Annotated in this window: 55 protein-coding genes and 3 pseudogenes (1 of these 58 running past the window's edge); 16 read left to right on the forward strand and 42 right to left on the reverse strand. The window is 49.5% G+C overall.

Translation table 11 applies throughout. The features are described 5' to 3' along the window. The 3 genes and pseudogenes from DW922_RS06890 to DW922_RS06900 all read left to right on the forward strand — a co-directional run. A partial coding sequence (locus DW922_RS06890) for a VirD4-like conjugal transfer protein, CD1115 family (protein WP_118726150.1) occupies positions 1 to 1,311 on the forward strand: 1,311 nt, incomplete at its 5' end. Then, on the forward strand, positions 1,304 to 1,516 hold the full coding sequence (locus DW922_RS06895; protein WP_005928546.1) for a hypothetical protein: 213 nt from the start codon (positions 1,304 to 1,306) through the stop codon (positions 1,514 to 1,516). The genes DW922_RS06890 and DW922_RS06895, both read left to right, overlap by 8 nt. Positions 1,517 to 1,726: 210 nt before the next feature. Next, positions 1,727 to 1,855, forward strand: a pseudogene (locus DW922_RS06900) (Maff2 family protein); the annotation flags it as partial. A 154-nt stretch (positions 1,856 to 2,009) separates the two neighbouring features. On the opposite strand, the pseudogene DW922_RS06905 reads toward DW922_RS06900, so the two are convergent. The 7 genes and pseudogenes from DW922_RS06905 to DW922_RS06935 form a co-directional block, all read right to left on the reverse strand. Further along, a pseudogene (locus tag DW922_RS06905) lies at positions 2,010 to 2,228 on the reverse strand (tetracycline efflux MFS transporter Tet(40)); the annotation flags it as partial. Next, the gene (locus DW922_RS18395; RefSeq protein ID WP_118726151.1) at positions 2,194 to 5,580 is read right to left on the reverse strand and encodes an InlB B-repeat-containing protein; all 3,387 of its coding nucleotides are present in this window, start codon (positions 5,578 to 5,580) and stop codon (positions 2,194 to 2,196) included. The gene DW922_RS18395 and the pseudogene DW922_RS06905, both read right to left, overlap by 35 nt. Continuing rightward, positions 5,581 to 5,913, reverse strand: a complete 333-nt coding sequence (locus DW922_RS06915; protein WP_118600728.1) for a hypothetical protein — start codon at positions 5,911 to 5,913, stop codon at positions 5,581 to 5,583. Positions 5,914 to 6,072: 159 nt separating this feature from the next. Further along, positions 6,073 to 6,714 (reverse strand): PrsW family glutamic-type intramembrane protease, encoded by a 642-nt coding sequence (locus tag DW922_RS06920; RefSeq protein ID WP_118726152.1) that lies wholly within the window; start codon positions 6,712 to 6,714, stop codon positions 6,073 to 6,075. Then, positions 6,711 to 7,328 (reverse strand): hypothetical protein, encoded by a 618-nt coding sequence (locus DW922_RS06925; protein WP_118726153.1) that lies wholly within the window; start codon positions 7,326 to 7,328, stop codon positions 6,711 to 6,713. Before DW922_RS06925 ends, DW922_RS06920 begins: the two co-directional genes overlap by 4 nt. Further along, positions 7,315 to 7,668: a DUF4179 domain-containing protein gene (locus tag DW922_RS06930; protein ID WP_118726154.1), complete on the reverse strand. Its 354-nt coding sequence runs from the start codon at positions 7,666 to 7,668 to the stop codon at positions 7,315 to 7,317. Before DW922_RS06930 ends, DW922_RS06925 begins: the two co-directional genes overlap by 14 nt. Then, positions 7,655 to 8,209, reverse strand: a complete 555-nt coding sequence (locus tag DW922_RS06935; protein ID WP_118726155.1) for an RNA polymerase sigma factor — start codon at positions 8,207 to 8,209, stop codon at positions 7,655 to 7,657. Before DW922_RS06935 ends, DW922_RS06930 begins: the two co-directional genes overlap by 14 nt. Before the next feature lie 274 nt (positions 8,210 to 8,483). Between DW922_RS06935 and DW922_RS06945 the strand changes: the two genes are divergently transcribed. Next, positions 8,484 to 8,792, forward strand: a complete 309-nt coding sequence (locus DW922_RS06945) for a helix-turn-helix domain-containing protein (protein WP_243032102.1) — start codon at positions 8,484 to 8,486, stop codon at positions 8,790 to 8,792. 178 nt (positions 8,793 to 8,970) lie between these two features. Here DW922_RS06945 and DW922_RS06950 read toward each other — a convergent pair whose 3' ends face one another. From DW922_RS06950 to DW922_RS17620, 5 genes are read right to left on the reverse strand one after another with little or no spacing between them, the layout of a single operon-like run. Next, positions 8,971 to 9,768 (reverse strand): MBL fold metallo-hydrolase, encoded by a 798-nt coding sequence (locus DW922_RS06950; RefSeq protein WP_118726156.1) that lies wholly within the window; start codon positions 9,766 to 9,768, stop codon positions 8,971 to 8,973. A 44-nt stretch (positions 9,769 to 9,812) separates the two neighbouring features. Beyond that, positions 9,813 to 10,121: a TIGR04076 family protein gene (locus DW922_RS06955; RefSeq protein WP_182430484.1), complete on the reverse strand. Its 309-nt coding sequence runs from the start codon at positions 10,119 to 10,121 to the stop codon at positions 9,813 to 9,815. Continuing rightward, positions 10,114 to 10,650, reverse strand: coding sequence for an HD domain-containing protein (locus DW922_RS06960; protein ID WP_118726157.1), 537 nt, complete (start codon positions 10,648 to 10,650; stop codon positions 10,114 to 10,116). Before DW922_RS06960 ends, DW922_RS06955 begins: the two co-directional genes overlap by 8 nt. Then, the gene (locus DW922_RS06965; protein ID WP_243032103.1) at positions 10,647 to 11,432 is read right to left on the reverse strand and encodes an NAD-dependent protein deacetylase, SIR2 family; all 786 of its coding nucleotides are present in this window, start codon (positions 11,430 to 11,432) and stop codon (positions 10,647 to 10,649) included. Before DW922_RS06965 ends, DW922_RS06960 begins: the two co-directional genes overlap by 4 nt. Then, complete coding sequence (locus DW922_RS17620; RefSeq protein WP_195715021.1) at positions 11,429 to 11,908, reverse strand: hypothetical protein; 480 nt, start codon at positions 11,906 to 11,908, stop codon at positions 11,429 to 11,431. Before DW922_RS17620 ends, DW922_RS06965 begins: the two co-directional genes overlap by 4 nt. 127 nt (positions 11,909 to 12,035) lie before the next feature. Here DW922_RS17620 and DW922_RS06970 point away from each other — a divergent pair, with 127 nt between their 5' ends. The 4 genes and pseudogenes from DW922_RS06970 (at position 12,036) to DW922_RS06990 (ending at position 14,359) form a co-directional block, all read left to right on the forward strand. Beyond that, a complete protein-coding gene (locus DW922_RS06970; RefSeq protein ID WP_015553397.1) occupies positions 12,036 to 12,479 on the forward strand; it encodes an Rrf2 family transcriptional regulator in 444 nt (147 codons plus the stop codon). Between the two features lie 244 nt (positions 12,480 to 12,723). Next, positions 12,724 to 12,879, forward strand: a pseudogene (locus tag DW922_RS06980) (CGGC domain-containing protein); the annotation flags it as partial. Between the two features lie 74 nt (positions 12,880 to 12,953). Beyond that, a complete protein-coding gene (locus DW922_RS06985; protein WP_118726158.1) occupies positions 12,954 to 13,340 on the forward strand; it encodes a metalloregulator ArsR/SmtB family transcription factor in 387 nt (128 codons plus the stop codon). Continuing rightward, positions 13,337 to 14,359, forward strand: coding sequence for an AraC family transcriptional regulator (locus DW922_RS06990; protein WP_118726159.1), 1,023 nt, complete (start codon positions 13,337 to 13,339; stop codon positions 14,357 to 14,359). The genes DW922_RS06985 and DW922_RS06990 overlap by 4 nt, the downstream gene beginning before the upstream one ends. 154 nt (positions 14,360 to 14,513) lie before the next feature. Here DW922_RS06990 and DW922_RS06995 read toward each other — a convergent pair whose 3' ends face one another. The 6 genes from DW922_RS06995 to DW922_RS07020 form a co-directional block, all read right to left on the reverse strand. Then, a complete protein-coding gene (locus DW922_RS06995) occupies positions 14,514 to 16,196 on the reverse strand; it encodes a recombinase family protein (protein ID WP_118726243.1) in 1,683 nt (560 codons plus the stop codon). Continuing rightward, the gene (locus DW922_RS07000; RefSeq protein ID WP_007488123.1) at positions 16,177 to 16,407 is read right to left on the reverse strand and encodes a helix-turn-helix transcriptional regulator; all 231 of its coding nucleotides are present in this window, start codon (positions 16,405 to 16,407) and stop codon (positions 16,177 to 16,179) included. The genes DW922_RS06995 and DW922_RS07000 overlap by 20 nt, the downstream gene beginning before the upstream one ends. An 89-nt stretch (positions 16,408 to 16,496) precedes the next feature. Beyond that, positions 16,497 to 16,682, reverse strand: a complete 186-nt coding sequence (locus tag DW922_RS07005) for a hypothetical protein (protein WP_007488117.1) — start codon at positions 16,680 to 16,682, stop codon at positions 16,497 to 16,499. 15 nt (positions 16,683 to 16,697) lie between these two features. Next, entirely contained in the window at positions 16,698 to 17,987 is a 1,290-nt protein-coding gene (locus DW922_RS07010; RefSeq protein ID WP_117552069.1) for a plasmid recombination protein, read from the reverse strand. A 380-nt stretch (positions 17,988 to 18,367) separates the two neighbouring features. Then, positions 18,368 to 19,759 (reverse strand): phage/plasmid primase, P4 family, encoded by a 1,392-nt coding sequence (locus tag DW922_RS07015; RefSeq protein WP_117552068.1) that lies wholly within the window; start codon positions 19,757 to 19,759, stop codon positions 18,368 to 18,370. Then, on the reverse strand, positions 19,734 to 20,354 hold the full coding sequence (locus DW922_RS07020; RefSeq protein ID WP_117552067.1) for a CHC2 zinc finger domain-containing protein: 621 nt from the start codon (positions 20,352 to 20,354) through the stop codon (positions 19,734 to 19,736). The genes DW922_RS07015 and DW922_RS07020 overlap by 26 nt, the downstream gene beginning before the upstream one ends. A gap of 223 nt (positions 20,355 to 20,577) precedes the next feature. Between DW922_RS07020 and DW922_RS07025 the strand changes: the two genes are divergently transcribed. From DW922_RS07025 to DW922_RS07045, 5 genes are all read left to right on the forward strand, one after another. Beyond that, complete coding sequence (locus DW922_RS07025; RefSeq protein WP_117552066.1) at positions 20,578 to 21,705, forward strand: DUF6076 domain-containing protein; 1,128 nt, start codon at positions 20,578 to 20,580, stop codon at positions 21,703 to 21,705. After that, entirely contained in the window at positions 21,698 to 22,330 is a 633-nt protein-coding gene (locus tag DW922_RS07030; RefSeq protein WP_021683574.1) for a hypothetical protein, read from the forward strand. Before DW922_RS07025 ends, DW922_RS07030 begins: the two co-directional genes overlap by 8 nt. Before the next feature lie 44 nt (positions 22,331 to 22,374). Then, on the forward strand, positions 22,375 to 23,547 hold the full coding sequence (locus DW922_RS07035; RefSeq protein ID WP_117515287.1) for a hypothetical protein: 1,173 nt from the start codon (positions 22,375 to 22,377) through the stop codon (positions 23,545 to 23,547). 85 nt (positions 23,548 to 23,632) lie between these two features. Then, entirely contained in the window at positions 23,633 to 24,304 is a 672-nt protein-coding gene (locus tag DW922_RS07040; protein WP_117515285.1) for a response regulator transcription factor, read from the forward strand. Positions 24,305 to 24,306: 2 nt separating this feature from the next. Next, entirely contained in the window at positions 24,307 to 26,532 is a 2,226-nt protein-coding gene (locus DW922_RS07045) for a HAMP domain-containing sensor histidine kinase (RefSeq protein ID WP_117515283.1), read from the forward strand. Positions 26,533 to 26,599: 67 nt separating this feature from the next. On the opposite strand, the gene DW922_RS07050 is transcribed toward DW922_RS07045, so the two are convergent. From DW922_RS07050 to DW922_RS07070, 5 genes are all read right to left on the reverse strand, one after another. Further along, positions 26,600 to 26,845 carry a DUF6061 family protein gene (locus DW922_RS07050; protein ID WP_117484580.1) on the reverse strand — a complete coding sequence of 82 codons (246 nt, stop codon included), beginning with the start codon at positions 26,843 to 26,845 and terminating at the stop codon, positions 26,600 to 26,602. Positions 26,846 to 26,869: 24 nt separating this feature from the next. Continuing rightward, positions 26,870 to 28,549 (reverse strand): 23S rRNA (uracil(1939)-C(5))-methyltransferase RlmD, encoded by a 1,680-nt coding sequence (rlmD, locus tag DW922_RS07055; protein WP_118726160.1) that lies wholly within the window; start codon positions 28,547 to 28,549, stop codon positions 26,870 to 26,872. Between the two features lie 195 nt (positions 28,550 to 28,744). Further along, the gene (locus DW922_RS07060) at positions 28,745 to 29,032 is read right to left on the reverse strand and encodes a DUF4366 domain-containing protein (RefSeq protein ID WP_118543963.1); all 288 of its coding nucleotides are present in this window, start codon (positions 29,030 to 29,032) and stop codon (positions 28,745 to 28,747) included. Positions 29,033 to 29,248: 216 nt separating this feature from the next. Next, entirely contained in the window at positions 29,249 to 31,738 is a 2,490-nt protein-coding gene (locus DW922_RS07065) for a UvrD-helicase domain-containing protein (RefSeq protein ID WP_118726161.1), read from the reverse strand. A 181-nt stretch (positions 31,739 to 31,919) separates the two neighbouring features. Then, a complete protein-coding gene (locus DW922_RS07070) occupies positions 31,920 to 32,300 on the reverse strand; it encodes a RidA family protein (RefSeq protein WP_118720246.1) in 381 nt (126 codons plus the stop codon). A 177-nt stretch (positions 32,301 to 32,477) separates the two neighbouring features. Here DW922_RS07070 and DW922_RS07075 point away from each other — a divergent pair, with 177 nt between their 5' ends. Next, positions 32,478 to 33,101, forward strand: coding sequence for a DUF1836 domain-containing protein (locus tag DW922_RS07075; protein WP_118726162.1), 624 nt, complete (start codon positions 32,478 to 32,480; stop codon positions 33,099 to 33,101). 30 nt (positions 33,102 to 33,131) lie between these two features. Here the strand turns inward: DW922_RS07075 and DW922_RS07080 are convergent, their stop codons facing one another. From DW922_RS07080 to DW922_RS07095, 4 genes are all read right to left on the reverse strand, one after another. Further along, entirely contained in the window at positions 33,132 to 33,443 is a 312-nt protein-coding gene (locus DW922_RS07080; RefSeq protein ID WP_118720222.1) for a YerC/YecD family TrpR-related protein, read from the reverse strand. A gap of 71 nt (positions 33,444 to 33,514) precedes the next feature. After that, complete coding sequence (locus tag DW922_RS07085) at positions 33,515 to 34,336, reverse strand: Cof-type HAD-IIB family hydrolase (protein WP_118726163.1); 822 nt, start codon at positions 34,334 to 34,336, stop codon at positions 33,515 to 33,517. A gap of 206 nt (positions 34,337 to 34,542) precedes the next feature. Then, on the reverse strand, positions 34,543 to 35,535 hold the full coding sequence (locus tag DW922_RS07090) for an ABC transporter substrate-binding protein (RefSeq protein ID WP_118726164.1): 993 nt from the start codon (positions 35,533 to 35,535) through the stop codon (positions 34,543 to 34,545). A gap of 231 nt (positions 35,536 to 35,766) precedes the next feature. Then, positions 35,767 to 36,981, reverse strand: a complete 1,215-nt coding sequence (locus DW922_RS07095; RefSeq protein WP_118726165.1) for a D-alanyl-D-alanine carboxypeptidase family protein — start codon at positions 36,979 to 36,981, stop codon at positions 35,767 to 35,769. 146 nt (positions 36,982 to 37,127) lie between these two features. Between DW922_RS07095 and DW922_RS07100 the strand changes: the two genes are divergently transcribed. Beyond that, on the forward strand, positions 37,128 to 38,549 hold the full coding sequence (locus DW922_RS07100; protein WP_118726166.1) for a polysaccharide deacetylase: 1,422 nt from the start codon (positions 37,128 to 37,130) through the stop codon (positions 38,547 to 38,549). A gap of 93 nt (positions 38,550 to 38,642) precedes the next feature. On the opposite strand, the gene DW922_RS07105 is transcribed toward DW922_RS07100, so the two are convergent. Further along, on the reverse strand, positions 38,643 to 40,013 hold the full coding sequence (locus DW922_RS07105) for an MATE family efflux transporter (RefSeq protein WP_118726167.1): 1,371 nt from the start codon (positions 40,011 to 40,013) through the stop codon (positions 38,643 to 38,645). Between the two features lie 185 nt (positions 40,014 to 40,198). On the opposite strand from DW922_RS07105, the gene DW922_RS07110 reads away from it, so the two are divergent. After that, the gene (locus DW922_RS07110; RefSeq protein ID WP_118726168.1) at positions 40,199 to 41,062 is read left to right on the forward strand and encodes a hypothetical protein; all 864 of its coding nucleotides are present in this window, start codon (positions 40,199 to 40,201) and stop codon (positions 41,060 to 41,062) included. 14 nt (positions 41,063 to 41,076) lie between these two features. On the opposite strand, the gene DW922_RS07115 is transcribed toward DW922_RS07110, so the two are convergent. The 14 genes from DW922_RS07115 to recN form a co-directional block, all read right to left on the reverse strand. Then, on the reverse strand, positions 41,077 to 41,772 hold the full coding sequence (locus DW922_RS07115) for a response regulator transcription factor (protein ID WP_118720212.1): 696 nt from the start codon (positions 41,770 to 41,772) through the stop codon (positions 41,077 to 41,079). Continuing rightward, entirely contained in the window at positions 41,762 to 42,901 is a 1,140-nt protein-coding gene (locus DW922_RS07120; RefSeq protein WP_347560277.1) for a DUF4118 domain-containing protein, read from the reverse strand. The genes DW922_RS07115 and DW922_RS07120 overlap by 11 nt, the downstream gene beginning before the upstream one ends. Before the next feature lie 155 nt (positions 42,902 to 43,056). Continuing rightward, entirely contained in the window at positions 43,057 to 43,809 is a 753-nt protein-coding gene (gene tpiA, locus DW922_RS07125) for a triose-phosphate isomerase (RefSeq protein WP_118720210.1), read from the reverse strand. 16 nt (positions 43,810 to 43,825) lie between these two features. Then, a complete protein-coding gene (locus tag DW922_RS07130; RefSeq protein ID WP_118720208.1) occupies positions 43,826 to 45,049 on the reverse strand; it encodes a phosphoglycerate kinase in 1,224 nt (407 codons plus the stop codon). A gap of 167 nt (positions 45,050 to 45,216) precedes the next feature. Next, positions 45,217 to 46,248, reverse strand: a complete 1,032-nt coding sequence (gene gap / locus DW922_RS07135; protein WP_118720206.1) for a type I glyceraldehyde-3-phosphate dehydrogenase — start codon at positions 46,246 to 46,248, stop codon at positions 45,217 to 45,219. Positions 46,249 to 46,493: 245 nt separating this feature from the next. Further along, a complete protein-coding gene (locus DW922_RS07140) occupies positions 46,494 to 48,167 on the reverse strand; it encodes a Na/Pi cotransporter family protein (protein ID WP_118726169.1) in 1,674 nt (557 codons plus the stop codon). Between the two features lie 271 nt (positions 48,168 to 48,438). Next, positions 48,439 to 49,797: a M14 family zinc carboxypeptidase gene (locus DW922_RS07145; RefSeq protein ID WP_118726170.1), complete on the reverse strand. Its 1,359-nt coding sequence runs from the start codon at positions 49,795 to 49,797 to the stop codon at positions 48,439 to 48,441. Positions 49,798 to 49,800: 3 nt separating this feature from the next. Further along, positions 49,801 to 51,909, reverse strand: coding sequence for a polyribonucleotide nucleotidyltransferase (locus DW922_RS07150; RefSeq protein WP_118726171.1), 2,109 nt, complete (start codon positions 51,907 to 51,909; stop codon positions 49,801 to 49,803). 181 nt (positions 51,910 to 52,090) lie between these two features. Further along, the gene (gene rpsO, locus DW922_RS07155) at positions 52,091 to 52,357 is read right to left on the reverse strand and encodes a 30S ribosomal protein S15 (protein ID WP_118530908.1); all 267 of its coding nucleotides are present in this window, start codon (positions 52,355 to 52,357) and stop codon (positions 52,091 to 52,093) included. Positions 52,358 to 52,532: 175 nt separating this feature from the next. Further along, a complete protein-coding gene (locus DW922_RS07160; protein ID WP_118726172.1) occupies positions 52,533 to 52,994 on the reverse strand; it encodes a divergent PAP2 family protein in 462 nt (153 codons plus the stop codon). Between the two features lie 64 nt (positions 52,995 to 53,058). After that, the gene (gene glgA / locus DW922_RS07165; protein ID WP_118726173.1) at positions 53,059 to 54,504 is read right to left on the reverse strand and encodes a glycogen synthase GlgA; all 1,446 of its coding nucleotides are present in this window, start codon (positions 54,502 to 54,504) and stop codon (positions 53,059 to 53,061) included. Between the two features lie 156 nt (positions 54,505 to 54,660). After that, the gene (gene spo0A, locus DW922_RS07170) at positions 54,661 to 55,473 is read right to left on the reverse strand and encodes a sporulation transcription factor Spo0A (protein ID WP_118726174.1); all 813 of its coding nucleotides are present in this window, start codon (positions 55,471 to 55,473) and stop codon (positions 54,661 to 54,663) included. A 636-nt stretch (positions 55,474 to 56,109) separates the two neighbouring features. Next, on the reverse strand, positions 56,110 to 57,399 hold the full coding sequence (gene spoIVB, locus DW922_RS07180) for a SpoIVB peptidase (RefSeq protein WP_118726175.1): 1,290 nt from the start codon (positions 57,397 to 57,399) through the stop codon (positions 56,110 to 56,112). A gap of 171 nt (positions 57,400 to 57,570) precedes the next feature. Beyond that, on the reverse strand, positions 57,571 to 57,671 hold the 3' portion of the coding sequence (gene recN, locus DW922_RS07185; protein WP_118726176.1) for a DNA repair protein RecN. It continues 1,564 nt past the right edge of the window; 101 of the gene's 1,665 nt are visible here — the last part of the coding sequence; the start codon falls outside the window, past its right edge — the gene reads right to left on this strand; the stop codon is at positions 57,571 to 57,573.

Below are 57,671 nucleotides of genomic sequence, written 5' to 3' on the forward strand. Positions count from 1 at the left end.
TTGCAAATAAAATGCACATTCTGTCTTGACGAAACGCTTCCGAAAGGAACGGTTTTAATCGAGTGCGGGAAGCTCTTGCAGCGGGGCGGGTACAAAATCAAAGTGCTAAACACCATCAATTTCAAGAAATCCATGCGGTACAATCCCTTCGCCTATCTGCGCAGCGAAAAGGATATTTTGAAACTGGTAAATACCATTATCGCCAACACCAAAGGCGACGGGGAAAAATCCGGCGAGGATTTTTGGGTGAAATCGGAACGGCTTTTTTACTGCGCCCTTATCGGCTACATCTGGTACGAAGCCCCGGAGAATGAGAAAAACTTTACGACGCTGCTTGAAATGATAAATGCGTCGGAAGCCCGCGAGGACGACCCGGAATTTCAATCCCCCGTTGACCTCATGTTTGAACGCTTGGAGGAAAAAGACCCGGAACATTTTGCGGTGCGCCAGTACAAGAAGTTTTTGCTGTCTGCCGGAAAAACAAGAAGCTCTATCCTCATTTCCTGCGGTGCGCGTCTTGCCCCCTTTGACATTCGGGAACTGCGCGAGCTGATGGAAACCGACGAAATGGAGCTTGACACCTTAGGCGACCGAAAGACCGCGCTTTTTGTTATTATCTCCGACACCGACGACACCTTTAACTTTGTTGTATCAATCCTTTACACACAGCTTTTCAATCTGCTTTGTGACAAGGCAGATGATGTGTACGGCGGGCGGCTACCTGTTCATGTGCGCTGTCTGCTTGACGAGTTTGCAAATATCGGGCAGATACCGAAGTTTGAAAAACTCATTGCCACGATAAGGAGCCGCGAAATCTCCGCGTCCATCATCTTGCAGAGCCAGTCGCAGCTAAAGGCTATCTACAAGGACAACGCCGATACCATTGTCGGCAACTGCGATACGACCCTGTTCTTGGGCGGCAAGGAGAAAACGACCCTTAAAGAAATGTCGGAAATCTTGGGGAAAGAAACCATTGACAGCTTCAACACTTCCGAAACAAGAGGACGGGAGCTTTCCCACGGGCTGAACTATCAGAAGTTAGGCAAGCAGCTTATGAGCGAAGATGAAATTGCGGTCATGGACGGCGGGAAATGTATCTTGCAACTACGCGGGGTGCGTCCGTTCTTCTCCGAAAAATACGATATTACCAAACACCCGAAGTACAAGTACCTTTCCGACTTTGACAAGAAAAATGCCTTTGACATGGAAAAGCACTTGCGCCGCCGTCCTGCAATCGTAAAGCCGGACGAGGTATTTGACTATTACGAAGTTGACGAAGCAGATTTGCAGGAGGACACAGAAAATGAATAAGCGTATCAGAAAGAAAAAGGCAAAACAGCAGCTAATCCGGGCTATCAGCGGGCTTGTGGAAGCTGCCGAGGAAATGCAGCGGGAACAGGAACGCAGGACAAGACAGGCAGGTATTTCCTATATCAAGTATATCGAAGCTGTCCGGGAACGGCAGTACGGCATTATGCCTGTCTACACACCACTTTTTGAAAAGGAGGGAGCTTAAAGTAAAAATAATAAACACGGGCTACATGGTACGCGCCCCTACTCCTTGCGCGTATCGCGGCAGGAAGCCGCACCCTTACAACTGAATACCGCCGCGCCGCAGCAACAAACGCAGCGCGGGGACTTATGACCGCGGCAGTTATCGAAAACTGACCGCCGTTTTTTATGCCCTTTTTCGGGCAGCCGCACAGCGGCAGAAAGGAGTTATATTATGGCATTTTTCAACAGCGCAGTAGGCGTTTTACAGACACTCGTTATCGCTCTCGGAGCAGGTCTTGGCATTTGGGGCGTTATCAACCTCTTGGAGGGCTACGGAAATGACAACCCAGGTGCAAATGCTCATGTACGGTAAAGTATCACAAGAAAATTATGTCGAATTGACAGCCGCCTCCGCTATACCGAATAAGGAAATAAAGAGTCCTCAAATTTTGCGCTACTAAATGAAGACGAGCGGAAGTAATCTCCCGCTCGTCAGTAAACTTAACTATGCCATATCAATCCCGCTTCTTTCCCGCCACCGGCACTAAGAACAGCGCGGGCAACAGCAGGAAAGCGGTACAGACCAGCCCCCAGGGTATGGACACCTGCTGGGCTACCAGCCCCACAATAGGCCCGCCGATGATCTGCCCGAAAGAGTCCAGCTGTCCGCTGGTGGAAAAGACTGTGGCGCGCATTTTCTCATCCACATGGTCGTTCATCCAGGCGGCCAGCACAGTAGGCATATAGGGTGGTATCTGCCGTATAAACCTGATTTAAGGTAACTTTTATGCCGCCGGTCTGTTCGGTGTACCATCCATCAAAACGATAGTTGCCACCACGGGTTGGTGTAGGTAAAGAGGACAGCTTGCCGGAACTATCTGTGGTAGCAGCAACCGGATTGACACTGCCACCATTAGGGTAAAATGTCACGGTATAGGTATTTGCTTCCCACTTCGCCCAGTATTCCTTATTGCCCGTTTCTGTACCGCCGATTGCCGCAACAAGAGAGCCGGTCAGATTTTCGTTGTCATACCAGCCCACGAACGTGTGGCCTGTATAGGTCATATCGTCGGCTGTCGGGAGCGTTGCACCTGCGCCGTAGGTGTATTCGGTGACATTGCCGTTGTTGATCGTTCCGCCGTTCGTGTTCAGCGTGACGGTGTAGGCATTTGCTTCCCACTTCGCCCAATATCCCTTGTTGCCCGTTTCGGTGTCGCTGATTGCCGTAACAGGAAAGCCGGTCAAGCCTTCGTTGTCATACCATCCCTTGAACGTATATCCCGTATAGGTCATATCGTCGGCTGTCGGAAGCGTTGCACCCACGCCGTAGGTGTATCCGGTGACATTGCCGCTGTTGATCGTGCCGCCGTTTGTGTTCAGCGTGACGGTGTAGGTATTTGCTTCCCACTTCGCCCAATACTCTTTATTACCCGTTTCTGCACCGCCGATTGCCGTAACAGGATTGCCGGTCAGACTCTCGTTATCATACCAGCCCTTGAAGGTGTACCCGGTGCGCGTCACATCTGTCGGGAGTGTTGCGCCCACGCCATAGGTGTATTCGGTGACATTGCCGTTGTTGATCGTTCCGCCGTTCGTGTTCAAGGTTACGGCATAGGTCGGGGCTGTCCACTGCACCGTCAGTTCCGTCACATCAGCCGGAACGTTGTCGCCGGGGGCGTAGAGCTTCCCGTTGCTTCCGAGCCACATGAAGTAGCTGCCCGTATCTCCGTCCGGGCGGGTCAGGCCGTTGGACGCGGGGGCGGTAAACTCGCTGCCGTTTTTCACGATGATTTGAATAGTATCCGTACTGCCGCCCAATTTGCCGCCGCCAAGGTCAAGGGTAACGGCTTTCAGCCCGTCAGAGCCCAGTTCGTCAGGGTTCAGGACTTCAAGGACGGGGCGGAAACCGAGGATCGGGTAGGAGGACGTAGCATAGTAGTGGTTCCAGTAGCGGGCCGAATCGACCCCGCGAAGCGCACGATACCACGATTCGTAACTTGATGTGTCCTGCCCCCACGAATATATGTCGTTCCAGTTTTTGACATAGCCGCTGTTCTTGTCCAGCACCGCGTCCCACTCATTGCTTTGGGGCGTACCGTGCTCTGAATCGTCTGAACCGGTAAACCCACTTCCACAAGACGGTGCGCGCAGGGTATAGTCCACGCCGCCGCTGGCATAATTTTTGCCGAAAATCAGACTCGCAGTATCTAAGTTATTCCAGTTTACCTTATGCGTTACGGCATAGTCCGCCACAAACAGGCTGTGAGAGTATTTGTTCTGCTGTGCATATTCCTCGGTGGTCGCCATCGCAGACGTGAGCTTGTAGGCTTCTATTGTTCCCGCATAGGTAAAGGGAACATAGTGCAGCGACGCATCCGGCAGGCTGCCGTTAGCCGTGCCGGGAATATTCATCGTCGAAAGGTCAAAATAGTATCTGTCGCCGGGGGTGAGGGTAAACTGCTCTGATAAAGCAAACTGCGCCGTGAGCTTGGTAACGTCCGCCGGAACGTTGGCACCGGGCGCGTAGAGCTTGCCGTCGCTGCCAAGCCACATGAAGTAGCTGCCTGTATTTCCGTCCGGGCGGGTCAGGCCGTCGGACGCAGGGGCGGTAAATGCGCTGCCGTTTTTCACGATGATGTGAATAGCATCGGAGCTGCCGCCCAGCTTGCCGCCGTTCAGGTCAAGGGTAACGACCTTCAGTCCGTCAGAATCCAGTGTGTCAGCGTTCAGGATTTCAAGCACGGGGCGGAAACCGACGTTCGGGAGGGAGTACGTAGCAGTGTAGTAGCCCCAGTAGCGGGCCGAATTGCACCCGCGAATCGCACGGTACGACGCATCAGCATGGTTGTCCTGTCCAAAGGAATACTTACGTGACCAGTTTTTGATATACCCAGATGTATTATCCTTCCAGTCTTGATTTGCCTTATCTAAAATCGCATCCCATTCGTTGCTTTTCGGGATGCCTCGCGTACTACTACTATCGTCTTTGCCATTATTATTATTAGACTGACTCCCTGCCGACGGCGCCCGCATGGTGTAGTTCACGCCGTAGCTGGTATAGGGTGTGCCGAAAATCATTTGTTTTTCGTTCAACTGATTCCAGTCTACATTAAAGGTCACATTGTAGTCCGCAATAAACAGGCTGTGGTCATATTTGTTCTGCTCTGCATGCTCCTCGGTGGTTGCCATTGCTGATGTGAGCTTGTAGGCGTCCACCGTTCCTGCGTAGGTAAAGGGAACATAGTGCAGGGTGCTGTCCGGCAGATCGCCGTTTGCCGTTCCGGGAATATTCATCGCTGATAGGTCAAAGTAATATCTGCCGCCGGGAGCGAGGGAAAACTGCTCGTCAGGCGAATCATTAGCCAATAGCATTGGCGCAGCCAGCGCCCCCAATGCAGCGGCAGCTTCCGCATACCGGGTCATATCCAGCTCATCGATTTCCTCGTCGGAGAGCTTCTCCTTCGCCTCGTCGATGGCCTCAAGCTGCGCCTTGACTTCTTCGGCGTTATCTTCAGTGATTTCTTCTGCGTTCGGTAAACCGTCGATCATGGCCTGTACGCTTGCCACCGTGACAGCCTCCGCATTGGACGGAGTAGCCAGTTTCTCACTATCCTCACTGCCGCACAGTTCGCAGACATACCCGCAGGGGGTCCCCGCAGTTGCAGGAGAGTAGCCGCACTCATCGTCATGCTCATGCTGGCAGTTTAATTCCTTGGTGATACACCCGCTTTCCTCGTCGCAGATGTGTGGGCAGTTCTCCGGCTCCCGTTTTTGTGCGCCGGACGGGGTCGCTTCATTGCCGGAAACGCTTTCCTCCGGGTAACAGTCCTCGTCATGTTCATGGACGCAGTTGGTTACTTCCTCATAGCAATCTGCGGTGTGTTCGTGGACGCAGGGTGTTCCCGCCGTTCCCTCCGTGTAGCCGCAGTCCGCGTTATGCTCCGGGTGGTGTTCGCACAGGCCACTTGTGCCTATTGTAACGCCGCCCGCCTGCCCATTCTCCTCGGCCAACACGGATTGAGAGCAGAGGGAAAAAAGCATTGCGCCGCAGAGCAGCAGGCTCAATATCCGTTTTTTCAATTTCATTTAGTCCTCCCTTTCTTCCGTACTGACTGTACGGTCTTTTGATTTGTTTTTCAGCCGGATGCAGATCATGGTCACTGTCACCCCCACCGCAAAGGCGGCGATGCCGACCACAACGTATGCGCTTGTGCCTCCTCGCAGCAGCACAGAGCCATAGCTGTCTGTCACGGTGGGGACGCCACCTGACTGTACCTTCCGCAAAAGAATACCGATCCCGGCAAAGAGAAGCAGACTGCACACGCTTAAGGTGGAAAGCACGCGCCTTTCGTACCGCTTCCTGTATTGCCTCGTCCGTCGCCGGATCTCCCGAATCCGGCGCTCCGTTCTGCCGGTCATTGTCAATGCCTCCTTTCGCTTTTTGTTTTCAAGGTCAATCAACGACCCTCTACTTCCTAAAAGACATGAAATCCAAAATCCTTCCACCCAAAATCGAAAAAAATTCAAAAAAAATGAACCGCCCCGAATTTGGGACGGCTCTGCGCGCGAAATCTGTACTTATTTAAAGGAAATGTTCTGCCTTGGCAGCAGCTGCTTTGCTGCGTATAGGCAGAGAAGGAGCAGCGACGGAAAGAGGTATCCTGCCGTTTTCCATACACCGTCCGCCGTGATGAGCAGATTATAGATGGCATGGAAACCGATGCAGGCTCCAAGAATGCCCACGGTGCCGGTTGCTGCCAGCCAGTGACGGCGAAACACATAGGAAACACCGAAGCCGGAAAGAACGCCACAGAGAATATGCAGCGCTCCGGCGGAAATCCCGCGAATCAGCAGAAAATTGAAATTGGCCGCGCCGTTTTCCGTCAGATAGCAGACGTTTTCAAAGGTAGCAAAACCAACGGCGATGGCGATGGCTGCCGCAGGTATCTCTTTCGGCTCCGGCTCAAAAATCAGATAGAAAAACAGCAGCGGCAGAAGCTTCATGACTTCTTCACATACGGGCGTGATCTCGATAGCGGCAACGGTGCCGTCCACGCCGTATTGCCCCATGAAGAAGCTGCTGACATAGGCGCTGAGCAGGCAAACGGCCATACCGACGGTCAAAAACAGCGCATAGCGCCGAACGCGCCCCTTGATGAAAAACATGGATAAAATCAGCGGAAGCGCAAGGCAGAGGAAAATATTTTCAATATAGGTCAAGCCTGCTTCACCTCCCGCAGCGTCAGAGGCAGCAGCGCCGCCATGGATAACGTCAGCGCAAGGTCTACAGCGTAGTAGAGCTGAAAGCGCGTGTAGTCGTGCGTGAAGTCAGAAACCAAATATAACAACACCTGCAACATAACGCAGATGATCATAAAAAAGTCTCTTTTTCGGTACAAGCTGCCGTTTTGTATATGAAATACCGAGAGATACATGATCGCACCTGCCGTGAGCGCAAACAGTGCGGAAACAAAATAAGACGGGCCAAAATCGTGGTCGAGAAAAGCAACCGCCGCAATGACCGCCGCGGTGGCTCCGGCAGGGAGCGAAAAGCGGCACTTCATCCCCTCCGTTCGCAAAATCTGTGCGGACAGGTAGAAAAGCCACGCAGCCAGCCATGAGATCTCCGCCACATAAAATACTTGCGGCCAGATACCAATGATGACCAGATACAGCACATAGTATATCGTCCCCATGGCAAAGCAGGCATAGGCAAGAGATAAAATCAGGAGGCTGCGGTTCCTGTGCCGAATGGCAAGAATACCGGCAGCGACACAGGCGCAGAGCAACATCGTGATCTGAAACAGGTTATCAATGAGTTCAAAGTTCTCCATCTCCGGCATCCTCCTGCTTCTGTCGTTCACATCTCCGATGCAGACGGTATAAAAGAACTGTCACGCAAACCCCAAGAAGAAACGCCAACAGCCCCATCATGATATAGCCAAGTGCGGCGTGGCTTCCTATCAGGCTTGCCGTTCCCGAAGAATGGACGATGCTTCCGTCCGCTGCGCCCTTCATCAATCCCGGCATCATTGCGCCGATGCCGATCACCAAAAACAGGCAGGCCGCCATGCAGACTGCATATAGCCCTTGTTGTTTCTTTTTTCGATGCTCTTGTTTAATTTCCTCTGTCCGCCTGTGGATCAGGCGGGCACGCTCCTCACTTGTCCGCATAAGCAAATCCCTCCTGCTCCAAAATTACTTTCAGGCTTTGTTTTCCACGGTAGACCAGTTTTGTGATCTGGCTCTCACTTTTGTTCATGACCGTTGCCGCATCGCGGTAGCTCATATCTTCAAAATAGACAAGATAGAGTGCTTCCCGGTATTCTGCTTTCAGCTTTTCAAGCGCATCATAAAGCTGGCGGTCTCGTTCGCTGCGAAGTAGATTGGTATCGATCAGGGTGTTGCTTTGCGGCTCAAAGTCCAACTCATCCAGGCACAGAAATGCAAGACGGTGTTTCTGCTTATGTCGAAGCGCAAGGTGACGAGCGGTTTTGTAAAGATATGCCTTAAAACTGCCCACACCCTCAATCGGCCTCTCCTTTGCGAAAAGCTGTGAAAAGGCCTCGATCATCAGATCCTCCGCCTCGTGGATATCCTTTATGTATCCAGTTATGTAAAGTGTCAGCGCATCGCCGTAGCGTTCCACCAGCAGGTCGGCAGCTTTTTGCTCTCCGTCAAGATACCGTCGGTATGCGGTTTCATCGGAGATCATATCCACCGCCTCCTTCTGTGGCCTTCCTACGAGGGTCGGACGGTTTCTCCGCATTTTCCGGGATCGCCCATGAGCGCCCGAACCGGGACGCGCCGGGGATCCGCCCCTCGGCGCAATACTGGTTGACCCGCCGCTCTGACACGCCCCAGCGATAGGAGGCCTCCCTTATGGAAATATAGCCTTTAATCCCGTTCATACCGCACCTCCGCATGGATAATACTCAACATGATACATTATATACGAATATCAGAAGAAATACAAGGCGTCCGGCGAAGTGTCCAGAAAAAAGTTACATCGCTGCGAAGGACGGGAGAAAACGGGGCAGCGCCCCCAAATGCGGCTGCTGGCGTTTTTTAAACAGGCCTGTCCCATGCGGTTTGGGGAACTGAAAAAAGTTCTCAAGCCCATCACCAACACAGCTCTGACCAACGCCCTGAAGGAGCTGGAAGCGGATGAATTGATCCAGCGCATCCAATATAATGAAATGCCCATACGGGTGGAATACTCCCTCACCGAGAAAGGACGGGATCTGCTGCCTGTTTTTTATGCTATCTCTCAGTGGGGCATGAAATATATACCGTAACTCCAAATATAATGACGCCTTTTTAGAATAGGAAAGCCGGGAAGCATTGGCACTGAGCCCACTTCCCGGCTATTGTTTTTTTCATTGACAGCTGGAGTTTCATTGTCAATGGCGTTTGCTTTACATTATTTTACGGAAAATATTTTATCACTTGACAAGCAAGGATGCAAACTGTGTTTTAAAACGACAAAGTTTCACCGTCGGCAGGGACCTTCACTCGAGAGAGAAGATTCTGTAATTCCAACTGCTCACTTAAAGAAGTGCGAGAAAGAGAAGCATGTGCCACATTATCCATATGACTGATAATAATATCGGCTTCTGGAGCGTGTGCGATTACTTGTGCCACATCTTCAGCATCCATAATCAGTCTGCCAAAATCAACAAGCTCCGCAGCACAAGCATTTAGTATGATAACATCAGGCTGAAACCGTCTCAAGTTTTCCTCTACCTGTTCATACCAAACGGTATCACCGGCAAGATAAAGTGTTTTTTCCTCTCCTTCCATCATAAACCCCATGGCAGAACCACAGGGAATCGTCACGCCATGTCGTGCCGGTACATTTGTCACGGTTATTTCTCCAATCGAAAGACCAGACTGCGGCAAGATTCTTACATCTTTAAATCCCGACCGAACAAAAACCTGCGCATCTTCGTCGTTCTGTACCAGCACGGGTGTTTCCTTGTTTAACATATTCCCAACTGTTCCGTCCATCTCCATATCAATATGATCCGGATGGATATGAGTAACAATATAATAGTCCACATCTGCAAGAATTTCATCAACCGTTGTGGGAAGCGGACAGATGGGCATGGAAATGAATGTTTTCTGAGAATCCGGCGTTTTAAAGGGAATGGATTCGGGAAGTCTTGCAAAGCAACCAAAACCGTCCTTGGGGGCGAGCCACGGATCGACTAAAAAAATCTTTCCCCCATAGTGAATTTTAATGGTTGCATTTCGTATCTGTCGAATTTGCATAATTTACCCTCCTGTTTGAATTTTAAATATCAAAATTGTATCCTTTACTCTGCCTCTAAGAGAAAAATGACTGGCCGAATTCCGTCTGGACAAGCAAACACGCCAATCGTATCATCATTCAGCCAAGTACCAGATGGCTGAACCAATTCCCCCAAGGATAACTGACGCGCCATGGGAGCAATCACCTGCCAGGCAACGCCACACATCCCATCCGGCGGATTGATGCCATCGCTGTATAATACTTGACCTTTCTGATGAAAAGGACACATCCCCAAATTAGGAATTGCATACGGTTCTGCCAGTTCCTGATAGTATTCCGTGCGCAACACGGTGATTTTAACCTTCTTATGCATTAGCATCCCCTCTTTCAAATTGTTCCGCGTAACAGTAGAGGGATTTTCCCTCGGCTGTACGAAGATAGCGGATGTCCAGCCCATTCGGTCCCAAGCGGAAGCGATCCAGCGCATCAGCATCCTTGAAGATGTGATACAGAAGAATGCCGCTCTTCTGTTCCGTCAATGCTGCCTCGCCCAAGACGTCATCCCTGTCGTGAAATGCCATGACCAGATAAACTCGGTTATCAAAGGACAGCGAATTTGTCTGACAATAGTCCCTGTAGTAATCTGCTGCTCGCTGGCCATGGTCCACATCCAACCAGTCATTCTGGCGGCGGGAGTCATGGAAAACCGCGGCGGCACACAGTGCCTCCCGCTCTTTCTGGGATAAATCCATCTTGTCTGCGATCAGCAAAGCGAACAGCAATACCCTGGCACAGTGTTCTTTAGTGTGTTTCTCGCTATCAGACAGCGAAAACTGTACTTCTTGTTCGAGAAAATGATACCATCTCTTATAGTCATTTTGAACTTGTTTCGGAATCGTCATGCCTCGCACGCCTCCCGGAGAGCAGGCAGCAGCTCATCCAGTCGCCCGTCCAGTCCGAAGGACTTCTCTTTGATATTGTCCGCAATGTAGATCTCACCAAGATTGATGGTCACATAAGTGGCGTTTGGCTCGCTGGCCACCAGGCGCATCATCGGGGCCTTGATCAGCTGATTGCGCCAGCCAATGCCCAGCTCCAAAACCACCAGTTTCTTCCCGTGGTAGGTTTTCAGAAAGTTTTGGAACCGTACCTTGGCAGCGGTATCCGGAATCATTCTCTGACCCGCACCCATGTGGATGTCCATGGGACCGCCGCACTTGGGACAGTGCGGCATCAATTCTGTAGGCACATGGCCGCTCTGTTCGGCAGCCGATAATTTTTCTGCCACCTCCAGACTAGGATAGATGGTGTCGTGGCAGGGGCGGGCACACTGCATAGTAAACCAGTTGCCCTCAATCTCATAGATTTTCGACGGATCGAAGCCACACAGTTCAAAGTGACCTTCTCCGTTTGATGTGACGACAAAGTAATCTTTCTCTCCCACAATGGCCTTCAAATCGTTCATCACCGGCGTAGGCTGGTACTGCCCGCAGTAATGATGGATGAGCCGGGCCCAGAAGGCCCATTTTTCCTCCTCGCTGGGCCATCCAGCCATCATGCCCTGCAAAATACACCCAAGGCCGTATTTCCGTTTAAAATCTCCAAACAGTCTTTCAAAGGCCGCATTGTCCGCAAACAAATGCAGTCCTTCGGTGATGGACAGTCCGTTACTGGCCCCGATCAAGATAGCGTCCGCTTGACAAACTGGGTATCCTGATTGGTGGTGAGGATGAAGAAGTCCTTGCCTTTCAACAAAGCGTCTAGATCCAGATAGGGATGACGCACAGGTGCGGTCTGGGTGGTGTGAAGGAAGGTGGCAAGATACCCCCAATACTCTTCCCGAGTCTCCCAGGGGTGCATCATCCCTGCAAAAGCACCTTTGAAGTGGTACTTCTCCGCAAAAGGCCGGAAGTATTTGCGGTAGGAGTCGTTATCCTCATAGTAAAAATCTCCGCCACCGGCAGCGGACAGACCGGAGGCCCCGCCCACTACCACACAGTCAGCTTTCTTTACCTCCTGTACCAACCGATGGATCTGTTCGCTATACGGCAGCGGCTTTTTGTCAGTCAGCTGATAAGGCGTACTGCCGGAAGCATAGATAGGATAGTGCCTGGAATAATTCATCTGGGTCTGCATGACCAAATCATCATAGAAGTTCATTGTCGCCATTCCTTTCAGGTGGGTGTTATTTTTATTCTTACTTCAAATCATTTTAGCATCCTCTTGCGCTGCTGTCAATATGCTGTTATAATAAAAATAACATCAAGAAAAAAAAGGAGATCAGTCCATGAAATATCCCACCCGCCTTAGCGATGCTGTTCATATTCTGGCTTTTATCGCTCTGTACCCAGACTGCGACCTGACCAGCAACAAGCTGGCAGAGAGCATTCAAACCAATCCCGCCTATGTGCGCCAGCTCATGTCCGCCTTGCGGAAAGGAGGGCTGCTGGTCAGCGTGAAGGGACATCCCCGGCCTGCCCTGGCTCGCGAGCCGGAGAAAATCACTCTGCTGGATGCCTATCGGGCAGTGGAGGGCAACAAGCCCCTGCTCCACCAGGACATCCATACCAATCCAGCCTGTGGCGTGGGTGTAAATATCCAACTGGTGCTGCGGGATTTTTACTTGGACATTCAAAAAACAGCGGAACAAAGAATGCAAGAAATCACGCTGAAAGATGTGCTGGAACAATATCACATGAAGTTGGAAGGGATGCCCTTGCAGCGTTTATGACGGATCGACTTTCAGAAACGCTTCCATTTGGGACAAAAATTCTTCTAAACGGGAAATACAGAACCTCCTTGCGGGACTATACTGAAAACCTGCGAGACCTATACCCCGTATTTTGCGAATGATTGAAGATGATCGCTACTGCGAGGACATTTCCAACCAGCTGTTGAAAAAGCTGGTTACATAATAATAGACAATGGACCGGCCCAATCTAAATGGCCGGCCCTAAATTAAGGAGGAAATCAATATGAAACTTGGCATTATTCGTTGTATGCAGACAGAGGATTACTGCCCCGGAAGCCGGGATTTTCGGACAATCCGAGAGAGAAAAGGCGCTTTTATGGGAGAGGATGACATTCAGTTAGTGGGCTTCATCAACTGCGGCGGCTGCCCCGGGAAAAAATCAGAAACATCTCAGAAGTAAAGTTTCTTTTCCCTCCGACCTATGGTAAGATAGACTTCAAGGAGGAGTGCTAAATGGTTCAGAACCACTTACCCCACGACCACGGACAAACTATCGAGCAGGAACTGGAACATATGCCCAGCGTAGAAAACTTTCAAACTGTAGCTGATATTTTCAAGCAGCTGGGGGATGGCAGCCGTATTCGCATTTTTTGGTTGCTTTGCCACTGTGAGGAATGTGTTATCAATCTTTCGGCTATGGTAGATATGAGCAGTCCTGCAGTTTCTCACCATCTCAAGCAGTTGAAATCAGCAGGTCTGATCGTTAGCCGCCGGGACGGAAAAGAGGTCTATTATAGAGCTGCCGATACCGAACCGGCCCAAAATTTCCACCATATGATTGAGTGGCTTGTAAAAATCGCCTGTCCGTCGCAAGTAGAAACACAGAAAGGAACGCCATGAAAAAAGAAGAATCCAAAGTTATCGCTCAAAAACTCCAAAAGATTCCAAACGGCACCCTCGCCTTGAAGCATTGCCGGGCTGGTGGAACGGGTAGCACACTCTTTGGAGAACAGTTTCGAGCGGTTACCGCTGGAAAAGGATGTGTGGAGGCATATGAAACTTTTCCTGGAATAGAGGTATCCTTCAATGTTTTTCTTGCTTCAGAGGTCAAGTTTCAGCACGATGCTTCGGATTCTGTTTTGGAAATTTACTATTGCCGCAGTGGTCGCGTGGGTTGGAATATGCAAGGCGGTACTGCCGTCTATTTAGGTGCAGGTGATGTGACTGCGCACAGTATGGCCTGCTGCGCGGATTCCGCCATGATGTTTCCCCTAGGATATTCAGAGGGGATTTCCATTTCCGTGGATCTGAAACAGCTCTCTTCCATTTGCCCGGAAGTTTTAAAGAATGCCGGTGTAGAGGCAGACCAGTTACGGGATCGATTTTGCTCCGGAAAGCCATCCGCAATCCCGTCCTGTTCCGATTTAGAGCATATTTTTGCCCCACTCTTTTCTGCTCCTGTGTCCGTTCGAATTTCCCTCTTGAAATTGAAGGTTCTGGAAATTTTGATTTATTTGAGCAACATGAAATCGGAGCATAAAGAACTGACTCAATACTTCTCCCAGCAAACCGAATTGATAAAAGAAATTCATCAACAGTTGACAGAGCACTTGGATCAACGATTTACGATTGAAGAACTTTCTAAACAGTATTTGATAAATACCTCTACTCTAAAGGAGATATTCAAGGCAGTCTACGGCCAGCCTATCGCCACCTATATGAAGGAATTTCGGATGCGTCAGGCTATGAAATTATTACGGGAAACAAATGCCACTATCGCGGATATTGCTTCCCAGGTAGGCTACCAAACCCAGGGAAAGTTTTCAAGCGCTTTTCAGGCTATAGTCAAAATGTCGCCCAGAGAATACAGGAAAATCCAGGGTATAGCTCCATCTGATTCGTTTAGCAAAACACTGTAATGAAAAATTCTGGTAGACTACTGCCAGCAAAGCCTAACATAAATATAATTTTGTAGGTCACTTTTTCTTTGGGCTTGTACGCTTCGGCTCTTTTAGCAATACTATCTACCGGAATCTTGCCCTCGCCCTCTCCAAACTCCACATCAATGTGGATTTAACTGTCGGCTTTTTTGTGGGACAAAAGAACTACCGTCTCGACTGTTGTTTCAGTTTCCAAGGGAAGTTCTTTCACTTCCTCGCCATCAACAGGCACAGGGAAGTTGAATACAATCTTCTTTATCCAGCTTCCGTCTTTTCTCTTTTCCGGGAACATCTCAATTCGCTCAATAAAGGCTTTCATAAACTCTTTCTGTTCTGCTTCCGTTGCGGAATGGTAGACTTCATCAAATGCCAGTAAGAGCCGATAAATGTTATCGCCGGAGATTTTCTCCTGCTGGATGCTGCGTATCTGACTTTGCAATTCGCCAATCTGAACTTCGATTTCTTCTATCGTATCATACTGTTCATCATATCGGCGCTGCAAATCCAAAATTTTTCTGTCATAGTGGGCATCGTTGATGTCCAAAGTATCCATCTGACGCTCCAAGCGGCTTTTCGTTCCAAAGGCTTGCTTTAGCTGTCCTTGCAGAACGGCGATCTGCTTTTCCATATCCTCTGTATCAACCGCCGTTCCAATTTTCGCTTGAATTGCTTCTATAAATCGGGGATTGCTGACCATAGCGGAGATGACCTTCGCCACAAATTTGTTGATTTCCGTCTGCTCGATATTCAGCCGGAAGCTGCACTCATGTCCCGTCGGCGTAACCGTATTTTTGCAGTAGTAATAATACCGTGTTTTCTTGTCCTTGCTATGAGCCTTGGCAATATTGCCGTACATACTCTTTCCGCAACACGGGCATTTCAAAATACCGGATAGGATGTGTGCGTGGTCTGGATTGTTGACCTTTTCCCGCTTAAAGGAATTGATCTTGCGCTTTTCCTGTGCCAGATACCAATCTTCTTCGGAAATGATGGCTTCATGCTGACCATCGTAAACAGGGAACTCCGACTGCTCGACCACGTGCATCTCATTTCTTGTACCTTGCCTCTTTTCGGTTCTCCGTCTGCCATAAGCAATTTTACCCATATAAACGGGATTATCCAGTACGTCCTGCACGAAGTTCCTTGAAAATCCGGGGATGGTGTTATTTTGCCGCAGCTTCTTCACAAACCCGTTGCGGTTGAGATATTTAGCAACTCCGGCAACGCCCTCATTGGTATGGATGTAGCGGTCATAAATAACACGGATTACTTCCACTTCATCCTCCGCAATGACAAGGTTTCCGCTTTCCAATTTGTATCCATAGGGAGCGAAACCGCCGTTCCATTTGCCCTCACGAGCCTTTTGCTCCCGTCCTGCCATTGTCTGTGTGCGGATATTCTCTCGCTCGATTTCCGCCACCGCAGACAGCACGGAAATCATAAGCTTTCCGGCATCCTTGGAGCTGTCAATGCCATCCTCCACGCAAATCAGGTTGACACCAAAATCCTGCATGAGCTGCAAAGAGTTCAGAACATCGGCTGCATTTCTGCCAAATCTGGAGAGCTTAAAGACAAGCACATAGGAAACGCCGTCTTTGCAGTCCTGGATGTCGTTCAGCATCCGTTGAAACTCCTGCCTCCCTTGGATGTTCTTGCCGGAAAATCCTTCGTCAGAATACTCCCCGGCAACGACCATATCCTCGTATGCCGCATACTTCCGCAACTTGTCCCGCTGGGCATCCAAGCTGTATCCGTCTACCTGCATGGAGGTGGACACTCTCGTATATAGATAACATTTAAGTTGCTTCTTTTTCAGAATCGCCACCTCCTTCGCTCATTTCTTTTACCATCAATCCCTCGTTGCGGATATAATACTCCAAAAGTCTAAGCACATAATCCGGTGCATGGCGGTTGTCCAATTCCCACTCGGTCATAGTCCGGTAAGGAATATGGACGAGCTTGCAAAAATCTTTCCGGTTCAGTCCTGTGCTTTCACGCAACTTAATAATTCTGTTTTTACAATCCATTCGTCTTTTCTCCCAAAAAGCAAAAATACACGTTGCGTACATATTATAGCATAGCCGCAACAAGTACGCAACGTGTAAATTGTAAATTTTTACGCAGCCTTATCCGTCAAAGGCTGCGCTTGCTTATCATCCTTGGAACACTCCACCGTTTGCGGTGTATCCTGCTCTAATTTATCCAAAACCTGATGCCCGTACTTCTGGAGCATCTGGCTCATAACATCCACACAGCGGTCAAATGCCGCATTATATTTCGCTTCCTCATAATATTTCTTCAATAGGCGATTCCTCCATCAAAGTTCCATATCCTGTCCACGCTTCCGGTCAGGGTGTTTGTGTTCCTGCGTTTCCTTTCCTCTGATGAGGATAGAATTGATAAAAGCCCGAACCCTTTCGGATGCAATTTCCAGTGCATCCAGAAAAGGCTGGGCTTTCTGTTTCAGTTCCATATATTTTTCGTTTACTGCTTCATACCGCTGTTTCCAGATGGAAACCGTCTTTTCAGCGGAAGCCAGTTTCTCCTTCAAGCGCTTGTTGTCAGCATTGGCGATAATGCCGTTGACCGCATAGCGTTTGAGCGTGTCGCACTCATCCGGTGTCAGCGTGATATTATTTCCGAATGTGGCTTTCTTTCCCATCGTTTCAATCTCCTGCACCGTCAGAGCAACGGTCTTTGCTGTTTTGGTTTCCTTTTGCAGAGCTTCCAGTTTCTTTTTCTGTTTCTCCGTGGCATCTTTGGCATTCTCCAACCCCCGCTCCGCCTGTGCCACCTGTCCGGTCATAGCTTCCAAACGCTGCTGTTCAGCCTGAACCTTGAACTGTGTCACTGTCAGATGTTCCTCGGTGCTGCCACGCTCTCCACGCTCCACATCGGTATATCCGGCATTTCGCATGAAATGAAAAAAGTCATCCTGCAACACACTGTAGGACGACTTCAAAATCTTTTTTCCGTTTGCGTTGAGCATGGGATTTCCGTTTTCATCAAGCAACGGCTTGGAGTCCCATTTCTTACTTCGGCTGACCTGTGTAATTGTTTCCTTTACCGTTCCCCGGAGTGCTTCATCCTTACACCGCTTCGACCAAAGAATCTGCTTTTCCACCACCGGGATATAAACCACATGAAGGTGATAGTGGTACACATCCTCGCCAAGAGCTTCGGACATTGCCCGGTTGCGCTCATCGGCGTGCATCACAGCGGAGAGGATATACTGCTCACCACCCACGATCTCCACAGCGGCTTTATAGGCATCGGTATAAAACTGTTTCGCAAATTCATAGCCGCCGTGGTTGTAGAAATAGGCGGAGTTCACATCAAACACCAACTCGCCGTATTTCACAGCATCCGGTTTCAGACCTCTTGTGGAGATCACATTATCATGCTCCATCTGCTCAAACATTTTCACATAATCATCCGTGGGTGCTTTGAAATGAACGTTCAGAGAAGTGCGCTCCGGCACGATGTCCTGATTGCTGTAGCTGTCCTTTTCACGCTCATTGTGTTCCTGTACCTTCGCCACATCCGCAGGCGTTTTCAAGTCCTGATTTCTGGCTATGGTACGGTCTATTCCATCATTTCTTGCCATTGAATTTTTGTCCTTTCTTTGAGATTTGCAGACAGTGGGGAGCTACGGAGAGGCACTTTTTCAAAGTGTAATAACCCACTATGACACTTTCATCCATACTGGCTGCAAAGTGCCGTGGGCTCTCCGAGGGCTCTCCCGAGGGGGAATGCGGTCACTGCGGTGACCTCTGCTGACCAAGGCGAAAATGTCTGCGCCTTTTCCCATGGTCAGCCCGTCTGCATGAAGCTGTTCTGTGTCAACTTCCTCTTGCAGCCGGTGTCCACAGACACTTTTTCAAAAGCCTGTGGACATAGAAACAGCCCGAACGAGAGGATGTGTGCTGTTTCTATAACAAGCGTTTTACGCTCTTTTGCTGCGTACATACATACCAGCAATGGGATTTACTCGACCTGCCGCCATTCCTCCGGAATGTCCTCCGGTACGTACGTACACGGCGAATCTCCGTAAAACCCATTTATATGAGGTCGTGCAATGGCTTCCACTCCCATGAATCCCCACACCCGCCGTCCGGCTGAGTTGGTGATGTTGTTGCAATGCTCCAGATTGAATTTCTTGGCATTGGCAATCATGGCGTCGCTGAAGCTGCGGACTTTCAGCGGAGCAAGAGAATTTTCCTCGCACCACATCCGATAGATTTCATAGAAATCCTTGGAGCTGATGGACGCATCCGCTTTACGCCGGATGTATCCCTCGGAATCCATGAAATCAAAGATATTGTTGTTGTCACGTTTGACCGCTTCCCGGTTTTCCCGGATACGGTCACTCTCCGTAAACTTAAAGTTGTTGGCAACAAGCCGCTGCAAGCCTTCAAATGCCCACAGGAAGATACCCTCGGATTCGGCTTTCATCTTCTCCGCAAGGTCGGGATCGTCAGCTCTGTCCACTGGCTTTTCCTTGGTGGTCAGCACAAGCTGTCTGCGGTAAAAACCATCGCTGCGATCATAAAGAGCTTGCAAATCGCCGTTGCTGAACGCAAGCAGCCGGGCGAACATCCAGCCCTGATAACTCTGCTTGCCTTTGCGTTCCAAATCCATCTTGCCCTGTGCTGTCACGATGGATTTTACATAGTTGGTCTGGCGCAGAGCTTCCATCCGCATATCATCATCCACGCACAGCAGGATGTGTTCCAGATCAGCACGGGCGAAGCGGTTTTCAGAAATCTTGCCGATGCTGCCGTCTTTCATATTCGTGCCAAAGATAGCCGAAAGCACAGCTCCGATTTGGGATTTGCCCTCGCCGCCATTGCCCTTAATCACCATCATACGCTGTCCCTTGTTGGAGGGAATCAGGCAGTAGCCGATGAACTCCTGCAAGGTGGGAATGTCCTCCGCATGGAGCAGTCCGTCCAGAAAGTTCAGCCAGATCACCGGCGCAGTAGCATCGGGATTGTAGGCAACCGGCAGACGGCTTCGCACGATAGTCGGCCTGCCCTTGGTAAATGTGCCGTCCAGCAGCACCGTACCGTTGGACACATGGATGCGATCCTGCTCCGGTGGAAAGTCAGGCACTTGCGCTTCCAGTTTCAGCACTTCCAGAATGTTGGTGATCTTCCGGGGGATGTTGTTCACGGCACAGAATTTCAGCTTGTCGTAAATCTCCCCACGCAGAGGAAGATCGTCCGTCACTCGACCATCGGGCGTGAAAAAAGCTCCGTTTGCGAAGATGATCCTGCGCTCTTGCAGAAATTCTTCACAAAACAGAGCTTCGTTGATGTTCTGCCCGTCAAACCACATGGGCAAGTTCATATCAGGCGTTTTCCGGTTCTTCGCCATGGTGCGCCACCTCCTTTTTCTTTCGTGCGGTATACTCTTGCAGAAAAGCAATTTTGCCGTCCAGCATCAGCTTGTCCACCAATGCCACCCGTTCTTCCAGATCACCCACCGTCAGCACATCTGCCATATATTCGATATGGCAGTGCATCTGGCAGGCTTCCACAAAACGGTCATCCAGAGCATCTTCCGGTGTCTTGGGAGCATAGCGCACTTTCCAATCTTCCAACAGATGCAAATAATCCGTCAGCACCCGGAAGCACAGCATTTCATCCTCCCGGAACTGACGGATATAGGGACGCTTCGGCTTGACCATAGCTGCGGCAGTGGGCGATTTCGGGTCAAGCCCGAAGTCCAAAGCCAGCTTTTGCGCTGCTTCATAACTGCTCAGATTGAACAGCCTTGCCACAAGGTCGATCACATCCCCTTTGGCTCCGCAGCCGAAGCAGAAAAAATAGTCCTCATTCAGCTTCAAGCTCGGATGCCTGTCGTTGTGGAACGGGCAGCAAGCCATGCCGTTGTGGCTCACTTTCAGCCCGTAGTGTTCGGCGGCTTGCTTGACGCTGATTGCCGCCTTGATGGTTTCATAGATTGTCATAGAAAACCCTCCGTTCATAATATTCTGGAAAGCACGAAGCAGCCGCCGTGATTGGCAGGTGCTTCGCTCCTTCTATTATGGTTATGACGGATTTTTCAAAAAACAGGGTAATCGGAGGACAACCCCGTTTCAAAAAACAGGACAACTTTTCAGAGAATATGGATTTCTTTACATTTGCATGATACAATCAAGAAAGTAGAAAAACAGGACAGGAGGGGCAAGCATGAACCAAGAACTGATGACATTGGATTTTTGGCAGGATACGGTTATATATGAGGGAAAAACACTTCCTGTCGGCACGCTTGCCTGTGATGCGCTGAATGTCCCTGCGGATACCATTTCAAGGATGAACGAGCAATGCGAGAACATCAATCTGCTGCTCGGAACATTAAACGCCGGACAGGATGCTTCTGCACTCTGTCCCATTGCAAGGGAAGCTACTCTGGCGATGTTGGATATTCTCAGCGAAACTCCGCCGTTCTCCTATATGGATATACCAAAGCACAGAAAACGGATTGAAAAAGTCTTTACTGTGGACAATACGCTGAAATATGTGGAGTTTGCCATAAAAGCCGCAACCAATTCTTTGCAGTTTGAAGAAATCCAGAACTTTACCGATGCGATGATGCTCCAACGCTATACCGCAGTTTTCGGGCATCTGGCATACTCCCTTGGGGAATACCAAACGGCCATGCTTGATTTTGCAGAAAAAACAGACGGCAACGAAGCAGACCGCACCGCAGAGGGTTTTGCAAAAATGTTCGGCAGCTATTTCCCGCCGGAGTTTTCCATCACGGAAGGCAATGCCTGGATGTCTACCCTGAACAATTCCGTTCAGTATGTATCCGTCATCCGTCCCGGCGAAAAAGTTGCGAAGCTGGTCAAGCGGATGCACTATGTATCCTTTGTAGGGATGTTCCGGTCTGATCTCTTTGAGGGCCTGTGTGTTGGTCATGCACCGAAGAAATGCAAAATCTGCGGCAAGTGGTTTCTGACCACCAACGCACGGCACACCAAATACTGTGGCGGCTATGCACCGGGGGACAAGCTGCACCGCACCTGTCGGCAGATCGGCAACCTGAAAGGCAGAGAACAACGGGAGCTTGCGGACGATCATCCGGTGAAACAGATTTATGAGAAACGGCTGAACACCATAAACCGCTATGTGAAGCGTGGTACTCTGGACGCTGATCTTGCAGAGGTTATGAAAAAGCTGGCAAAAGATAAGATGCTCCGGGCATTGAGCAATGTAGCCTATGCCAAGGGAGCTTATGAAAAAGAAATGGACCAGGCGGCTTTGAAAAAGGAAGCAAGTGCAAAAATATACAAAGAAAGGGACAAACATGAATAGAAAAGAACTTAGTCAGAATCATTGGAAATACTACTTAATGCTCGAAAAGCGTTTTGTTGAATCAATAGAGTTTGTAGAACTACATGAGGACAATTTTGATGCATTTTCTAACGGATATGCCCTCTTAATTCAAGCCATAGGGGCAGAGTTGGATACTGTATTCAAAGAGTTTTGCGGTTTCAATACAACGGATCGAAAAACGGTTGCAGACTATGCACAGTATATTTTGACCAACACACCGGATATAAAAAATCAAAAAATCAGTGTACAGGAATACGATATCGAAATACAACCGTTTATGAATTGGGATATTACCCAGCCCGCACAGTCGTTGCAATGGTGGGGAGCATTTACAGATGTCAAGCACAACCGCTATGAGCAGTTGAAGCAAGCAAAGCAGGAGAATGTACTAAATATCTTGGGAGCTTTGTATTTGATAGAAATGTTGTACTTGAAGAAAATCACTGATGGGACAGACGAATTTGATGTGTTTGATGAATCTTCCAACTTGTTTAGTTTGAAAAACTGGACTTCTAAGGCTGTGCCGCTGAGCCAAGCTTTTGCCGTGCTAAGCGATATGATGGACGACGAAAATAATACTACTAACAAAAAGTTCGATGCATAATTACTGTCGATATTGATAGAGAAAGAACCGAAAGGAGGTGCGCTATGCTGAGTGATTTTTCATGGGACATGACCGGATACATACCAAAACACGCTGTCAATCCGCACGGTGACGGCATCATTCCTTATGCGGCAGAGCGCATCTTCCAACTGGAACCGGAGCCTCCAGCGGTGGGCAATCTGAACGAATATATCCTGTCTGCCTTGCAGGAAAAGAATTTGATATATTTCTCATTCTTCCTACACCACTACGAGCCGCAACTTAACAAGCGCATCAAAGACTTTCTCGGTGTGGATGGCGGCGATCTGTACGACACAGACCGATTTATAGATATAAAGCTCTCCTGCCGGGAGCAAATGCTCCAAAAGCTGATGGACTATGATCCTGCCAAGGGTGCGAAGTATGCTACATACATTTTTCCATTCATTCGGGATGCTATGCTACGTTTTCGCATGGGAGAAGAAAAATGGTCGGTATCCTCCCTGACCAATTACAAAATGGTGCGGTCAATGGCTTGGCTCTACCATAACAGCAAGGATGCAGTCAGCGAATTTGCCAAGAAGTACAACTGTGATCTTGCCCTTGCGGAAGAATATCTGAAAGTTGTCCGTGGCATCCGCAATCAGCAGCCTTTCTATGTGACAGACGAGGACGGCGAGGAAACCGACGAAGATGTTGCCCTTGATGATACTTGGAACTATGCCGACATTCTCTGGAACGGCATACAGGCGGAAAAGGTGCAGCGGGCTTTTGAGAAACTGAACTACCGGGAGCAGACCTTGCTTGAAAAGCGGCTGGCAATCTGCATGACCTGTGGGCGTGTCGGCTCATGGAAAGGTCGTCCCACCTTTGAGGAACTTGCAGTTATGTTCGAGGGCAGCACAGCCAGCGGTGCAGAGCGAGCCTACCGGAAAGCGGTGGACAGGCTGACGGAATTATTGGTTGCCGAGGGCGCAATCCATGCTGTCCGGCTGAAACAGAAGTCCAAAACCAAGCGCAAAAAGAAAATTGCCGCCGCAATCTACGAATACCAGGCAGACTGCGACGGCGAATGGGGCGAGATTTCCTTGGATTTTGAAAACGGCACAGCGGAGATTATCCGACTTGCCGATTGGGATACCATGAAAACAAACCGCTTTGCCAACAAGGTAATATCCTACCTTTTGAGCTGCGAGAATGAGAAGCTGCCAAAGGAAACTACAGTAGCGTTTGAATAAGCTTATAAATATTAAAAATCATTTCTTTTGACACAGAGAATACAAATCGGTGTTGTACAGTAAGGGCGAAAGGAGGAAAAGTATTATGAACAGTAAGATTTTGATTGTAGAAGATGAGGCCAAGTTGCGGGAAATCCTGTGTGACTATTTCAGCAGCAAGGGAGAACTGCCTGTTGAAGCAAGCAACGGAATACAGGCGCTTGAGCTGATTGATGAAAATGAATTTGACGCAGTTTTGCTTGACATTATGATGCCGGAGCTTGATGGGCTTTCTGTCTGCCGTGCTGTGCGCAGAACAAACGATGTTCCTATCATTTTCCTCACAGCCCTTTCCGACGAGGAGGACAAACTGCTGGGTTATGAACTCGGTGCAGATGATTATGTGACGAAGCCATTCACCATGTCTGTCCTTTATGCAAAAACTATGGCGCTCATCAAGCGTAATCAGCGCAGTGTCCTTGCCGGTGACCGGATGGAGGTCAGCGGGATCACTCTGGAGCTGACTGCAGGCAGAGCTTATGCTGGAGGCAAGGAAGTCTTTTTGACGCCGAAGGAGTTTGCTCTCCTTCGCTGCCTGATGCAGAATAAAAACCTTGTCATGAGCCGTGAGCAACTTCTGGTTAAGTGCTGGGGTTACGACTACGAGGGCGAATCTCGGGCTGTAGATACCCATATTAAGCGATTGAGAGAAAAACTTGGCGACTATGCCGAATGCATCAAGACCGTTATTAAGGCGGGTTATAGATTGGAGGGGTGACGATGAAAAAAATCTCCAAAGGCTATCGGATTGCATCAGCTCTTTTCCTAATCTGGGCGATTGTTGATTTCCGCAATTATGCAACAATCGGGAAAGACCTTGTAGCTTATTATTCTGGTGAAAGCATTATTTGGGAATTAGTACAGGATAAACTGTTTCAAGGAATTGTAAAGGTTGTTTTGGCTGTCGCCATCATCGTGGTTGGTCTAATCAGAGCAAGGAAAAAGAAACAGCGTACCGCTCTGACAGCTATTACTTGCCTACTTTCCCTCGCATTGTTTGTAATTTGGGGAGCAGGAATGTTCTGCTTGACCTCCGTTACTGCTGAGTATGCCGCCACAAGATATCTAAATGGCTATCGCGATTTTGCATCTACCATCGCAACTCGAAGCTTTGAACACTGGTTGGGGAAAGGTTTTGATTCCAGTTATGCGAACTACGATGCAAATCGCCGGTGGGAGGCGGTAGACGACGGCGGACATGCAGATACTTTTTATGGTGCGAGATTTATAGTTGGTGAAGATGATGAATTTCTAAAGCGGCCAAACAGCAACAAGGTATATTCTGCTACTGCTGTTTATGATGCAGGAGGAAATCTTCTTGAATGTAGTTGGTCGGATTTCTTTTACTTCGAGTATTTGACAGAAAACCAATGGGATAATCGAGAGGAAAGATCCGGGAATAATGCCCGTGCTTTCTTTGATAGAGAAATGCTTACTGAGAAAGGTAAGGAGATACTCAGCAACAGCGTTCTGACATTCGATGCTGCCGCAATGCGCTTTACCGGGACTTTTGATGGTGTCGAGTTCACACCCATCAAAATTGAATATATCGATTGGGACGAATTCCAGCATGCCTTAGATTCAAAGGGAAGTGGTCAGTATACCGTTTCCGGCATCGTAGAGGATTACGATCTTCAATGGAACACCATGTACGAAGATGCCTCTGACGCTTTATCCAGTGAGGACGTTGTTGTATTCTACTCTGATTGGTTTGATGTTTGCTATAATGAGATATCTCCTGCTTTTTCGTACAAAGGAACAGACTATGAAAATGTAGCTTCCCTTGTTGCCAAACTTGGACCGGAACTGGCTGCCGGAGCAAAGAATTTGACTTTCTACGATGGCCTTGACCTTTTAATCCCAAGTGTGAACTACTGTCACAGCTTCGATGGAGAAACCTATTATGACCCATACTATTATGGGGAGGCTGCCTATGCAGAAGAAGCGCCTGATCTCCATTTTTATACCGTGAGTGTCGTGTACTGCTCTCCTTGGCGCACCGCATTTGGCGAACTGAGCGTTGTGTACTTAATTACACTTCTTATTGCAGTGGCACTTGTGTTCGTATTACGCTCCATAATAAAAAATCATTTAATCCAACCTGTCCTATCGGTTGGAGAAGCGCTGATGAGCGAAGAAGAGAAGAACTACCTATATCCGGAAATGTCAAAAGCTTGGTATGAAAGCAAGTTGCTACAAGAGGGTTTCGCCAAGCATAGCGATAAGAGCCGGATGCAAAGAAACGAGATTACACGCTTGAACACGGCACTTGAGTATGCAAAAGCAGCTGAGGAAAACCGTCGTCAGATGACCTCTAATATTGCCCATGAACTGAAGACTCCGCTGGCGGTGATTCACAGCTATGCAGAGGGACTGAAGGAACACATTGCAGAAGACAAACGTGATAAGTATGTGGATGTGATCCTTGCGGAAGCCGAGCGAACGGACGGTATGGTTTTGGAGATGCTGGATTTGTCCAGACTTGAAGCGGGTAAAGTGAAGCTCTCACGGGATGAGTTTTCGCTTGCCGATCTTACGAAAGCCATCTTCGAGAAACTCCAAATGGCGGCAGAGGCAAAGGAACTGCAGATCAGCTACGAGTTCCCGGAGCAAAGCACCATCGTTGCGGACGAGAATCGAATTGCACAGGTGGTTGAGAATTTTGCGACCAATGCAGTCAAGTACACCCCCGCCGGTGGCAGTGTCACAGTACGGATTCAGAACAATCGTGGTAAAACCACATTCTCCATCGAAAATGACAGCAAGCCTCTTTCCGCAGAAGCTTTGGCTAAAGTATGGGACACTTTCTATCGAGTTGATGAATCCCGCTCCGGAGGCGGCACGGGGCTTGGTCTTGCTATTGCGAAGAATATCGTGGAACTGCACGGCGGCAAGTGTTCTGTCCGAAACACGAAGACGGGTGTGGAGTTCCAGTTTACAATTTAAAACCTTGTTAGAAACAACACGGCCCACCGATCATTTTGACCGGTGGGCTGCGCTATGTTTATTCAGTTCAATCCATCAACTGATGTTCCGATACGCCTTGCACAAACCGTTCTAAATCACCGCCAAACACAAGCTGTGCATATTCCAGCGGCTTGTTGTAGATTAGCCAGTCCAGCTCCGACCGCTGATACATATTATCGGCAACCTCATTCTCCACGGCAATCGTGTCAATCGCAATCATGCTGCCATCTGCAAATTTCAGCTCCACACAGGCGTTATCCATGTTGAACTCACAAGAAATCAATCTATCCATAAGAAACCTCCATTCTGCGGGATGTTAGATCATCCCAAAATATTTGAATGCTTCTCGGATTGCTTTCTCTTTTTCTGGTGGACACTGGGGCTGTCTGGAATCCTCGGATTTCGGCAGATTATAGTTTTTGCCTACCTCAATCCCGCATTTCCGCTTAATCTGTGAGATATAGAGGTTGGACACCTTTAACCCGGTATGCTCCAACACATACTCCTTGATCTGCGGATAGGTAGCTCCATCTTGGAACTCTGACATATCCATATCTTCCAAAGAGAACTCAACCCGAATCTTTTTCGAGTCGACCTCGCCCTTGGAAAGCAAGACAACCGTCTCACAGTTTGCCGTTGCCGGGAACATGTCCACAGCGCAGGCCTTCTCCAGCTTGTAGCCACGCTCCTGCAGCACCACCAGGTCTCTGGTTAAGCTGGTCGGCTTACAGGAAATGTAGACCATGCGGTCCACGCCAAAGTCGATGATCTTGTCTAGTGCCTTCGGGTGGATGCCATCTCTTGGCGGATCCAAAATGATCAGATCCGGCTTATCCTTTAACTCTCCGATCACCTTCAGCACATCCCCGGCGATAAACTCGCAATTGTCCAGCCCGTTTCCGGCGGCGTTCTCTTTCGCTGCCTCTACGGCTTCCTCCACGATTTCTACGCCCACAACCTTCTCTGCCACCGGCGCAATGATCTGTGCGATGGTTCCGGTTCCGCTGTATAAGTCAAAGACAACCTTATCCTTCGTCTCACCCACGTAGCTGCGTGCCGTCTCATAAAGCACCTCTGCTCCCAGGGAATTGGTCTGGAAGAAGGAAAACGGGGTAATGCGGAATTTTAAGCCCAGAAGCTCTTCGTAGAAGAAGTCCTGACCGTAAAGAATGGTTGTCTCATCGCTCTGGACCACATCGGCAAGGCTGTCGTTGCGGATGTGAAGGATCCCGGCAAAGGTTCCCTCAAGCTGCAGCCCCTGCAGGCAGGAAAGCCAGCCCTCAAGAAGCTCCTTTTCGCTTACCGAAGTCGTATGCGCTTCGGTCACGCCAAGGTTTTCGGTCTGTCCGGAGGTAACCAGCGCAACCAGGATCTCACCGGTCTTCACTGCACGGCGCACCAGCAGATGACGCAGATAACCGGTATGCTGCATCTTTTTATGGTAGCTGATATGCTTTTTTGTAAAGTAATGCAAGGTTGCCGTCAGAATCTTGCAGAAATCCTCATGCACGATCTGGCACTCCGGTGTATTTACAATATCATAGAAGCTGCCGCGGCGGTGCATGCCGAGTGCCAGCGGTCCATCCTTATATTCATCTCCAAAGGAAAATTCCATCTTGTTGCGGTATCCGTCAGAAACCGGGCTTGCCTTGATTCCCTCAAATTCGTAGGAATCGCAGACTTCATCCAAAAGCGCTTTGATCTGACCTTCTTTGATTTTCAGCTGTTCTTCATAGGGAAGACTCTGGTACAGACAGCCACCGCAGATGCCAAAATGCGGACAGGTTCCCCCGCTCCGCTCCAGCGGAGATTTTTCCAGGACTTCCAGAAGGCGTGCCTCGCATTTTCCTTTCCGTTTTTTGTTTACGACAAACCGCACCTTCTGTCCCGGAATGGCATTCTTGACAATGACCCGTTCACCGTCTACATGTAAAATTCCCTTGTTCGGGAAATCTATGGTCTCTACGACCGCTTCGAACATATCTCCCTTTTTCACGTTTTTACTCCTGTTTTTCCTAAAAATTATGATGTTGGGGACAAAAGTTTGTTTTCCCCAATGGTTTCGGATTGCTTCCCGCCCTGTTCATGCCGATTTGCCTGACACATGCAAAACGTACATGAAACAGAGAAAAGGCGCATCCCGGTCTGCGAGACACGCCTGATTTTTCTTCTGCTAAATGATTGATCTTTATTATTTCTCTTTGGTGTCGTCCTCATCCTCAAAGAAGTCATCATCGAAGTCGTCGTCGAAATCATCTTCAAAGTCTTCCAGGTAATCCGGGGTGAAGAAACGGTATACGCCATATGCGATCGCTGCAACGGCTGCTACTACTCCGATGATTGCAAGAATCCAGAGAATACAGGTTTTCTTTTTCTCCTCTTCCTCTTTTCTGTGTAAGAACTCATTTAATTTGGTGGAATTCATGATTTCTTCCACGCGTGCCATTGCGTCTTTGCTCATGTTATCAAAACGGTTCATACTGTCACGTCCTTTCTATCATATTCCAGCCAGCTTTTTTGTAAAACCGGCTGACCCATTACTAGGATTATAGCATTCTTTTTCTCTTTTTACTATCCCATTTTATTCAAATTTATAAATTCTATGCGCTCCCGCGAACCTCACTTCTCCCGCTTTCCTGCCAGGCAAAACGGCTTCCGCCTGTTCCGGTCTTTCTTGCCGGGAGCCCCTGCCTATTCACCCAAGCTTCTGAAGCTTTGCGAAGGAAGCGAACATCTTCTTGACTCCGGCTGTGTCAAAGTTTACGGAGACCTCAAAATCCTTCGCTCCGTCCTTGACACTCAGAACGGTTCCATCGCCGAATTTCACATGATGCACCCGGTCGCCCACTCCATAGTCCAGAAATGCCGGCTTCTGCACGGTAAATGCCTTTCCAAAGCCCGGTCCGCCGGACTTTCCTGCCTGTCCTGCAAACGCCCCGGCGGCTCCTGCCGCGCTTTTTCCAGCCGGTTTCCGGTCGAAGATTCCGCTTAAGTCGCGGCCTGCCATCTGGCCCATACCGCCCTGACGGCCAAAGCCAGCAGACACGCCACCTTGTCCTCCGCCATATGCAGCACTGCCAAAGCTTCCCATTCCCGTATACCCACTTCCAGTCCCCGAAACATACGATGCGGTCGGCGATGCATAGGAATTCGATTTCATGCCGAACTTGCTGACTCCAAGACGGCTCTGGTTCTTATTCCACGGAAGATCATCATCGTCAAATTCATCCCGCGCTGCGCTGCGCCCCAGTCTCGGCTCCAGCTTTTCCATCTGGATGAGCTCCTCCGGGATTTCTTCCACAAAACGGCTGACCTTGGAATAATGGGTCTCCCCGTTGATCATGCGCATGCGGGATGCCGTGATCACCAGGCGTTCCTTTGCACGGGTAATGCCGACATAGCAGAGGCGTCGCTCCTCTTCCAGCTCCGTCCGGTCATCTGCTGTGACCGCCATGCGGCTTGGGAAAAGCCCATCCTCAAGACCACTCAAATATACCACCGGAAATTCCAGTCCTTTTGCACTGTGTAAGGTCATAAGCGTTACCCGGTTCTCGGAATCGTCCATCCGGTCGACATCGGCAACCAGCGCTACCTGCTCCAAAAATTCATCTAAAGACGGATGCTCTGCGTCCTCGCTGTAGCTGACTGCCTTATTCATGAGCTCTTCGATGTTCTCCAGACGCGTCTGGGACTCGACCTCTCCCTCTGCTTCCAGCTCTTCCCGGTAACCGGTATCGGAAAGGATCATTCCGATCAGCGCTTTGATGCTGGCCTCGTCCTCAGTCAGAGCCTCCCGGAAGTTCTCGATCTGGCCGGTAAACACAGCGACTTTTCCTGCAGCCTTGCCAAGCCCCGGCACGGCTGCCGCCCGGACACACGCATCGTAAAAGCTGATGCCCTGCTCCGACGCCCATGCTGTGATCTTCGCGATCGATGCTGCACCAATGCCCCTCTTCGGCACATTGATGATACGCTGAACTGCCAGGTCATCCCGCCCGTTTGCAATCGTCTTTAAGTAAGATAATACATCCTTGATCTCTTTTCTCTGGTAGAAGTTTACGCCTCCCACCAGACGGTACGGCACGTTATGCTCGATACATTTTTCCTCCAGAAGGCGGGACTGCGCATTCGTCCGGTAAAGGACCGCATAGTCCTGAAAATCCCGGCCATCCTTTAAAATGTCGCGCACAATGCCATCGGCCTCTTCGTAGGCCTGCTCGTACTGGTGGAAGATCACCGGCTCTCCCTCACCGTTGGCCGTCCAGAGGGTCTTGTCCTTCCGGCCCTGGTTATTGCGGATCACCGCATTGGCTGCATCCAGGATATGGCTGGTGGAACGGTAATTCTGCTCCAGCTTGATGACCTTCGCCCCCGGAAATGCACTCTCAAAGTCCAGGATATTGCTAATGTTAGCACCACGGAACTTATAGATGGACTGGTCATCATCGCCCACCACGCAGAGGTTTTTATATTTTCCGGCCAGAAGCTCGATCAGTCGGAACTGCGCTGTGTTGGTGTCCTGGTACTCATCCACCATGATATAACGGAAGCGCTCCTGATAATATTCCAGCACATCGGCATTTGTCTGGAACAGATCCACGGTCTTGAAAATAAGGTCATCGAAATCCAGCGCATTGTTTTTCTTTAATTCGTCCTGATATGTCTGGTAGATTTCCGCGATCTTCTTTGCCCGCCAGTCACCTTCCGCATTCAGCCGGAACTCCTCCGGGCTCATCAGCTCATTTTTTGCGCCGGAAATGGCAGAAAGCATGGCTCTGTCCCGAAACTGCTTCGAGTCTAAGTCCATCTTTTTTAAAATCTGCTTCATCAGCGTTTTCTGGTCATCCGCATCGTAAATGGAAAAGCTTGTGCTGTAGCCCAGGTTCTCGATAAAGCGGCGCAGGATCCGCACACAGGAGGAATGAAACGTCGAAACCCAGATGCTCTCAGAGCCAAAGCCGACCAGCTTGTCCACACGCTCGCGCATCTCCCCCGCTGCTTTGTTGGTAAAGGTGATCGCCATGATATTCCACGGGTTCACATCCTTTTCTTCGATCAGGTACGCGATGCGGTGTGTCAGGACACGGGTTTTTCCGGAGCCTGCTCCTGCGAGGACCAAAAGCGGGCCTTCGGTGCTAAACACTGCCTCCTTCTGTCTGTCATTTAAGGTATCATAAACTGCCATTGCGCTGTTATCCTTTCAAAATCTATTTTGATCACCCCATTCTACCACAAAACAGCAGGTACCGCAAACCTTTGTTCGCAGTACCTGCTGTTTTATTCATCGGGTATTTTCGTTCATACACGCATATCCGCTGACAGACATGACGCTTTGCCTCGCATTCAGACTCTGTTTTTCCGCCGGATTACTCAGCGTATGCGATTGCCTCGATCTCTACCAGTGCTCCCTTCGGGATCGCTGCAACCTCGAAAGCTGCTCTTGCCGGGCATGCACCCTCAAAGAAGGTAGCATAAACCTCGTTCATAGCGCCGAAGTCAGAAATATTTTTCAGAAGGACCGTGGTCTTTACAACGTTGGCCATGCTCAGTCCGTCGCTCTCGAGAATGTTTTTGATGTTGGTTAAGGACTGCTTGGTCTGTGCTGCGATGTCTGCGCCTGCAAACTCGCCGGTAGCCGGGTCGATTGGAAGCTGGCCGGAAACGAATACAAATTTGTCTGCATGGATTGCCTGGGAATATGGTCCGATCGCAGCTGGAGCATTGTTGGTTGCTAATACTTTCTTCATAAGAAATCTCTCCTTTGTTCAATCTTTATAATTTTTATTATAGACATTCCCAGTGGAAAATTCAATCACTTTCAAAAATTTTATAAAACTTTTTGTTTTCATTTAATACTTTTTGTTTTTTCTTTTCCGCTTGCTATCTGGTTTTCAATACTATATAATAGGGTAAGAGGTGACATTATGAAAAATAATTCCGAAAGACTATCCGATATTCTAAGCTGGCTCGACTCCATCTCGTATATCAAAACAGAAAAAATCCCGGAAGTGGACTTATATATGGACCAGGTCACTTCCTTCATGGAAGAACATTTAAAAAAGACCAAACGAAACCCGGAAGACAAGGCGCTCACCAAGACCATGATCAACAATTACGCAAAGAACCGCCTGCTGCCTGCCCCGCTCCGCAAAAAATACAGCAAGGAGCATATCCTGCTGCTTTTGTTTATCTACTATTATAAAAGCCTGCTCTCCATCAGCGACATTGAGCAGCTGTTCCGTCCGGTCACGGAGCAGCACTTCAATACAGCCGATAGCCTGACCCTCAGCGATATTTATGAAGAGGTGTTCTCCCGGGAAGCTCTCCAGATGGAACATTTAAAAGACGATATCCGTGCAAAGTTTGAGGACAGCCGCCAGACCTTCACTGATATCGAAGGGGAAGATCAGGAATACCTGCAGTTGTTTTCCTTTATCAGCGAGCTTTCCTTCGATGTCTACCTGAAAAAGCATATGATCGAAATGCTGATCGACCAGCTCCGTGAGGAAATGCCGCTGGACCCGAAAGCAAAGAAAGCAAAAAAGTGATGCCGCCAAAGCATCACTTTTTCATTCTTCCTATTCGTTTTCTTTTGTCTCCTGGTTCTGGGCAATCCGTTCAAACACCATGTCGTAGCCGTCGTTTCCATAATTTAAGGAGCGGTTTACACGGCTGATGGTTGCAGTAGATGCTCCGGTCTTATCTGCGATCTCCAGATATGTTTTCTTTTCCCGCAGCATTTTTGCTACCTCGTAGCGCTGGGACAAGGATAACAGTTCGTTGACCGTACATACATCTTCAAAGAATATATAGCACTCTTCCGGAGTCTTTAATGTCAAAATTGCTTCAAACAGATGGTCTACTGCCTCCGTCTTAATCTTCTTATTCATTGAATACAATCCCTTCCTGAAAATACTTCGTTCTGCAGTTCTAACTTTTACCAGTTTACCACACTAAATTTTTAAAGTCCATAGTTCTGCAGAAAAAACTTTTCAACGACATGGGCCACACCATCATCGTTGTTCGACAATGTCACATAGTCTGCTGCATTCCGTACTGGACGGACCGCATTTTCCATGGCCACGCCAAGGCCTGCGTACTCGATCATGGACAGATCGTTAAAGCCATCTCCGCAGGCGATCATTTCTTCCCGGTCAATGGATAATAGCTTTAAGAGCTGGGCCAGACACTGTGCTTTATCGATCCCCTTCGGAAGGATTTCAAGGAAATAGGGCTCCGAGCGGTATACGCTGAAATTTTTTCCGAGTGCAGCCTTGACTCTGGCCTCAACGAGTGCAAGATAATCCCCGTCGTCCAGCATAAGGAATTTCGGAACCGGGAAGTCCAGATAGCTGTCCAGGTCTTCTACCTTTTTTAATTTCAGATGGTTAATCCCAGACTCAATCTTTGCATAGGGATTGTCCGGATTATTGGTAAGAATGTGGGCGCCCTCATAAGTCAGGACATCGACCTGCTCCTTTCGTGCCAGCTCCAGAATACGCCGGTTTGCCTCCACCGGAAGCTTTTTTTTCAGAAGGATCTCCTTCGTACGGCAGTTCATGATGATGCCGCCATTAAAAGATAAGATATACCCCTCGTAGGTTTCCAGCTCCAGCTCCTCCGCCAGCGGCATGACCCCGTAAGTTGGACGTCCAGATGCCAGGACCACCTTCAGTCCGCGCTTCTGTGCCTCCATGAGACTTTGTTTGGTTCTCGGAGTGATGATCTTGTCCCTGTTGGTCAGGGTCCCGTCCAGATCCAGAACGATCATTTTATAATTCATGTATCATGTCCTCCCAAAATGTGCCTTGGCACATTCCTGCACCTGCGTTACGTTTCGGGCGTTGCGCAAACGTTACTGTTCCCGCATTGCACAAACAGCAGCTGCTTTCTTTGGATATCATACCACGAAGATGTCCGTTTGTCACGGACATCTTCCGGATTCCTATCTTTACATATTCTAGTGCCGTTTTCTATTTTTCTGCTTTTCTACTCTACGGCCTTTTTGGCAAATTCCGTGGTCACAAGCTTTTCATACGGCACCTGCTTTTCCAGTTCTCCCGCTTCCTTTAAAATATTTTCCAAAAGTTCAAAGTTGGACTGTTCAAAAACCAGATCCTTCTTCCAGGTGTCCTGGTCCTGGTAGCGCTTTACGATCTTTGTGATGTTCTCAAGCGGTGTCTCCGCAAACTGCGGCTGGATCACCTTGGCGATTTCTTCTGCTGAATGGGAATTTACATAATCCATTCCCTTCTGGATCGCATTGGTAAAGCTCTGGATGCGTTCCGGATGCATGGCCAGATAGCTTTTTTTCGCACAGTACGCCGTGTAGGGCACGTACCCGGAATCTGTGCCGAGGGATGCCACTACATACCCGTTTCCTTCCAGTTCCAGTCCCGTTGCAAAGGGTTCAAACTCTACGGTATAGTCCGACTGATCACTGGTGAAGGCCGCTGCCGTCAGTCCAAACTGAATGCTCTGGTCGATCGTCAGGTCTGTTTTGGGATCGATCCCGTTTTTCTTTAAGATATACTCAAATACCATCTGTGGCATGCCACCGGCACGGCCACCCAGAACCCTGCTGCCTTTTAGTTTCTGCCAGTTAAAGTCCGGATCCGGCTGCCTTCCTACCAGAAAGTTTCCGGCCCGCTGGGTCAGCTGTGCAAAATTTACCGCATAATCCTCCGCGCCCTGGGCGTAAGTATAAATGCTTGCCTCAGACCCCATAAAGCCGATATCAGCGTCACCGGCCAGCATGGCTGTCATGACCTTATCGGCCCCGGCCCCGTTTACCAGTGTCAGATCCAGCCCTTCCTCCTCAAAGTAGCCCAGCTCAATAGCCGCATACTGCGGCGCATAAAAAATAGAATGCGCAACCTCATACAAGGTTACCGGAGTCAGTCCGGATGCTTCCTTCGCACAGCCGCATAAGACAGCGCAGGCCAGACCCGCCACACACAGACACTTGATCTTCTTTTTCATGAACCTAACAGTCCTCCCAGTCAGTTTCCTATACTTCCATGGCATCCTTTCGGAGCATTTTGCTGCCGATCCTTTTACAGGAAGATGCGCTAAAAGTACATTTCTTAATACCTACAGTGTATGAGCTGCTTTCCTGTCCGGTTCAGCTTTTGCAGGATCATTTTCAAAAAGACTGTGCCTTGATTCTGGTGCCGGAGCGCAATTGCCTTGACCACTTCCCACAATCTTCTGCTATGAAATAAAAAAGCAGGAAGCCACCTTTCCCAGATAATCCAGAAAACCAGCCTTTTCTACACTTCCATCCGTTAAAATATCCACCTCTCCGAGCACCGTTCCATTTAACTCGTAGCGCAAAACCCCGGCCTTCTCATCTGCATTTACCGGTGCAGTCAGGGCTTCCGGAAGCATCAGCTTCTTTTCGACCGCTGAAAAATCATCCCCGCTCAGGCTCAGATAAGAAAATCCCCCGGCATATTTCAGTGGAACAGAGGATGTCACGCCATCTGTCACCTCCAGCGCGGGAAGCTCCGGCATTTCCTTGTCTTCATACAGGCGGCAATTTGCATACCCGTAATCCAGAAGCGCCTTTGCATCCGCAAAGCGTGCCTTGTAGTCGGGAGCTGCCATGATCACTGCGATCAGACGGACCCCGTCCTTCTCCGCCGTTGCTGACAGACAGTATTTCGCCAGGGAGGTGGAACCTGTCTTAAGGCCTGTCACCTTGAAATTGGTTGCCATCTTTAACAGCTTGTTGGTGTTGGAAAGGCCAAACTCCTTGGTCCCCTGCTTTGTGACATGTGTGATATTTTCCATCCAGATCGTAGAATAGGTATGGATCTGCGGGTATTTCGTGATCAGCTCCCGCGACATGAGCGCAATATCCCGGGCCGTGGTCAGGTGCTGTGGTGACTCAGTCAGGCCGCAGCAATCCACAAAGTGCGTCCCTGTCATGCCGAGGCCCCTGGCACGCTCGTTCATGCTCTGGACAAAGGCCTCCTCGGAACCAGCTATGTACTCCGCCATCGCCACGGATGCATCATTGCCAGACGCAATAACGATGCACTTGATCAGGGTTTCTACCGTCTGCACCTCGCCCTCCTCTAAAAACACCTGGGAGCCTCCCATAGATTTTGCGTGGGCACTGGTGACCACCTCATCACTCAGACGGATCTTTCCTTCGTCAATGGCATCAAAGATCAGGATCAGTGTCATGATCTTCGTGATACTGGCCGGACTTCTCTGTTCGTCTGCGTTTTTCTCATAGATGGTTTCTCCGGTCGATGCCTCCATCAAAACCGCACAGGGCGCCTGCACAGCCACTGCCGGCTCTGCCTGCCCTTCCTCTGCAAAGCACAAAAGCGGCAGCCCGGCCATCTGGGAAAGTGCGGGCAGCATCACCAGGTAAAGCAGCAGACTGGTGCACAATACCAGCACTGCCCGTTTCATAAATCCTGCTGCCTGGCACACTCGCGTGAACCGTAACATAACTCCCCCTTCTTTCACCTTTTCTACACTGTAATCTATGGCTATTTCCTGGGTTCTATGCTATGATGGAGCCATAAGATAAGAGGTAACTTTAAGGAGTTTTGTATATGAATGAATATTATTCCGGCAGGTCCTACAGCCACAGGCGGCGCCGCTCACGCCTTCCCCGTTTCCTGGCCGTGGCAGCCTGCATTGCACTGGCCGGAGCGCTTGGCGCCGGCGTTTTTTTTCTAAGAAAGCATCACTCTGGCAATGCCCCGGACACCACCGGCTCCATTGTCATTTCCACAGAAGCACCTGACACTGCAGAGTCTCCCACCGAGGGAGATGGCTTTGTCATGCCCGATACCCCTGCTGCAGACCTGCTGCATCAGGCTTATCTGCTGGCCTCCGGCTACGACTACGATGCTGCGATCGAGCTGTTAAAGGCTTCGGAAGAATTCGCTTCCGACCCGGAGGTGGTTTCCGCTATTGCTGGATATGAATCCACCAAGGCCACCCTGGTGCGTACTCCCATCAGCAAGATCACCCATGTATTCTTCCACACCCTGGTAGCGGACCCGTCCAAGGCCTTCGACGGCGATGCCGACCAGGATGGCTACAACCAGGTCATGACCACCATCGATGAATTTAATAAGATCCTGGACAACCTGTACAGCAAAGGCTACGTTCTGGTGCGACTTCACGATATGGCTTACGAGACAACCGATGAAAACGGAAACACCGTCATGAAGGCTGGCGATATCATGCTGCCACCGGGCAAGATTCCGTTTGTCATGTCCCAGGATGACCTCTGCTACTACCCTTATATGGATGGAGACGGCTTTGCAAACCGGATCGTCATCGGGGAGGATGGCAAACCAACCTGCGAAATGACCATGGATGACGGCTCGGTCTCCACCGGAGACTATGATCTGGTCCCGATCCTGGAAAAATTCTGTGAGCGTCATCCTGACTTTTCCTATAAAGGAGCGCGTGCTGTCTTAGCCTTTACCGGATACGAGGGCATCCTCGGTTATCGCACTGCCTCCTCCTATGCCGGCTCTGAAACCTACGAGCAGGACCGCCAGGCTGCTTCCGAAGTGGCACAGTGCCTGCGGGACAACGGCTGGGAGCTTGCCTCCCACAGCTGGGGCCATTTAGACCTTGGCACAGTAGAGTGGGACCGTTTCCAGTCTGACACGGATAAATGGGAATCCGAAGTAGAATCCCTCATCGGCCCTACCGATATCATCCTGTTCCCATTCGGGGCCGATGTCGGTGACTGGCATCCGTACAGCATGGACAACGAGCGCTTCCGCTATCTTTATAATGCAGGCTTCCGCTATTTCTGCAATGTCGACTCCAGCCAGTACTGGGTACAGCTTGGCGACGATTACCTGCGCCAGGGACGCCGGAACCTGGACGGCTACCGGATGTGGAAGGACATCACCGCAGAAGCAGAGGGACGCCCGCGAAAGCTTGATGACCTGTTCCGGGCTGAGGATGTCTTCGACAGATCAAGGCCAACCCCCGTGCCGGAGATGTGACCCAGGCACTACTTATCATAGTTTCAGCCAGACATAAAAAGCTGCAGATGAATCCGTCATCTGCAGCTTTTTTCAGCTTTCATTTTGGAAACTTCAATTTTTTGCTTCTTTAGCCTTTGACAGCTTCAGCTTTCCGAAAAACAGATAGTAAATGATAAACAGAATGGTCGTGGTGATCCAGGTCAACGGATAACTGAACATGATCGTGTACATATCGCGCTTGAGCGGAACAGCGATCAGAATCCAGCTTACACGGAGCACACAGACTCCTAACAGACAGATGACCATCGGCCACCAGCAGTCTCCCACCCCGCGCAATGCGCCGGAAAGGATCTCGATCGCCACATATTCCACATACATCGGTGCCAGATAACGCATCATGGCAATACCGATGGTGATCACATCCTGGTCTGTGGTAAACAGCTCATATCCATACACCCCAAACCGGTAGATCAGCACGGACATACCCAGGGATGCCACAACCGTCATGGCCATACAGGTCCGCACGCCCCGGTGTACCCGTTCCATTTTCCCGGCACCATAATTCTGCCCCACAAAGGTTGTCACGGAAATACCAAAGGCATTGATCATCATCCAGAAGACAGAGTCCAGCTTGCTGTAAGCCGCCCAGGCCGCCACGCTATTCGTTCCCAGCGAATTGATCCCGGCCTGGATAATGACATTAGACAGACCATACATCACCGACTGCATCCCGGCCGGAAGTCCTATGCGGATGATGCGCCTCAGCATCCGCCCGTCCAGCCGCAATTCTTTTAAGACCAGACGGTGCATGTCCCTGGTCCGAATGAGACATACGGCCACCAGCACTGCACTCAGAAGCTGGGACAAAATGGTTGCCAGTGCTGCTCCCACAACCCCGAGCCTGCATACGACAACCAGAAGAATGTCTAAGGCAATGTTCGTCAGGCAGCTGGCCGCCAGAAAATAAAGCGGCCGCTTTGAATCCCCGACCGCACGCAAGATCGCCGCGCCCATGTTGTAGACCAGATTGGCAATGATCCCCAGAAAATAGATTCTTAAATAGATTACGGAAAGCCCCTGCACATCCTCCGGCGTTCCCATAGCGGCAAGCATAGCCGGAGCCAGAATGATCCCGGCTGCCATGATCACAATACCGGAAAGAATGCTGAACATCAGGGCGGTATGAACGGCATAGCCGACCATCTCCGGGCGTTTTGCCCCGTAATACTGGGAGACGATCACCGAAGCGCCGGAGGAAAGTCCCACAAAGAAACCCACGATCAGCTGGGTCAGCATACTGGTGGAGCCACCCACGGCCGATAATGCTTCTTTTCCCACGAAACGTCCCACGATCATGGCATCTGCAGCATTGTAAAGCTGCTGGAAAAACGTACCAAAGAGAATTGGAAAGAAAAACAGCAGAAGCTGCTGCCAGATGATCCCTTCCGTAATCCGGTTTTCGTTTGTCTTTTCTTTTGTCATCCCCCAAAACCTCCCAACCATTCTTTTCCATTTCATAAACTGTTCTTCATCATTTTACAGACCATTCTTTATCTTTTCATGATAGCATAGTTTTCCCAAGAAGTAATCTAAAATTAAAAATATCTTAAAGCTTTTTCTCCCGGTCCTTGCTATAATGACAACACTATGTTTTTGGGAGATTGATCATGCAAACTTATCGCAAGCTTCTGGTTCTTTTGCTTTTCTCTGCTGCCGCTGCTTCCATGACCGGGTGCGGCGCCCCAAAAAGCAGCACAGGGCAGGATTTTTCCACCCAGCAGGCTGCAGACAGCAAAGCTGCCGAAGAACCATCCAATATGATTCTGTTAAACAATGTCCTCTACCACGATGCCGGGCGCACGGTATACACCATGCCAGACCACACCGATGGCACCATCCAGTCGGTCACGGCGAACGCTACTGCCCCATCCTGCAATGAAGAGGCCAATTTTGACTGTAAGGGTGCCTCCTACTGTATTCTCGCAGACGGGGCTGCCGGTGTCATAACCGATGAGGCCGCTGGGACCTGTGAATTATTTCTGGCAGACGATACGGTAGAATTCCAGGGTGTCTACAAAAAAAGGAAAGAGCTTTCCGCAGACACCTTAAAATGGCTTAGCTTCTACTACAGCCTTTCTGAGTCTGACCGGAATGCTCTTTCCATGATCCCATCCGAATTTGCAGGGCAGGTTGCCGGAACCGGAACCTATGCGAGCGAGACAGATGCCACCGGAACCTCTTATCTGGAGGCGCTCACACAAGAGGAGTTAAACGCCACCGAAGCACTGGCCCAGTATTATTTCACCGAAGAAGTAACCTCCTTTGAGGGAGTTGACCAGATCTACCCGGCAGATTCCTCTGACCCGCAGTATCACAACAGCGGAATTGAAGATGACTATGGTCCGGGAAACATCATCATCTACCGCGTGCTGACCAACCTTGACCGCAGGGACGGAAACCCGTTCCGCTACATCAGCATTGCGCGCAAATCCAAATCCGATGACTGGAAAATCATAAACAGCGGCTTTTAAAAAGCCGCTGTTTGCTATTCCTTCATCCGGTAACCCACTCCGATCTCCGTGAAAATGTAGTGCGGCTCTGCCGGATTTGATTCAAGCTTCCGCCGGATGTTCGCCATATTCACGCGAAGAATCTGGTTATCGGTATCTGCATAAGGTCCCCATATTTCTTTCAGGATAAAGTCATAAGTAAGCACCTTTCCTGCATTTTTGGCCAGCAGGGAAACCAGCTTGTACTCAATCTGTGTCAGATGGATATCTTCCCCGTTCAGATTCACGACACGCTTGTCAAAATCGATCGTCAGACCGTCGCGGGAATATACGGTTTCCCTCGGGCCTGCACTGACAATCTGTGCACTGTGGCGCAGCGCCGTGCGGATGCGTGCCAGAAGCTCTTCCGAGCCAAACGGCTTTGTTATGTAATCGTCGGCTCCCTTATCAAGCGCCTGCACCTTTTCTGCCTCCTGGGTTCTTGCGGAGATCACAATGACCGGCACTGCCGAAAAGCCGCGGACCCGCTCCAACACTTCGATCCCGTCCACATCCGGCAGGCCGAGATCTAACAGGATCAGGTCCGGATGATGGGAGGTACATAAGGAAAGACCCGACATTCCGTTCATGGCACGCAGCGCTTTATAGCCGTTCGATATCACGATCGTCTCAATGTAGTTTCCAATATTTTTTTCATCTTCAATGATCAGAATTACCTGTTTATTCGTCATGTTCTTTTTCCTCTTCCAATGGTAATGTAAAAATAAATTCGGCTCCCTTTAGGCGATTGGCAGCTTCAATGGTTCCGTTGTGGGCATTGATGATGGTCTTACAGATGGTAAGACCGATTCCCATTCCCTTATGGGAATCCCCGCTTGCATTCGGCTCAATCCCGGCTCCGTCAAAAATCGTCTTCAGACGCTGCGGGTCAATGCCTCTTCCGTAATCGCGGATGTGGAATGCCACACAATCATCTCTTTTTTCCACATAAAACTCGATCGGCTCATCTGTCCCGGAATGGTAAACCGCATTTTCCAGCAGGTTGATGATGACCTGCTCGATCAGCGTTGCATCCATCGGGACCATGAGAAATTCATCCGGGATCTTGACATCCACCTTTCCCTGAGGCAGACGTTTGCGGAATCGCTGTACGGCCTCTGCCACCACCTCCTCGAGCGGCTCCGGCGACGTATTCACGTGGGTATCACCCACACGGATTCTGGTAACCGATAACAGGTTTTCCACCATATTTAAAAGCCAGTTGGCATCCTCCCGTATCCCCTCTAACAGCTCCCGGCGCTTTTCCTCTGTCATCTGCGGGCTGTCGTTTAACGCTGTGTCTGCCAGTCCGATGATGCTGGTAAGCGGAGTTCTTAAGTCATGTGACACCGCACGCAGAAGATTCGCCCGCATGGTCTCCTTTTCTGCCTCCACCAACAGTTTCTCCCTCTCATTTAAGAGCTGGCTCTGTTTCTTGAAACGTGTTGTCGTCGTGCTGGTGATCGATGAGACCAGAAGCATGCCAAGAAACGTTACCGGGTAGCCGTCCAGGGAAAAGTTAAAATTCATATACGGATAGGTAAACACATAGTTCACGAAAAACACGCCGAAAACCGATGCAATGATACCGGTAATATACCCGGTCGTATAACGGGCCACCAGCATAACCGTCAGTACATAAATGATCGCCACACTGGTCGAATTCTTACTGTAGTGAAAAAACGCCTGCGCGATGATCGTCGATATCCCCATGATCAAAAGTGTGATCAGGACATTGTGAAGGACCATCTTTCGGATGTCCGGATGCTCCTTTTCTGCCTTTTTCCGTCTTATTTTGTTTTCTTTTTTATCATTCTCCATACACAAAAATCCCCCTAAAAAATCCCAATTTCCTATGAAATAAAAAGGGAACGGAAATAGCTTCCGTTCCCCATATTTTACTACAAAAATGATTTTGTGTATAGTTTTTCGCCTTTAGCCAGATGATTCCTTAACAATACCTTTACAGTGGTTTCTTACTTATTGTAGTTTACGATCGCACCAAAATCCGGTTTTAGGGATGCACCGCCTACCAGGCCTCCGTCGATATCTGCCTGAGCAAACAGCTCCGGTGCGCTTGCCGCAGATACAGAACCACCGTACTGGATACGGATTGCTGCTGCAGTTGCCTCGTCGTAGATCTCGCCGATGCATGCGCGGATTGCTGCGCATACTTCCTGCGCCTGCTCAGTCGTAGCAACCTTTCCGGTACCGATCGCCCAGATCGGCTCGTAAGCGATCACGGCAGTCTTTGCCTGGTCTGCAGTTACATTTAAGAATGCAACCTTGATCTGCTGGCGGATCCAGTCAATGGTGATTCCCTGCTCTCTCTGGGTCAGACTCTCGCCGCAGCAGATAATTGGGGTAATACCATGTTCAAATGCCTTTAAGACTTTCTTATTTACGGTCTCATTGGTCTCTGCAAAGTATTCTCTTCTCTCGGAATGGCCGATGATGACATATTTTACGCCTGCATCGACTAACATATTCGGGGAAATCTCACCGGTGTAAGCACCCTTCTCCTCGAAGTACATATTCTCGGCACCGATCTGGATGTTGCTTCCCTTTGCAGCCTCCATAGCCGGGATAATGTCGATAGCCGGAACACAAAGCAGAACATCTACTTCATCGTTCTTTACAAGTGGTTTTAAGGTTTCGATCAAGGCAACTGCCTCGGAAGGAGTCATGTTCATCTTCCAGTTGCCTGCGATAATTTTTTTTCTGGACATTGTAGGATCCTCCTGTTTATTTATCATCTGCTGCTGCTACGCCTGGGAGGGATTTGCCCTCTAAGAACTCCAGGGATGCGCCGCCGCCGGTGGAGATGTGGCTCATCTTGTCTGCGAAGCCAAGCTGGTTCACTGCTGCTGCAGAATCGCCGCCGCCGATGATAGTGGTTGCGTCGGTCTCTGCCAGTGCCTTTGCTACGGCAATGGTACCTGCTGCCAGAGTCGGGTTCTCGAATACGCCCATCGGTCCGTTCCATACCACAGTCTTGGCGCTCTTTACTGCCTCAGCGTAAAGCTTTGCAGTCTCGGTACCGATATCCAGGCCCATCATGTCAGCCGGGATCTGGTCTGCTGCTACGTTTGCAACCTCGATCGGAGCATCGATCGGATCCGGGAAGGATGCTGCTACTGCTGCGTCTACCGGAAGGAGTAATTTCTTGCCAAGCTTCTCAGCCTTCGCTAACATCTCCTTGCAGTAATCTAACTTGGTATCGTCTACCAGGGATTTACCGATTTCCTTGCCCTCTGCCTTTAAGAAGGTGAAAGCCATGCCGCCGCCGATGATCAGTGTGTCGCATTTCTCAAGCAGGTTGGAGATTACGTTTAACTTGTCCGCAACCTTAGCGCCGCCCAGGATTGCTACGAACGGTCTTACCGGATTTTCTACTGCATTGCCGAGGAAGTCGATCTCTTTCTGCATAAGGTAACCAACTGCGTTGGTACCGCCCTTTGCGGTGATGAATTTGGTTACGCCCTCTACGGAAGCGTGTGCTCTGTGGGAGGAACCGAATGCATCGCATACATAATCGTCTGCCAGGTCAGCCAATTCTTTGCTGAACTGCTCGCCGTTCTTGGTCTCCTCTGCACCACGGAAACGGGTATTCTGGAGAAGGACTACATCGCCCTCGTTCATAGCCTCTACTGCCTTGGTTGCTGCCTCGCCGGTTACGTTGTAATCTGCTACGAATACAACCTCTTTGCCCAGCTTCTCGGACAGGCGTACTGCAACCGGAGCTAAGGACTCACCCTCGTTCGGGCCGTTCTTTACTTTGCCAAGGTGGGAACAAAGGATAACCTTTGCACCCTCACCGATCAGCTTCTGGATAGTCGGAAGTGCAGCCACGATACGGGTCTCATCGGTGATCACGCCATTCTTTAACGGTACGTTGAAGTCACAGCGGACCAGAACTCTTTTTCCTTTTAAATTTTTCAGATCATCAACACTTTTTTTATTTAACATGGAGGTAATCCCCTTTCTTTGTATAAATGATGGTGGGACAAGCCCTATACCTATCGACGCAAAAGGGTCCGGTCCACATGTGACCGGACCCTTTCCTGAGCCTTTTGTAAACTGTTGCCGTTCATGCACTGCATAAACAGCAGCATAAGAATTTCCTTTAGCAGAAATTATGCCAGCTCTGCGAAGTACTTAATGGTGCGAACCATCTGGCTGGTGTAGGAGTTCTCGTTGTCATACCATGAAACAACCTGAACCTCGTACAGATCATCTGCGATCTGAGCCACCATGGTCTGGGTTGCATCAAACAGAGAACCATATCTCATGCCGATAACGTCGGAAGAAACGATCGGATCCTCGTTGTAACCGAAGGACTCGCTTGCTGCTGCTTTCATAGCTGCGTTGATATCTTCTTTGGTAACGCCAGCTTTCTTAACAACTGCAGTTAAGATGGTGGTAGAACCGGTCGGTACCGGAACACGCTGTGCGGAACCGATGAGCTTGCCGTTTAACTCCGGAATAACCAGGCCGATTGCTTTTGCAGCACCGGTGGAGTTCGGAACGATGTTTGCAGCGCCTGCTCTTGCTCTTCTTAAATCGCCTTTTCTGTGCGGGCCGTCCAGGATCATCTGGTCACCGGTGTAAGCGTGGATGGTGCTCATGATACCGGACTGGATCGGAGCGTAGTCGTTCAGTGCTTTTGCCATAGGTGCTAAGCAGTTGGTGGTGCAGGATGCTGCGGAAATGATGGTATCCTCAGCAGTCAGGGTGTTCTCGTTTACGCTGTAAACGATGGTCTTTAAGTCGTTACCAGCCGGAGCGGAGATGACAACCTTCTTTGCGCCTGCGTCAATGTGAGCCTGTGCTTTCTCTTTGGAGGTGTAGAAACCAGTACACTCTAATACTACATCTACGCCGATCTCGCCCCACGGAAGGTCTGCTGCCTTAGCCTCTTTGTAGATGGTAATCTTCTTGCCGTCAACAGTGATGGAGTCCTCGCCAGCCTCTACGGTGTGTTTGCCCTCACCGATGTGGCCTGCATATCCGCCCTGTGCGGTATCGTATTTTAATAAGTGAGCTAACATCTTCGGATCGGTTAAGTCGTTGATTGCTACTACCTCATAACCCTCTGCGCCAAACATCTGTCTGAAAGCCAGACGGCCGATACGACCAAAACCATTGATTGCTACTTTAACTGCCATGATTCATTCCTCCTAGATTGTTAAAAATATGATGATTGTTAAAAAGTCATCAACCTGGTTCTTATTGTACCTAATAACAAGCAAAATAGCAAGCCTTTTTTTGCCATATTAACAAAAACACCTGGATTTTCGTCTTGTTTTTGTCAAAGAAGCCCCCCGGAGGCTGGCTCCGAAGGGCTTTCTTTTGTTCTTTGTATACAATATTCGCTATTTTCGTATCTTTTCCTGCACCAATCTGTCATTATTTACATCTCATCTTTTACATAACCTGCCAGATTGTATGCATGGTCAGATACACGCTCCAGATTGCTGATGATATCCAGGAATACCACACCGGCGGAAGCTTTGCACTCGCCTGCAGACAAACGCTCGATGTGCTTCTCGCGAAGCTCCTCCTCCTGGCTGTCAACATCGTCCTCATACTGGCTGACTTTCCGTACTGCCTCCATATTGCCATTCTGTCTTGCATCAATCGCATACTGGAAGGATTTTAATACGCTGTCGCTGATGGATTTTAAGTCTTCTGCACCAGTGCTGGAAAACTGAAGTCCGTGTTCTACCATATACTGTGCCTGTTCTGCCAGGTTTTCCGCATGGTCACCGATACGCTCGATATCGCTGACGCTGTAGAACAGGTTATTTACGACCTTCTTCTGTTTCTCAGTCAGGGAAAGATTGTCTACCTTGATCAGATACTCGGTCAGCATCTTTTCCATATTGTTGATGGTCTGCTCGGTCTTAAATACGGTTTCTACCTCATCTGAGTTCACGGTCAGAACGGCATCGATGGCACGGGTCACGTTTTCGTAGGTGATCTGTCCCATATGGACTACCTCAAGGGCTGCAGTCTCAACGGCAAAGGCCGGGGACTCGAAGATACGCTCGTCCAGATGTTTGAGGGTTGCAGCTGTTTCTGCATCCTCCACAACCGGCTCTTTCTCTTCTTTTTCCTTCACAACCATACCGGAAATCTTTACCAGAACGTCTGCAAATGGGAACAGCAGCGTGGTCATGGACAGGTTAAAGATCGTATGGAAGATGGAAATCTGCACCGCATTGATATTTGCTGCTGCAAAGGCCGGGCGCAGGCTGAAAAAGATAAAACCAATGGTTCCAAATACGATCGCACCGATCACGTTAAAGGTCAGGTGCATGACCGCTGCACGCTTAGCGGTACGGGAGCCGCCCATACTGGACAGCATTGCCGTTACGCAGGAGCCGATATTCTGGCCCAGCGTAATGTAGATTGCCGCATTGGTCGTTACGATCCCGTTCATGGCAAGGGTCTGTAAGATACCAACCGATGCAGAGGAGCTCTGCAGCAGTGCAGTAACCAGGGCACCGATCAGCATACCTAAAAGCGGATTTCCGCCCAGAACCTCAAATGCTTTCGCGAAGATCGGGGCATCGGTATAAGGATTGATAGAGCCTGACATAAAGTCCAGACCGATAAACAACAGTCCAAGACCGATCATGATCTCACCGACGGTCTTCTTCTTCTGGCTCTTTGAAAACACCAGGAACAACGCTCCGATTCCAATGATGGCCGGCGCATAAAAGCTCGGCTTCATGACTTCAAAGGCATCGCCTAACTGGCTCATGGATACGATCCATGCGGTGATGGTAGTACCGATGTTGGCACCCATAATCACACCCACTGCCTGTGACAGATTTAACACACCTGCACTTACAAAACCAACAACCATAACTGTTGTCGCACCGCTGGACTGGATGATTGCCGTGATCAATGCACCCAGAGCCACTGCCAGAAAGCGGTTATTGGTGAGCATTCCAAGGAAACTGCTCATCTTGCTTCCTGCTGTCTTCTGCATACCGTCTGCCATGATATTCATGCCATAAAGGAACATGCCAAGACCGCCAAGAAAGCCAAACCCGTTTGAAATGTCGCTGATTGACATACTCTCCTCCTCGTCTCGCGTACTTTTCTCTTTATTCTCTTCAGTCCGCAAACAATTCAATCATACCATACCACTACCTTCATTTCCAATCATTTTTAAAATTTAAATAAATTTTGGGTAAATAGTATGTAAAAATGCCTGCCACAGCATCTGTGACAGGCATTCTAAACGAAACATGGTAAAACAATTGTTAAAAAAGCAGTATGATCCGGGAAGAAGCCGCCATGGTTTGGTAAGCAGCTGCCGGTCACGCATGTGTGAACCATAATACCTAATGATCTGCAGCATACGCTGCTACAGCCGCCATAATTGACTGGTTGCTGTTCCAGACATTGCCAAATTCACTGACTGGCATCGGACAGGCTACGCCTCCCACTTCGATCGTAAGACTTGGGACCGGATTGTCTTTGATCTGGACATAATCCTTAAACCCGCCTTTTCCGCTGCTTGTATTCGTGCGGTATCCGGAAATCCCAGTTACCAGATCTGCCAGTGCTTTGGACTCTGCTGACACCTTATTTCCCTCAAAATCCCAATAAACCAGATTTCCCATGCTGTGGTAGCTGATGGTCAAAGACCAGCTTCTGGAGTTCACGAGATTTGCCAGTGCCTGGCTCTCCGGCTCGGAAAGCGCACTGGTTCCCTTATAGTTTGCATAGGAAGCGTGGGACGGTCCCGTGCTGATGGAATCCCACAAGGCCGGGAAATTCTGGTTTAAGTCCACACCGCGGCCATTGGCCTTCCATAAGCTCAAATACCGGTCAAAGGCCTGACTGGTCCGCCCATCTGCCGTATCCTGGGCATAGCACTGGTTCACAGTCTGACGCAGGTCGGAAGAGCGAAGCGCTGACACCCCAAACTGACTGATCGTAATTCCATCCGGATTCACCATCGGTACAATGTGGACAGCCACACCACCCAGAATGTCTGAGAGCTTGCGCCCCTGGTATGCTCCACTGTCATAAAAGGCAAGCAGATGCTCCGCCTGCTTCATGACCAGAAGCGGTGTCATGTATTCCCGCGCATGGATTCCTGCATGAATCAGCACATGCTTTGACGCATTGGGATTTCCAATGATCATCTCATAAAGGGTTCTTCCATCCAGGCTGGTGCCGATGGAATTCACCTGCATGTGGCTTCCATAACGCGATTTCAGGCTGTTGATGTCCTTTGTCATCTGGTCGTAGCTGTATTTGTCCACAACCTTGACGATAGGACTGGAAAGCTGTCCTGCAAAGGAAATATTTCCGGCTCCTACTACGGCAGGAACCGAAATACTGCTTCCCGGTCCGCTGCCCGGTCCTGCCTGACCGCTTCCTGCCGTGATCACTCCGGAGGTTACGACACCAGATCCGGTTGTCTGACTTCCAGATAATGCAGGTGTCGAACCGGATGTCTGGCCACCCGCAGTGACTGTCTGGGATGCATTGCTTTGTGCTTCTGATGCGGCCTGCACGGTTTCCTGTGCAGCAGGAGCCGCATTTCCTGCCCCGGTGCTTTCGCCGGGTGCTGATGTAAGTCCTGCCGGATCGGTCCCCATCGTCACCGGACCGTCCGCGTAAGTCATAAAAGCACTACTGGCCACCATAAAGGCAGCCAGAGCACCTGTAAAATATCTTTTACAGTTCATAGTTTAGTTTTCACTTTCCTTTTTTGCAAGGTCACCCGGCTTCATGCTGAGGCTGATCTTGCCCATCTTATCTACGTCAAGAACCTTAACGGTTACCATATCACCGATATTTACAACATCTTCCACTTTCTCTACACGCTTGTCGGAAAGTCTGGAGATGTGGATCATACCATCTTTTTTCGGCTTCAGCTCAACAAAAGCACCGAACGGCATAATGCGGACAACCTTACCGGTAATGACCTGGCCCGGCTCAATGTCAGTCACAATGCTCTTGATGATGCTCTTTGCTTTCTCGATCATCTCTTTGTCGGTACCGCAGATTGCTACGTTGCCTTCCTCGGAAATGTCGATCTTCACGCCGGTCTCCTCGATGATCTTGTTGATCACGCAGCCCTGCTTACCAACCACATCGCCGATCTTCTGCGGGTCGATGCTGATCTGGTCAATCTTCGGAGCATATTTGCCAACTTCTTTTCTCGGCTCAGAGATTGCCGGTTTCATGCAGGTATCCATGATGAAGAGTCTTGCCTCACGGCATCTTGCGATCGCACCCTCTACGATTGGTCTGGTCAGTCCGTGGATCTTGATATCCATCTGGATTGCAGTGATACCATCGGTGGTACCGGTTACCTTAAAGTCCATATCGCCGAAGAAATCCTCAAGGCCCTGGATATCAGTTAAAAGAACGAAATCGTCATCAGAATCACCAGTTACAAGACCACAGGAAATACCTGCTACCATCTTCTTGATCGGCACACCTGCTGCCATTAAGGACATACAGGAAGCACAGGTAGATGCCATGGAGGTAGAACCGTTGGACTCGAAGGTCTCGGATACGGTACGGATCGCATACGGGAACTCTTCCTCGGACGGCAGTACCGGAACCAGGGCACGCTCTGCCAGTGCGCCATGACCGATCTCACGGCGTCCCGGTCCTCTGGACGGCTTGGTCTCACCTACAGAGTAGGACGGGAAATTATAGTGATGCATATAGCGCTTGGATACTTCGTTCTCATCCAGGCCGTCTAACTTCTGCTGCTCAGACAGCGGAGCCAGGGTACATACGTTGCAGATCTGGGTCTGGCCACGGGTGAACATAGCGGAACCGTGTACACGCGGGATCAGGTCGACCTCTGCAGCCAGCGGACGGATCTGGGTGATCTCACGGCCATCCGGTCTCTTGTGGTCTTTTAAGATCATCTTGCGGACAGTCTTCTTCTGGTACTGGTAAACAGCCTCGCCAAGCACTGCAAGCCACTCCTCGTTGTCCGCAAATGCCTCCTCCAGCTTCTCGGTAATCTGGCGGATGTTCTCCTCACGGGTCTGCTTGTCATCGGTGAAGACAGCCTCTTCCATCTGCTCCGGAGTTACGATCTCCTTGATCGCTGCAAACAGCTCTTCCGGGATTGCACAGCTCTCGTAGCTGTGTTTTGCCTTGCCGCACTCTGCCACGATGGTGTCGATGAATTTGATGATCTCCTGGTTGATCTCATGAGCCTTGTAGATTGCTTCGATCATCTTTGCTTCCGGGATCTCGTTTGCACCAGCCTCGATCATGATGACCTTCTCACGGGTAGATGCTACGGTTAAGTTTAAGTCACCCTGCTTCCACTGCGCCTGGGACGGGTTGATGATGAACTCGCCATCGATCATGCCAACCTGGGTCATGGCACACGGACCGTCAAACGGGATATCGGAAATGCAGGTTGCGATTGCAGCGCCTAACATTGCAACTAACTCCGGACGGCACTCCGGATCTACGCTCATAACCATGTTGTTTAAGGTTACGTCGTTGCGGTAATCCTTCGGGAACAGTGGTCTCATCGGACGGTCGATAACACGGGAGGTCAGGATTGCATTCTCAGATGCTTTTCCCTCTCTCTTGTTGAAGCCTCCCGGGATCTTTCCTACGGAGTATAATTTTTCTTCATATTCTACGCTTAACGGGAAGAAATCGATACCGTCTCTCGGTTTATCGGATGCCGTAGCGGTAGATAATACGGTAGTGTCGCCATAATGCATAAATGCTGCGCCGTTTGCCTGCTTTGCAACTCTGTTGACGTCCACAGTCAGGGTTCTTCCGGCAAGTTCCATACTAAAACTTTTGTACATGGGTTGTCTCCTTTTCTCTTTCATTCTATATATTCACAGAAGGCTCCGAAACTACTGCTCTGTACGCAAACAGTTGTGTATACAGCAGCGGCTTCGGGATATACCTTCCAGAAAATATCACTTTTCACAAAGTACGGAAAAACAAAAGGGTGGAGATGACCTCTCCACCCTAACGTCCTAATTACTTTCTGATGCCTAACTTTTCAATCAGTGCACGATAGCCTTCCAGGTCGGTTTTCTTTAAGTAGTCAAGAAGACCACGTCTCTGACCTACCATCTTTAACAGACCACGTCTGGAATGATGATCCTTCTGATTGCTCTTTAAATGCTCAGTCAGCTCTGCGATTCTTGCAGTCAGGATTGCGATCTGAACCTCTGGTGAACCGGTATCTCCTGCTTTTCTGCCGTACTCAGCGATGATTGCTGCTTTCTTTTCCTTTGAAATCATGGTGATTTCCTCCTTAAAAATAATATACTCACCGTAAACCAGGTCATTGGTTGGAGTTATCCAAACGACTGGGTCCCGGCGCTAACTCATACCGGACTATAATATCATATCCGTTTTTCTGTGTCAACTCGTTTTTATAAATAGTTTCTGCGCCAGACCGCATGCGCAAACAGAACTATAAATAGTTCTGATGCACAACCAGAGCCAGCAGAATGCCAAGTGCTGCCCCGGCTACTACCTGAAGCGGTGTATGCCCGACAAATTCCTTCAGCCGCTTCTGGATCTCCTGGTTGTTTAAGTTAAACCAGTCCTGCTCCATGATCAGGTTTAACAGCTTTGCCTGTTTTCCTGTCTCCTGCCGTACACCGATGGCATCGTACATGACAACGGCCGCCAGTATAAAGCTGATCGCAAACTGAAAGGAATCCACCCCGTAGCAAAGTCCCGCCGCAGTCGTAAGACCACAGACGGTTGCTGAGTGGGAGCTTGGCATGCCGCCGGACCCTACCAGGCGTTCCGGTGTAAAGCTCTTATTTAAGCCAAAATCAATCAGTGTTTTTAAAACCTGGGCAACCGTCCAGCCCACAATAGCGCTGATGAGTACCTCGTTCCCCAGGAGTTTATCCCAAAATCCCATGTTGTAATCCTGCTTTCCTTTTCGTTCTGTTCCTGTTTTTCCTGTGCAGGCCAGACCTTTGGGATCAATAACCGATCAGCCAGTCGTAAAGCTCCTGGTATTTGCCCGCTGACTGCTGCCAGGAGAAATCTGCTGCCATGGCACGGTCAATGATCTTGTTCCATTCCCGCTTTTTATCGTAGTAAATATACTTTGCATAGCGGACGGTGTCAAGCATCTCGTGCGCATTATAATTTGAGAAGGAGAAACCGGTTCCGCGGCTCTCGTATTCATTGTACGGCTCTACGGTATCCTTCAGGCCGCCGGTCTCACGCACGATCGGCACCGTTCCGTATCGGAGCGCCATCAGCTGGCTTAAGCCGCACGGTTCAAAGAGTGACGGCATGAGTAATGCGTCACAGCCTGCATAGATCTTGTGTGACATCTCGTTGGAATAATAGATCTGTGCAGATACCCGGTCATGATATTTCCAGTCGTAATGACGGAACATATTCTCGTATTTTTCGTCGCCGGTTCCCAGTACGACAAACTGCATATCGTCGCTGCAGAGTTCGTCCATGACACACTGAACCAGGTCTAAGCCCTTCTGGTCTGTCAGTCTGGATACAATGCCGACCATGAATTTCTTTTCATCGACCGGAAGTCCAAGCTGTGCCTGCAGCTGCTTTTTATTCTTTCCTTTTTCCTTGCGGAAATTCTTCGCATTGTACGGCTGCGCGATGAGTTTGTCTGTCTCCGGGTTAAATTCATCGTAGTCGATACCGTTTACGATACCGCGCAGGTCACCTGAGCGGGCACGCATCAGGCCGTCAAGTCCTTCGCCGTAAAACGGCATCTTGATCTCCTCTGCATAAGTCTGGCTCACAGTGGTAATGGCATCTGCAAAAACAATGCCGCCCTTTAACATATTTCCGTCTTTGTATGCTTCCAGCTTATCCGGAGTAAAATAATAGTCCGGCAGCATGGAGAAGCGCTGGATCGTCTTGACATCCCAGACACCCTGGAACTTTAAGTTGTGGATCGTCATGACGGATTTCATGTTTGCGAAAAACTCCCCGCCGCGGAACCGGTCCTTTAAGTAAACCGGGATCAGTCCGGTCTGCCAGTCGTGGCAATGTACAACATCCGGCTTAAAGCCAATGACCGGGAGTGCAGACAAAGCCGCATTACAGAAGAAGGAAAACTTCTCCAGATCATACAGCCAGTCTCCATATGGCTTCGGACCGCCAAAGTAGGATTCATTGTCGATAAAGTAAAAGGTGATTCCATCATAGATATATTCCATGATTCCCACATAACGGCTCTGTCCCAGATAATCCATATAAAAATGGTCGATATAGGTCATTTCATTGCGCCATTTTTCCGGGATACACAAATATTTCGGTATCATGACCCTGACATCGAAATACTCCTTGTCAAAGCATTTTGGCAAAGAACCAACGACATCAGCAAGCCCTCCTGTCTTGATAAACGGAACTGCTTCTGATGCAACAAATAATATGTTCTTCATACGAACCCTCCTCTGCACCAGTCTGCCCCCAAGCGGACTGTCTTATCTATCAGTATACATGATTTACTCTGTTTTAGGAAGTAAAATCTTTATGAAACTTACGTGAAAATTCGTTTTTTTCATAAAACAGCCATTGGAAAGCAGCCTTTTCAAAAATCAGAGTGCACGTTTATAATCCAGGCGGATCTTATCTGTGATCAGCGCAATAAATTCGGAGTTCGTCGGTTTTCCTTTTCCGCTGTTTACCGTGTAGCCAAAGATGTCGTGGATCACCTCAAGCTGTCCGCGGCTCCATGCCACTTCAATCGCATGGCGGATTGCCCGTTCCACGCGGCTTGACGTAGTTCCATGCTTCTTGGCGATCGTCGGATATAAAACCTTGGTAACAGACACCAGCATATCCTCTTCTTCTACTGAGATCGTAATGGCATCCCGCAGATACTGGTAACCTTTGATATGGGCCGGGATCCCGATTTCGTGAAGAAGCTGCGTTACATCATCTTCCAGATTCTGCCGCAGGTACTCTCCTTTATTTAAATAGGATTCCACCGGTTTTTCGCGGACTGCCGATATCATTTTTGAGTGGAAACGCTCCTTTGCAACCAGACGGATCTTGTCGAGAAGAACCTCACGGTCAAACGGCTTCAATATGTAGTAACTGGCTCCATTCCGAAATGCCGCCGATGCCACAGTCTCATTTCCCGCTGCAGTCACCATAATGATGGAGGGCATATTTTTCCCACCCTTCGCCTCTCGTACCTTCTCTAATACGGTAATTCCATCCAGCTTCGGCATGATTACATCCAGAAGAACAATATCTGGTTCTTTCTCCATGATCATCTGATAGGCGTCTTCTCCATTGTCTGCTGTCCCAACCACCTGAAATCCATTCTCTGCTTCCAGGATGCTGCTCAGTAATTCCAGCATCAACGGGTTATCTTCTGCAATCGCAATCTTTAATTCTGCCATGATCCATTCCTCCTGTCCCCAAATCCGGCATATTTTATTTTATGACGGATAGTTACACAATTTGTATTATACTCGCCGTCTTTGCAAGGCAACAACCTGGTTTTAGCGCACAGTTCGACGCTTCCCGCATAATTCGACAAACGCTCAGCCAAAGCTTTTACAGTTGTTTCACCGTTTGTTTTCCAGAGCGGTCTTTGCACCAGTCCAAAAAGACTGCCTTACATGTTCAGCTTTCATACTTTATGACGAATGAATCCTGTCAGATATAACGCATTGTGAAGAATTTTTTTGTATTCTTTAAAATTTTCTCGTTATGTTATGTTGTTGTATTTTCTACCGATGAACAGCTTGCCCTCCCCCCGCAGCTTTGCCGCCTGCTACGCTTTTCAGCGTCCGCTCCAGCACGCCAATATCAAGAGGTTTGGATATATGCGCGTCCATGCCTGCGTTCAGGCAGTTCTGCACATCCTCGGAAAAAGCATTTGCTGTCATGGCGATGATGAGAATCCACGAGTTTCTGACCGTCGGGATAGAGCACGCAGGTAGCACCATTCATATCCAGCACCGCCTCCAGGATTTCTGCATTCAGGGCGTTATCCTCAGCACAGAGGAAGCCTTGATATATCAGAAAAACACTCAATGCAACATCATATCCTCCGCAAAAATCCCATACCCTCGGCTGGAATCCTGCACAAACACATGCGTTACCGCCCCGATGAGCTTTCCATCCTGCAAAATCGGGCTGCCGCTCATGCCCTGCACGATTCCCCCGGTAAGGCGTAAAAGCCGTTCATCCGTCACCTGGAATACCAGGCTCTTGTTTTCCCGCGCCGGGTTGTAATCGACCCGCTGGATTTCTATCTCATAATCGCAAGCACTTCCCGAAACATAGCTGCGAATCCAGGCCTTGCCTTTTTTCACATCCTGCCGGTGCCCCACCTCCACCGACTGCTGCAATACCTTCTGGCTAAATTTTTCGTCCACCGTTCCGAATATCCCGCAGTCTGTATTTTGATCCACACTTCCCAGCCTGGAACCAGGTCCATAGTAGATGACGCCAGCCATCACACCCGGATTTCCGGTACTTCCCTTCTCAATTCCCAGGATCTCTGTCTCATACAGCGCCCCGTTCTCAATCTCTACCACACGTCCGGTATCACTGTCACTGATCCCGTGTCCCAGTGCCCCAAAGCTTCCATCTTCCTTTAAGTACGTCATGGTGCCAATTCCCTGGGTATCGTCACGCACCCAGGCACCCAGCTTGCGGCTCCCATCCTCTGTCTTTACTGTATCCACAGACAGCTCCAGCTCCTTTCCGGCCCGCCGCACCAGCAAAAGTGCCTCACTTTCGCCCATACGGTTTAAGCTTGTGACCAGCGCTTCCTTGTCTGAGAGCGGTTGCCCGTTGATCGCCTCAATGTAGTCACCAGACTGCAAGATCCCATAGGCCGGCTCTGCCTCGTTTCCGTTTTCATCCGTCACTATTCCGGTCCCGACCACCATAACCCCACGGGATTTCAGGTAAATTCCCACCGGCATACCACAGGGAACTGCATAAGAGGCATCCTCCACATCCACGCTGATCTGTTTAAACGGGATCGCCCCGAACAGCTTCAGGCCCAGACGGAACTGACCTTCTTTTTTCGCATAGAGAGAAAACTCCTGGTCTGGCCGGATCCGGATCTCGTCCTGCGGAATACCGGAATCTCCCTTTAGTACGACCTCCTCACTCTCACTGAGTATGGTGGTATAAAAAGGCAGATCCAGCACTATGGATTCTTCTTCCCCCTCTGCAATGCTAAAATGCTCCGGGATCTGGTGCTCGGTATAGTACCAGCCATATCCCGCCGTAAAGACCAAGCTAGTCCAGAATATCACCGTAAGAATCCGGTAAAAGTAACTTCCTGTCCTGTGTGTTTTTCGCATCCCACATTCCTCCTGTCCGTTGTCTCACCTGCCGTCTGTTTCATTCCTGTACCATGGAACCTGATTCCCGATTTTCTATGAAACAAAGAAAAAAGGAGCCTTTTTTAAGCTCCTTTCTAGTATGTGTGCCGGATGTAAAAAACACACTGTCAGTTTTTAGTTGTAAATATCTTACCTGCGCTTTTTTGTCTGTTCGGCCAGTTTTTTCATCTCGCTGGCATTCTGAAGCACTGCTTCCGTGATCTGGGCGCCGCCAAGAAGTCTTGCAAGCT

Source organism: Clostridium sp. AM42-4 (genome assembly GCF_003480105.1).
Taxonomy (GTDB): domain Bacteria; phylum Bacillota; class Clostridia; order Lachnospirales; family Lachnospiraceae; genus Brotaphodocola.

Excerpts from the sequence above, each read along its gene's own strand:
- DW922_RS06895 (WP_005928546.1), top strand. The coding sequence starts at position 1,304 with ATGAATAAGCGTATCAGAAAGAAAAAGGCAAAACAGCAGCTAATCCGG.
- DW922_RS18395 (WP_118726151.1), bottom strand. The coding sequence starts at position 5,580 with ATGAAATTGAAAAAACGGATATTGAGCCTGCTGCTCTGCGGCGCAATG.
- DW922_RS06915 (WP_118600728.1), bottom strand. The coding sequence starts at position 5,913 with ATGACCGGCAGAACGGAGCGCCGGATTCGGGAGATCCGGCGACGGACG.
- DW922_RS06925 (WP_118726153.1), bottom strand. The coding sequence starts at position 7,328 with ATGGAGAACTTTGAACTCATTGATAACCTGTTTCAGATCACGATGTTG.
- DW922_RS06930 (WP_118726154.1), bottom strand. The coding sequence starts at position 7,668 with ATGCGGACAAGTGAGGAGCGTGCCCGCCTGATCCACAGGCGGACAGAG.
- DW922_RS06935 (WP_118726155.1), bottom strand. The coding sequence starts at position 8,209 with ATGATCTCCGATGAAACCGCATACCGACGGTATCTTGACGGAGAGCAA.
- DW922_RS06950 (WP_118726156.1), bottom strand. The coding sequence starts at position 9,768 with ATGCAAATTCGACAGATACGAAATGCAACCATTAAAATTCACTATGGG.
- DW922_RS06955 (WP_182430484.1), bottom strand. The coding sequence starts at position 10,121 with ATGCATAAGAAGGTTAAAATCACCGTGTTGCGCACGGAATACTATCAG.
- DW922_RS06960 (WP_118726157.1), bottom strand. The coding sequence starts at position 10,650 with ATGACGATTCCGAAACAAGTTCAAAATGACTATAAGAGATGGTATCAT.
- DW922_RS17620 (WP_195715021.1), bottom strand. The coding sequence starts at position 11,908 with ATGAACTTCTATGATGATTTGGTCATGCAGACCCAGATGAATTATTCC.
- DW922_RS06970 (WP_015553397.1), top strand. The coding sequence starts at position 12,036 with ATGAAATATCCCACCCGCCTTAGCGATGCTGTTCATATTCTGGCTTTT.
- DW922_RS06985 (WP_118726158.1), top strand. The coding sequence starts at position 12,954 with ATGGTTCAGAACCACTTACCCCACGACCACGGACAAACTATCGAGCAG.
- DW922_RS06990 (WP_118726159.1), top strand. The coding sequence starts at position 13,337 with ATGAAAAAAGAAGAATCCAAAGTTATCGCTCAAAAACTCCAAAAGATT.
- DW922_RS07000 (WP_007488123.1), bottom strand. The coding sequence starts at position 16,407 with ATGGATTGTAAAAACAGAATTATTAAGTTGCGTGAAAGCACAGGACTG.
- DW922_RS07010 (WP_117552069.1), bottom strand. The coding sequence starts at position 17,987 with ATGGCAAGAAATGATGGAATAGACCGTACCATAGCCAGAAATCAGGAC.
- DW922_RS07015 (WP_117552068.1), bottom strand. The coding sequence starts at position 19,759 with ATGGCGAAGAACCGGAAAACGCCTGATATGAACTTGCCCATGTGGTTT.
- DW922_RS07020 (WP_117552067.1), bottom strand. The coding sequence starts at position 20,354 with ATGACAATCTATGAAACCATCAAGGCGGCAATCAGCGTCAAGCAAGCC.
- DW922_RS07025 (WP_117552066.1), top strand. The coding sequence starts at position 20,578 with ATGAACCAAGAACTGATGACATTGGATTTTTGGCAGGATACGGTTATA.
- DW922_RS07030 (WP_021683574.1), top strand. The coding sequence starts at position 21,698 with ATGAATAGAAAAGAACTTAGTCAGAATCATTGGAAATACTACTTAATG.
- DW922_RS07035 (WP_117515287.1), top strand. The coding sequence starts at position 22,375 with ATGCTGAGTGATTTTTCATGGGACATGACCGGATACATACCAAAACAC.
- DW922_RS07040 (WP_117515285.1), top strand. The coding sequence starts at position 23,633 with ATGAACAGTAAGATTTTGATTGTAGAAGATGAGGCCAAGTTGCGGGAA.
- DW922_RS07045 (WP_117515283.1), top strand. The coding sequence starts at position 24,307 with ATGAAAAAAATCTCCAAAGGCTATCGGATTGCATCAGCTCTTTTCCTA.
- DW922_RS07050 (WP_117484580.1), bottom strand. The coding sequence starts at position 26,845 with ATGGATAGATTGATTTCTTGTGAGTTCAACATGGATAACGCCTGTGTG.
- DW922_RS07060 (WP_118543963.1), bottom strand. The coding sequence starts at position 29,032 with ATGAACCGTTTTGATAACATGAGCAAAGACGCAATGGCACGCGTGGAA.
- DW922_RS07065 (WP_118726161.1), bottom strand. The coding sequence starts at position 31,738 with ATGGCAGTTTATGATACCTTAAATGACAGACAGAAGGAGGCAGTGTTT.
- DW922_RS07070 (WP_118720246.1), bottom strand. The coding sequence starts at position 32,300 with ATGAAGAAAGTATTAGCAACCAACAATGCTCCAGCTGCGATCGGACCA.
- DW922_RS07075 (WP_118726162.1), top strand. The coding sequence starts at position 32,478 with ATGAAAAATAATTCCGAAAGACTATCCGATATTCTAAGCTGGCTCGAC.
- DW922_RS07080 (WP_118720222.1), bottom strand. The coding sequence starts at position 33,443 with ATGAATAAGAAGATTAAGACGGAGGCAGTAGACCATCTGTTTGAAGCA.
- DW922_RS07085 (WP_118726163.1), bottom strand. The coding sequence starts at position 34,336 with ATGAATTATAAAATGATCGTTCTGGATCTGGACGGGACCCTGACCAAC.
- DW922_RS07090 (WP_118726164.1), bottom strand. The coding sequence starts at position 35,535 with ATGAAAAAGAAGATCAAGTGTCTGTGTGTGGCGGGTCTGGCCTGCGCT.
- DW922_RS07095 (WP_118726165.1), bottom strand. The coding sequence starts at position 36,981 with ATGAAACGGGCAGTGCTGGTATTGTGCACCAGTCTGCTGCTTTACCTG.
- DW922_RS07100 (WP_118726166.1), top strand. The coding sequence starts at position 37,128 with ATGAATGAATATTATTCCGGCAGGTCCTACAGCCACAGGCGGCGCCGC.
- DW922_RS07105 (WP_118726167.1), bottom strand. The coding sequence starts at position 40,013 with ATGACAAAAGAAAAGACAAACGAAAACCGGATTACGGAAGGGATCATC.
- DW922_RS07110 (WP_118726168.1), top strand. The coding sequence starts at position 40,199 with ATGCAAACTTATCGCAAGCTTCTGGTTCTTTTGCTTTTCTCTGCTGCC.
- DW922_RS07115 (WP_118720212.1), bottom strand. The coding sequence starts at position 41,772 with ATGACGAATAAACAGGTAATTCTGATCATTGAAGATGAAAAAAATATT.
- DW922_RS07120 (WP_347560277.1), bottom strand. The coding sequence starts at position 42,901 with ATGGAGAATGATAAAAAAGAAAACAAAATAAGACGGAAAAAGGCAGAA.
- tpiA (WP_118720210.1), bottom strand. The coding sequence starts at position 43,809 with ATGTCCAGAAAAAAAATTATCGCAGGCAACTGGAAGATGAACATGACT.
- DW922_RS07130 (WP_118720208.1), bottom strand. The coding sequence starts at position 45,049 with ATGTTAAATAAAAAAAGTGTTGATGATCTGAAAAATTTAAAAGGAAAA.
- gap (WP_118720206.1), bottom strand. The coding sequence starts at position 46,248 with ATGGCAGTTAAAGTAGCAATCAATGGTTTTGGTCGTATCGGCCGTCTG.
- DW922_RS07140 (WP_118726169.1), bottom strand. The coding sequence starts at position 48,167 with ATGTCAATCAGCGACATTTCAAACGGGTTTGGCTTTCTTGGCGGTCTT.
- DW922_RS07145 (WP_118726170.1), bottom strand. The coding sequence starts at position 49,797 with ATGAACTGTAAAAGATATTTTACAGGTGCTCTGGCTGCCTTTATGGTG.
- DW922_RS07150 (WP_118726171.1), bottom strand. The coding sequence starts at position 51,909 with ATGTACAAAAGTTTTAGTATGGAACTTGCCGGAAGAACCCTGACTGTG.
- rpsO (WP_118530908.1), bottom strand. The coding sequence starts at position 52,357 with ATGATTTCAAAGGAAAAGAAAGCAGCAATCATCGCTGAGTACGGCAGA.
- DW922_RS07160 (WP_118726172.1), bottom strand. The coding sequence starts at position 52,994 with ATGGGATTTTGGGATAAACTCCTGGGGAACGAGGTACTCATCAGCGCT.
- glgA (WP_118726173.1), bottom strand. The coding sequence starts at position 54,504 with ATGAAGAACATATTATTTGTTGCATCAGAAGCAGTTCCGTTTATCAAG.
- spo0A (WP_118726174.1), bottom strand. The coding sequence starts at position 55,473 with ATGGCAGAATTAAAGATTGCGATTGCAGAAGATAACCCGTTGATGCTG.
- spoIVB (WP_118726175.1), bottom strand. The coding sequence starts at position 57,399 with ATGCGAAAAACACACAGGACAGGAAGTTACTTTTACCGGATTCTTACG.